Origin of the sequence: Alteromonas sp. BZK5, assembly GCF_014349115.1 — a bacterium.
GTDB lineage: Bacteria > Pseudomonadota > Gammaproteobacteria > Enterobacterales > Alteromonadaceae > Alteromonas > Alteromonas macleodii.
Genome location: NZ_JACSOE010000022.1, coordinates 1 through 57,671, shown reverse-complemented (window position 1 = coordinate 57,671; position 57,671 = coordinate 1). Strand labels below are relative to the sequence as shown.

The following is a 57,671-nucleotide window of genomic DNA, read 5'->3' as shown; positions in this document are numbered from 1 at the left end:
TGCAGAGGGCTTGAACTGCCGTTGTTGCGGCGCCAAGCCCTTCCATATCTTCATCTGTAAATCGATCTCCGAAAACATCGATGTTAGGCGATAAACGAATGCCTTTAGAACAACGAGTTTAAATAGATGGGATGATCGGACGTGGATAATGGGCTCAGATGCGTCCCTTTCGGCCGTAACTGCATCTCATGCGTTCACCGGGAGGCCGGAAGGTTCCAGAGCTTGTAGTCCAGTCCCATGCTCGTCATGGTCATCGAAAAAGGCTTGACCTTGACGTGGTTGTAAGGGCTAGCCTTTAGAAACATATGCGAACCGCTTCGGATGGACCGAAGCCCCGTAATAAAAAAGGTAACTTCCATGCATAAAAAAATCAGGATCATTTTGGTAGCTAGCGTCATCGCGGCCGTCGGGGGGATAGCGGTGGCTGCCCGAGATGGCAAGGATGAAAGTAAACCAGCAGCACCACCAGCTGGCGCACCGATGGCACCGCAGGTGCCTGTGGCTGAGGCCATCACGCGCACAATCACGCCGTCAACTGAGTTCACCGGCTTTTTGGCCGCACCGAAGGTGGTCGAGTTGCGCTCGCGTGTGGGGGGGCCGTCGACGCGGTGAGCGTGCCCGAGGGAAGTCTGGTACGCAAGGGGCAATTGTTGTTCCAGATTGACCCACGGCCTTTCCAAGTCGCGCTCGACACCGCCACGGCGCAGTTGCGGCAGGCTGAGGTGCTGTCCAGTCAGGCTCAGGCCGACTTTGATCGTGCCGAGCGGCTTGTTGCCACTGGCGCCCTGTCTCGGAAGACCTATGACGATGCAGTCTCCGCACGCAATGCGCGTCAGGCGCAGGTACAGGCGGCAAAGGCCACAGTCGCAGCGGCGCAGCTCGACCTGTCCTACGCGCGGGTATCGGCACCAATTGCCGGGCGCGTGGACCGAGTGCTGGTGACCGAGGGCAACCTGGTCAGCGGCGGCGGTGCAGGAGCAGCCACGCTACTTACCACGATCGTGTCCATCGATCCTGTGCACGTCTATTTCGACATCGATGAGGCAACCTACGTCAATGTGGTGAGCCGCTCGAGACCTGGTTCAGGGACTCATGCTTCGTTGCCCGTTCAAGTAGGCTTGAGCACTGACAGAAACTTTCCGTACAAGGGCGTGCTCGACTTCGTCGGCAATGCGATTGATAGAAGTACCGGCACGATCCGCGCTCGCGCGGTCGTCCCCAACCCTGATGGACGGCTGACGCCTGGGCTGTTTGCGAGGGCCAAGCTCTCCACCGCAAGCTCTCGGCAGGCCGTCCTCATCGACGACCAAGCGGTTGGCACCGATCAAGGCCGAAACTATGTTCTGGTCGTGGGTGAAAACAACCAAGCTCAGTATCGTCCGATTGAGCTGGGTCCCGTAGTCGACGGTCTGCGCGTTATAAACGGTGGCCTGCAGGGTGGCGAAAAAATCATAATCAAAGGCCTCGTACGACCTGGTATGACTGTCACGCCGCGCATGGTGCCCATGCAGGGGCCGGCAGCACCGGCCGCCGGCGCTCCCGACGCGACTAAGACTGCGGCTAGTGCCCCGGCAGTCCCTGCGGAGTCTGCCAAGGCCGCTGGGGCGGCTGGGGCCGATCAGGTCAAGGCTGACAGCGCAGCTGGCTCAGCGGAGGCTCGCAAATGAATTTCCCCCGTTTCTTCATCAACCGCCCTATCTTCGCAATCGTCCTTTCGGTGCTGATGCTGATCGCGGGCGCGATCAGCTACTTCCAGTTGCCACTGAGCGAGTACCCTCAGGTTACCCCCCCAACGGTACAGGTCACGGCGAGCTATCCCGGCGCCAATCCGCAAGTGATTGCCGACACCGTGGCATCGCCGCTAGAGCAAGCCATCAACGGCGTGGAAGGCATGATGTACATGCAGTCCCAGATGTCCACGGACGGAAAGATGGTGCTCACCATCTCTTTCGAGCAACACATCAACGCCGATATCGCGCAAATCCAGGTGCAGAACCGGGTGTCGCGTGCGCTACCCCGGTTGCCACCCGAGGTCCAACGCATCGGCGTTGTGACTGAGAAGACCGCGCCCGACATCCTGATGGTTGTGAACATGCTATCGCCAGGGGATCGTTACGACCCGCTGTATGTGTCCAACTACGCGATGCTCAACGTCCGTGACGAACTGGCACGCCTGCCGGGCATCGCCAACGTGTTGCTTGGTGGTGAGGGTGAGTACGCGATGCGGGTCTGGCTCGACCCCGAAAAGGTTGCGTCTCGTGGCATGACCGCTAGCGATGTGGTCGCCGCCATTCGGGAGCAGAACGTGCAGGTTGCGGCCGGCTCTATCGGTCAGCAGCCTAACGCCTCGTCTGCCTTTCAGGTCACCGTCAACGCACTCGGGCGTCTCACCACCGAAGAGCAATTCGGCGATATCGTCATCAAGGCTGGCACCCACGGCCAGGTTACACGCTTGCGCGACGTGGCACGTGTGGAGTTAGGTGCGGAGAACTACACCATGCGCGCCCAACTTGATGGCGGCAACACGGTTGGCATTCAGATCCTGATGACGCCTGGCTCCAATGCACTAGATGTGTCTAGCGCGGTACGCGCGACGATGGATCGTCTACAAGCAAGCTTTCCAGAGGGCATCGAGTACAAGATCGCCTACGATCCTACGGTCTTCGTGCGGGCCTCGCTTCAGTCTGTAGCGGTCACGCTGCTAGAGGCGATTCTGCTGGTGGTGATCGTGGTGGTGCTGTTCCTGCAATCCTGGAGAGCGTCGATCATCCCGCTGATCGCCGTGCCGGTCTCGCTGGTCGGCACCTTCGCCGTAATGCACATGTTCGGCTTCTCGTTGAACACACTGTCATTGTTCGGCCTCGTACTCTCAATCGGCATTGTTGTGGACGACGCCATCGTCGTGGTAGAAAACGTGGAGCGCCACATGGCACTTGGCGAGTCGCCCAAGGACGCAGCGCTCAAAGCCATGGACGAGGTTACTGGCCCGATCCTGGCCATCACCTCGGTGCTGGCGGCGGTCTTCATTCCCTCGGCGTTCCTGTCTGGGCTGCAAGGCGAGTTCTATCGCCAGTTCGCGCTGACCATCGCGTTCTCGACCATCCTATCGGCGATCAATTCGCTCACACTGTCGCCCGCGCTGGCCGCCATCCTGCTCAAGCCGCATCATGGCGCGGCCCAGCCCGATCGAGTCACGCGCCTCATCGACGGCCTGTTTGGTGGCTTCTTCCGCCGCTTCAACCGCTTCTTTGACAGCGCCTCGAATGCTTATGTCGGAGGCGTGCGCCGCGCAGTTCGCGGAAGTGCTGTGGTGCTGCTGCTCTATGTCGGTTTCCTGGGGTTGACGTGGCTGGGCTTTCATAAGGTACCTGCCGGCTTTGTGCCCGCACAGGACAAGTATTACCTCGTGGGCATCGCCCAGCTTCCGACTGGTGCCTCGCTGGACCGCACCGACGCGGTTGTCAAGGAAATGAGCAAGATCGCGCTTGCCGAGCCTGGCGTCGAAAGCGTGATGGCATTCCCCGGCTTCTCCTTCAACGGCCCAGTGAATCAGCCCAACACCGCGCTGGTGTTCGCCATGCTCAAGCCCTTCAACGAACGAAAGGACCCGTCGTTGTCGGCGTTCGCCATTCAAGGCAGGCTCATGGGCAAATTCAGTCAAATACCGGACGGCTTCGTCGGGATTTTTCCTCCGCCACCGGTGCCTGGCCTGGGTTCAATGGGCGGCTTCAAGTTGCAGATCGAAGACCGTGCGGGCCTGGGGCCAGACGCACTTGCACAGGCCCAAGGTCAGATCATGGGCAAAGCCATGCAAGCGCCTGAGCTGGCCAACATGTTGGCCAGCTTCCAGGCCAATGCTCCACAGTTGCAGGTGGACATCGACCGCGTAAAGGCCAAGTCGCAAGGTGTGTCGCTGACCGAAGTTTTTGACACGCTGCAGATCAATCTGGGCTCGCTTTATGTCAATGACTTCAATCGATTTGGCCGAACTTACCGAGTGATGACGCAGGCCGATGCGAAGTTCCGTATGCAGGCTGAAGACATTGGCATGCTGAAGGTGCGGAACGCTTCGGGGGACATGATCCCGTTGAGCGCGATCGCGACGATCTCACGTAGCTCCGGTCCCGATCGAGTGATGCACTACAACGGGTTCCCATCAGCTGACATCAGCGGCGGACCAGCACCGGGCTATTCGTCTGGCCAGGCTACTGCCGCGATCGAGAAGATCGTGAGCGAATCGCTGCCGGACGGCATGACCTACGAATGGACTGACTTGACGTTCCAAGAAAAGCGGGTTGGCAACACCTCCATCTACATTTTTGCGTTGGCAGTGCTGTTGGCATTCTTGTTCCTGGCAGCTCAGTACAACAGTTGGTCGCTTCCATTCGCTGTTCTGTTGATCGCGCCCATGGCGTTGCTTTCGGCGATCGCCGGTGTTTGGCTTACGGGCGGCGACAACAATATCTTCACGCAAATTGGCTTCGTGGTGCTCGTAGGCCTGGCAGCCAAGAATGCAATTCTGATCGTGGAGTTTGCCCGTGCCAAGGAGAGTGAAGGTGTCGATCCGTTGGCGGCCGTGCTTGAAGCGGCGCGGCTGCGGCTGCGCCCGATTCTGATGACGTCACTGGCTTTTATCGCTGGCGTGATACCGCTGGTGCTCGCGAGTGGAGCGGGTGCCGAGATGCGTCACGCAATGGGTATCGCTGTGTTCGCCGGCATGTTGGGCGTGACGGCATTCGGTCTGGTGCTCACGCCGGTGTTCTACGTCGTAGTGCGCAAGCTGGCGTTGCGTCGTGAAGCCAGTCAAGCCCGCGTCGGTATGAGCGACAAGCATAACGGCCAGGAGGAATTTTGAGATGAAGAAACCTTTCGCACTCACACAACCTGCCAAGAGCTTGGCACCGGTAGCTTTCGCGATAGCGTTAGCCGGTTGTTCCATGGCACCCAAGTACGATCGGCCGCCAGCGCCGATTGATATAGTATATCCTTCGGGCGCGGCCTATGCAGAACCGGCGAAAGCGACGCCAGAGGCCCCAGTCACGGACGCGGCCGATATCGGCTGGCGAGATTTCTTCCGCGACCCGCTGTTGCAACAATTGATCGGTATCGCGCTGGAGAGCAACCGCGACATGCGCAAAGCTGCGCTCAACGTTGAGGCGGCGCAGGCACTGTACCGCATTCAGCGCGCTGAGGTGCTCCCGAACTTGGGGGTATCCGGCAGAGGGGCCGCAGAACGACTGCCAGCCGATCTCAGCAACACCGGCGCTGCCGACGTCGTGCGTCGTTACGAGGTTGCTGGGGTGACCGCTGCCTGGGAACTGGACGTCTGGGGCCGTATCCGCAGCCTCAGCAACCAAGCGCTGGCTTCCTACTTGGCTATGGACGAGACTCGCATAGCGACGCAGATGAGTTTGATCTCTGAGGTTGCTAACGCCTATCTCACGTTGCGGGCTGACCAGGAGTTACTGCAGTTAACAGGCGAGACGCTCGGCACGCAAAAGCGTTCGCATGAACTTACTGCCCAACTGTTCGAGGCTGGCAATGCCACGCAACTTGACGTGCGCCGCTCGGAAATTGTACTGCGTACAGCCGAGGCCAACTTCGCGGACTACACACGTCAAACGGCCAAAGACCGAAACGCGCTAGTGCTACTGCTCGGCCAGCCGCTGACGCTTGAGCTGTCGCAGCAACTTGACAAAGCCATAGTGCTGCCGGATGGCATCGTGCCGACCGAACTGCCCAGTGGCCTACCTTCTGAGTTGCTCGTGCGCCGACCGGATGTGCGCGCGGCCGAGCAGGTACTTCTGGGTGCCAACGCCAGTATCGGAGCAGCGCGAGCCGCTTTCTTCCCCACCATCAGCTTGACGGGTTCGGCGGGGACGGCAAGCGCATCGCTTGATGGGCTCTTCGAATCGGGTTCGCGCGCCTGAAGCTTCTTGCCGCAGATTACGGTGCCTATTTTCCGGGGTGGCGCGTTGCGCGCCAATCTGGATGTGGCGCACGTAAAAAAGCGCATCGAGATCGCCAACTACGAGAAGTCCATTCAAGTTGCTTTTAGTGAAGTGGCTGATGGCCTTGCCGGCAAGCGAACACTTGATGAGCAGATTCGTTCAGAGCAATTCCTGGTTGCTGCTAGTCAGGGCATGTATGACCTGGCCGAGCAACGTTTCAGGGAAGGTGTGGACGATAACCTCACCTTGCTTGACGCGCAGCGTACGCTGTACAGCGCGCAGCAGACGTTGGTGCGTACGCGTCTGGCTCGGTTGAGCAACCTTATCGCGCTCTACAAGGCTCTGGGAGGCGGGTGGACAGAGAGCACACCAAGTGGTGTGGCGCAAGCGAGTCGATAGTTAGTTTTTCCCTACTGGCACTGGTATTGGATATTCGTACCAAGAAATGACGCATGGTGGCAGTCGCCTCCATGCGTGTGTAGATGAGTATGAAAACCGGCGAGCTTGCAAAGCTAACGAGGACTCCCTGGGTTCTACGAGGCTCAGGGTCTTTTACCTGCTCCTGATCGTTATAGCAACAACTAAAGGCAATAAAGGCAGGAGCAAGTTGAGCGGTTGCAGCTTATACTAAGTTGCAAAGTATTAGGTATCAGTCTGGAGCAGATCCGGACTATCTCAGGGGGTAGCTTTGACCGACATTTTTGATGTATTACAGGTAAATTTGGGATCGCTTTACGTCAATGATTTTAATGGATTTGGCCGTACCTACCGTGTAATAACTCAAGCTGATGCCCCATTCCGTATGCAGGCAGACGATATTGGATTATTGAAAGTCAGGAATTCTGCTGGTGATATGATCCCTTTATAAGTATTGATCAATATCAAACTAACTTCAGATCCTGATCGCGTTATGAGATACAACGGCTATCCATCCGCTGATATTACGGGAGGTACTGCATCAGGATATTCTTTTGGTCAGGCTACAGATGCTATTGAGAAAATAGTTAAGGAAAATCTACCTGAAGGTATGGCGTACGAATGGACTGATCTGACCTATCAGGAAAAATTAGCGGGCAATTCCGCACTGTATATTTTCCCATTGGCGGTATTCTTTGCATTCTTGATTCTTGCCGCTCAGTACAACAGTTGGTCGCTTCCATTTGCTGTGCTGCTTATTGCACCAATGGCACTCCTTTCTGCAATTGGCGGTATATGGATCTAAACGGTGATAATAACATCTATACTCAAATTGGCTTCGTTGTTTTAGTCGGGCTGGCCGCAAAAAATGCCATTTTAATCGTTGATTTTGCAAGGACTCAGGAGAATTAGTGACGATCACCGCTTGGGGCCGTACTCGAGGCAGCGTACTTACGTTTGCGTCCTATTTTGATGACTTCTCTTGTATTTATTGCTGGTGTGATATCTCTTGTACTAGCTAGTGGTGCTGGAGCAGAAATGCGTCACGCCATGGGTATTGCAGTGTTTGCCGGTATGCTTGGTGTAACCTTCTTTGGATTACTACTTACGCCGGTGTTTTACGTTATAGTAAGAAATCTGTCATTAAGAAAAAACGCAGAAAGTATAGTCAATCTTTAGTGAAAAGATATCAGAGTGAAATGAGTTTAGACCTTGACCTTACAACAGTGGAAAGCCCTACAATCAGAAGTACTCAAACCAAACTGGAGGTATATAAATGCAATTTCATTTAGAAAATATGACATGTGGGGGCTGCGCCCGGACGGTAACTAAAGCAATTAAGGATATAGACCCAGAGGCTACAGTTTTAACTGATCCTCCGACTCGTAAGGTGACGGTAAAAACTTCATTATCAGTTGAAAAGGTCTCCTATGCTCTAATTGAAGCAGGCTTCCCTCCTCGGGATTAGTATTTTCCTTTTACGGTTGCCTCCTGAATGAGGCAACTTTAAATTTCGCATTCAGGGCATTCATTCATAGACTGGACCTTAAGAATTAAGCCCATGCAGTATCCCATCTAACGTGATGTTTTGTTTGTCTTTTGACTGTTGGGCTTTTTGGGCGTTCTTCGTTATATAACGGGTCGCCCAATCTATCCTCTCCGCTATTTCTGACCATGCGTGCTGGCTGATGCTTTCAAGATCGGCAACAGCCAAATTTCCACATTTTTGGCGGCCTTGAATAGCTAGACTGATGGCATGATTTGAAGAAAGACGCTTCGCCGAATGATCAGAGCGAGCAGGCTTGACCATACCAAACCATCTACAATCGCTTTCTGTGCCGCCATAAATTTCTGCAAGTTTGTATGGGATTTCAACTCTTTGAATCGCAACTTCACCTGCCAGCGACAACGATAGATTGCCATAACATCATCCGCTTAGTAGGTTTCCCGCGGGAGGTTGATAAGCCAGATGCAAAATCGTATTTCTCCGGCAAAACAGAGCCTTATTACTCTGAATATCTGCTTTCCTCGACGAACTTGCAAATCGAGCGTAAGCGCCTCATAAACCGCGCATTCTAATCACCTAACACGCAGAATAAGATCAAGTCTCCAACCATAAGGAGATTTAAAATGGCAAACGATGCACCAACCAATAATGGCAAACGCTAATCAAGCAATCTGAATCGAGTTCATTATCAACACTCACATTTTGTAAGCTCAATCAACTCAATCCCTCAACGTTCTCTGCCAAGCGCCAGCAACTCAACAACACTGGCGCATCTCAAGGTTTTGTTAGAGCAGAAGTCGTTGAAAAGATAACTCAGTATCAGGCCCAAGTGGCAACCGCCAACATGACACTCTTCGTCAATGATATCGAACTGCGCAATCCCCAATGCACGCCAGTAAGTAACCTGGCTGAACTCATCGGTGCGCTATCATGAAAGGCATGCTGAGCTCACTAGAGATTTATCTGTATCGTGAAAGTGTCGATTTTAGAAAGTCCATCAACGGCCTTGCCGCGATTATCGAAAGTGACACCGATTTACCGTTAGTAAGTGGCGCATTATTCCTGTTCACCAAAAACAGCGCGATAAAATCAAAGTGTTGTGCTGGCGTGTGCCACGAACAAAAGGTTAATACCTTTTGGATCTGTATTTCTGATGAGAGAAGGCCTCTCGAAATCTACCTGTAGGGGGCGGTTTCAAAACCACCAAGTGCTTCTGTAAAGTGCGGTTTGGAGACTTATCTGATCGCTCATTCAACACTGAGTTCACCTTCGCAGGTGATCTACACTTCGGAGCAGCTATTTAGTAAGGTATTCAATTCTTCAATCTATCTAACCGAGTCCACATAGGACAACTGCATAGACTGGAGCCTCGATTTACATTAACGAGGACTCCTCATGCGAAAACTATCTCCATTTATTCTGGCGCTTGCGCTGTCTCCTTTTGTTCAAGCTGAACCTGTGTCTGAAGTGTCGCCCGTTGGCAAAATTGACGGCATGGTTTCTTTACCTGTCACGGGTATGAAAGCGGTCGAAAGCAATAACCGTATTATTTTTATGTCAGACAGTGGCCGGTTCGTCATTGATGGCACGCTCTATGATGCCTGGTCCAAAAAGCCGCTTACCAGCCTTGAAGAAATTCGAGAAGCGGGAAACACGCTGGACTTAAGTCGCCTTGGCTTAAAAATGGCTGATTTGAACCCACTGACTTTAGGCGAAGGCAAAAAGAAAGTGGTGGTCTTTGTTGACCCTCGGTGCCCACATTGCCATGAGCTTTTGAAACAAGCCCTGCCGTTAACCAAAGAATACACCTTCCAAATTCTCCCTGTGCCAGTGCTTGGTCCAGATTCAGAGCGTCAGGTTCGCCAGCTTGGCTGTGCGCGTGACAAGAAAGCGGCCACCGATGCATTGCTGAATGGCCGGATTGGTAACCTAGAACAGGATGATGCCTGCAACTTAGAACCAATGCAGCGTACCTTGGTGACGGCTCAAATTCTGGGCATTCAAGGTGTGCCTTTCATTGTCGCCAATGATGGTCGCATCAGCCGAGGTCGTCCTTATGACCTTTCTGCTTGGTTGGAGGGGCGTTAATGAAAGCCTCTTTGTATTCAGGACAACGCGCTTCAGAGCTATTGCCAGTATTGGCCTATTCAGACGATGAGCAACTGTTTTTCATGGAAGACCAAAGTGTTGGCTTTGGTTTTCTATGTGACCCATTGCCGGGTGGTGATGAGTCTGTTGCAGACAGGGTTAATGTTCTACTCAACAACGACTGGCCAAAAGACACTTTGCTGCAATTTGGCCTTTACGCCTCGCCTGATATTCAAACCGACCTTCAGCGCATGATGGGCTTACGGCATCGTCAATCTGATCCATTGCTTAGGGCGTCGATACGCAAACGTGCGGATTTCCTCGATGGGGGCACGGTTCAATCGATAGAAGAATCGACCCAGACTCAGGTACGCAACTTTCAACTGATCGTCACCTGCAAATTGCCTTTGGAAAGTCCTATTCCGACGGAGCGTGAGTTGAGTCGAGCATCCGCGCTTCGGGCTTCTTTCTCGCAAGCGCTGGCAACGGTTGGTTTTCGCGTCACTGAGATGACTGACCGAAACTGGCTCGCGGCAATAAGTGCTCAGCTTAACTGGGGAAAAGATGCTTCCTGGCGTAATCCATCACCAATCCGCAGTGAGGCAGATAAACCACTTCGGGAGCAAGTGTTGGATTATGACCGAGCTATCAAGGTGGATAGCCAAGGTCTGATGCTGGGCGATTACCGAGTTAAAACCTTATCGTTTAAACGCTTGCCTGAGCGGATCTGGTTTGGTCATGCCGCAAGTTTTGCGGGCGATATGATGACGGGCAGTCGCGGTTTACGCGGCAGCTTTTTGCTAAATGTCACCATTCACTTTCCCTCAGCTGAGGCGATGCGATCTCGTTTAGAGACGAAGCGTCAGTGGGCGGTCAATCAGGCCTATGGCCCGATGCTCAAGTTTGTGCCGGTGCTTGCAGCCAAGAAAAAGAGATTTGATGTTCTTTTTGAAGCTTTGCAAGAAGGTGATCGTCCTATTCGGGCAAATATGACTTTGACGCTGTTTTCCCCAACGGAAGAAGCGTCCATCAGTTCTGTTTCAAATGCTCGAACCTATTTCAAAGAACTCGGATTTGAGCTGATGGAAGACAAGTACTTCTGTTTGCCCATTTTTCTGAATGCCCTGCCATTTGGTGCCGACCGCCAGGCGATGAACGACTTGTTTCGATTCAAGACCATGGCGACACGGCATGTGATCCCTCTGTTGCCTTTGTTTGCGGATTGGAAAGGCACTGGCACGCCGGTGATTAACTTTGTTTCCCGTAATGGCCAGATCATGAGTGTGTCCCTTTATGACTCGGGCAGTAATTACAATTGTTGCATCGCGGCGCAATCGGGATCGGGTAAGTCATTCCTGGTGAACGAAATCATCTCCTCCTACCTATCAGAAGGCGGGCAATGCTGGGTGATTGATGTTGGCCGCTCTTATGAAAAGCTGTGTGAAGTCTATGACGGTGAGTTCTTACAGTTCGGGCGAGACAGTGGCATTTGCTTAAATCCGTTTGAAATCGTTGAGGACTATGACGAAGAAGCGGATGTGTTGGTTGGGTTATTGGCCGCAATGGCCGCACCTACGCAGTCATTAACCGATTTTCAGATGGCAAACCTAAAGCGTCAGACCCGTGAACTGTGGGAGAAAAAAGGTCGTGCCATGTTGGTTGATGATGTGGCAGAGGCTTTAAAAAATCATGAAGACCGACGTGTGCAAGACGTGGGTGAGCAGCTCTATCCGTTTACGACACAGGGCGAATATGGCCGATTCTTTAATGGCCACAACAATATTCGCTTCAAAAACCGTTTCACCGTTCTGGAGTTAGAAGAGCTTAAGGGGCGTAAGCATCTACAACAAGTAGTGTTGCTTCAGCTTATCTACCAAATCCAACAAGAGATGTACTTAGGTGAGCGGGATCGTCGCAAGATTGTGTTCATTGATGAAGCTTGGGATCTGCTGACTCAAGGTGATGTCGGTAAGTTCATTGAGACGGGTTACCGTCGATTTCGAAAATATGGCGGCAGTGCTGTAACGGTAACGCAGTCGGTCAACGATTTGTATGACAGCCCAACAGGTAAAGCCATCGCTGAAAACTCGGCCAATATGTACCTGCTTGGCCAAAAAGCTGAAACCATCAACGCGCTCAAAAAAGAAGGCCGCTTGCCACTAGGTGAAGGCGGCTATGAATACCTGAAAACGGTTCATACCGTCACGGGTGTCTATTCCGAGATTTTCTTTATTACCGAAATGGGCACCGGGATTGGCCGCCTCATTGTCGATCCGTTTCACAAGCTGTTGTACTCGTCCCGTGCAGAAGATGTAAACGCGATTAAACAGTTAACGCGCAAAGGCCTTTCTGTTGCTGATGCCATCTCTCAGTTGTTGAAGGAGCGAGGCTATGAATAAGACCACGCTTTGGCCATTTATGGCCTCTATTACTTTGTCTATTGCAGGCAGCGGTTTAATGACCAGCTGGCTCTTAATGAAAACACTCGAACCCATCCACAGCCAGTTGGCGTTAAGTACGCCCATTGCAGTCGTAGATTTTGGGGAGGCGGTGTTGTCACTGGGCCCCAATGCCAGCGAACAAGACATCGAATCCAGGTTGCTTCAGACCAATCAGCAAATTGAAAAGTTAAAAACAGCCGGTTTTATCGTGCTGGATGCCCAAGCGGTGGTGGGTGCTGATGATTCCGTATTTGTGCCAGTAGGCTCAAAGGAGGTGTCTCATGCAGATACTCCGTAAAAGAATGCCTTGGCGGCCATACCTCATCCGGTTGACTGTTCTTGCGTTAATCATGGCCTTGGTAGGCACCTACGCCATGATGCGCTACCGAATAGGTATTGATACCCAGCAAGAGCGCTGCCTGCCTGATACCACGGTGTATCTGATTGACCTATGGAATAAAGAGCCCGTTAAGGATGGTTTGTATGCCTTCCACTCAAAAGGACTTGCTCCGTTATATAACGACGGTACTCGGATGCTGAAACGCCTAACAGGGATGCCAGGGGATGAAGTCAAGGTGACGCCTGAGCATGTACTGGTGAATGGTGCTGAAGTCTCTACCGGCATGGCATTAGCCCAGCGTCTTGGTGTGGCTGAAACAGAATTTAGCCGCTCATTGACGCTGCAAGAAAACGAGTATTGGTTTTCCGGTGAGGCCGCAACGAGTTTCGACTCCCGCTATTGGAACGCCGTTAAGCGCGAGCAGATTGTCGGTCGCGCTTGGCCGCTTTGGTAGGAGGTAGATGATGCAAAGACTATGTCTCTTATTTTTGTTGGTTGCGCCATTGGCTTGGGTTCAAGTGTCCTGGGCACAAGAGCCTTTTCCGTTGTCTGACGAAGACAAAAAGATCGTCGAAATGAGCCGCAGCATTTTACAAAGTGCTGTGGATGGTTCATCTGAATTTATTGAGCCTTTTGCACCGATTGAACAACCTGCGTCGCTCAAACACAACGATGAATGGTTGATTTTTGCGTCGTCTTCACTGGGAGATTCGTCACTGAAGCAGCTATTTAAAGAGGCCAGTGCTACCGGCGCTATTGTGTTGTTTCGGGGAATTCCTGAAGGAAAGACCTTGGGGGCGGCTATCCGTGATTGGCATACGCTGATGACGGGGCTTGATCCTGTTCCTCAGGTTCGAATCGATCCGAAAGCCTTTGTGCACTGGCGGGTGACTAGCGTGCCTGCCATTTTCCGCATAGAAGATGACAAGGTGACTGCAAGTGCACTAGGGGTTTACAGCAACGACTGGTTGCAGCGTCAAATTGAAACAGGCAATACCGGTTCATTGGGTCAACGCGGTCCTATTCATTCCATTTTAGAACCGGATTTGATGCAAGTGGCGATGCAGCGTTTACAGTCGATTGACCTGGGCGCATTAAAGAAAAAAGCCATTGAGCGTTTCTGGTCTCGCCAAACTTTCACTGACTTACCCAAAGCCACGCAGTATCGGATAAGAATGGTTGATCCAACCATCGTCATGAAGCGGCCACTATTGGATGCCAATGGCCGAACATTGATCCCAGCAGGAACGCGTATTAACCCGCTAAAAGCCTTGCCGTTTACTCAGCAGCTTGTGGTGTTTAATGCGTCGAACGCTGAAGAAGTGGACGCAGTTGCGCATTGGCTTGAGACGCAAGATAGGACACTGCGCCGCATTACGCTTATCACCACGCAGCTCGACCGTACTCAAGGTTGGAATAGCCTCAATGCGCTCGAAAAGACATTGGACAGTCCGGTTTACCTTCTCAATGCCTCGCTAAAGCAGCGCTTTGATCTGCAAGTCACCCCATCGTTTGTTCAAGCAAAGGGGCTCGCGTTTGAAATAGAAGAAATTCCAGCAAAGGAGCTTGTTCATGAAAAAGCTCAATAATACGTATCGTCTGTTGCGGACTCTCGTTGTCATGTTTGTCCTGGGCGCATCTATTTCTGCTAAAGCCGAACTGACCTGCCCAGACGCGGGTTTATTGTCCGGTAAGTTGCTGACGGATGTTTGCTGGTCATGCATTTTTCCTATCCGGGTTGCAGGTCTTCCACTTGGCTCTGGCAGTGTCCCAAGCGGCGCATCAAACAAGTCGTTTTGCTTATGTGAAGACAACTTAGGTGTGCCAAGGCCAGGTATTGTTACCAGCATGTGGGAGCCAGCGCGTCTGATTGAACTGGTCAGAACGCCGGGTTGTTCGCCTTCACTGGGAGGGATTCGCTTACCGTTAGGTGATAGGCGATTGCAAGGTGGTCATGGTGAAGGTGAATACGATACCGGTGATCTTGCTTTCTATCATTACCATTATTACGCCTTTCCGCTTTTGGTCATGCTCGATTTGTTCATGGATGGCAATTGCAATGCCGATGGTTACATGGATTTTGACTTGATGTATTTGTCGGAATTGGACCCAACATGGCTGAACGATGAACTGGCCTTTTTTACTCAGCCTGAAGCTGCTGCTGTTGCTAATCCATTGGCTATCTCTGCTTGTACCGCTGACGCTGCTTCATCAACGCTTGGTAAACCCATCGATCAGTTGTTTTGGTGTGCTGGCAGTTGGGGCCATCTCTATCCGTTATCTGGCCACACCTTAGCCTTTGGTTCATTAGCAGAAAACACCAGCCATTTAGCGGCGCGTGCAATCGCGGCTCAACACAGGCGTGGTCTTGCAAGACGAACAATGGGGAGCAGTGCGCTATGCCGACCTGTTATCGAACCCATGCTGCCGAAATCCCAATACAAGATGAGTATGTTCTTCCCTGTACCGGAAACTGAAAGTGCGCATGTCATCGGTGAAAGCACCATGAAATGGGGAGAGTGGCGAACGATCCCCGGTGCCGGTGAAGATGCGCTCTACATTTTGTGGCGCTGGCAAGACTGCTGTAACTCGGGAGGTTAACCATGAAACCAACACTTTTTACCCGAGTTTTAGCGGGTATTTTATCAATCACTATGGCGTGCCTGCCCTTACATGGTGTGGCCGCTGATGTGCAGCGCCAATCCGGCTTAAGCGGACAACAAGAAGGTAAGCAATTGCTGCAAAACTGGACGATGCCCGCACTCAATGGCAATACATTGTCGGTGCCGAATGGCAGTGGTAATGAGTCCATTAACTTGCAAGAGCTTTTCCCTGGTATGGATCAGGGCTCATTGGATGTCTTAACGGGCGTTTATGGCTCTGATGCCAGCATGAATCAATTGGGGACACAGCGCCAAGAGAGCATGGCATCCGAAAGTGGCGCTACGGGTGAAGCATTTCGTTCGCTACAGGAAATCAAAGACAGGTCTCGGCCAGATATGGTCAATGATCCGCTTTGGGCATTAACTGATGCGGTTCAAACTGACCCAAATCTATTAACGCAAAGCTTCCCCGGCTGTGAGTCTCAAGGTGAAGGCAGCCCAAACTACCAGCAATGTGACAGGCTCAATACAGCGGTTAACAGCTGCACGATTACTCACGATTACACGGCAGGCATTATTGAGCATGTTTCAGGACCAATGAACCTTCGCTCTTGTGGTGAGGGATGTCTTGAAGTTTGGATTGGACGAATTGGCGACAACTACTGGAGTGGCCGTTGTAAAGTGTTTGAACAGGCCATCACACTCAAAGTCGTGAACCCCGATGCGATTACCTCAGCCGTTCTTGAATACGCCAAATGGGATGACTACATGCAAGTGTGGCTTGGTGATCAGAAAGTCTGGTCTGGGCCGAACAATAACTTTCCACCAGAAACGGCTGGCCGCTGCGAGCTCAGTACAAGTTGGGAGCGCAATCCTAATACTGACTTAACCTCTAAGCTAAAAGCGGTAGAGCCCGGTTTAGAAGTGCCAGTAAAAATTCGCGTATCGGTAACGGGTAGTGGTGAGGGGTATGCACGTATCAAGGTGCGCTTTGATCCAACCAAGGTGGTGATGAATGATAGTTGGTCGCCACAATCCTGTATCGAACAAGCAGCGGATATCCCGACTAAGTTTTCAGACTACAGCATTCAATGCACGGATCAGCCGTCTTCAACCAACGGATGTACGGTGGTCAATGGTGTTTCAGTTTGTGAATCCTACTTTGCTCCAAGCCCTGTTGCTGGCATATCGCCTTTGTGTCGGCGTGTACAAGTCAGTGTGGATGATGAAAGCTATAAGGGGATTGAAAATCAGGCCTGCCAAGTGCTTGAAGCGAATCCTTCCTGTGGATTCATGTCGTCAGAATGTGCCGAAACCAATGATAAAGGTGAATGCATTCGTTTTACCGATACCTATGACTGTGGATTGCAAACCAGCGATCCAAAGTGCGTGGTATCCAATCTTATGCCGAGTAGTTTTGAGGCATGTGAGCCTACTCAGACGATTACGCCATTTACTGAAACCAAGCATGTACCGGATTACCAGGTGTGCGAGAAGATCAGCACGCTTACTCAGTGTCAGTTAGAACGACGTGTATCCGCTGAAACCCATCAACAAAGCTGGTCCATTGAGCGCGGTTGCTTTAGCTCTGAAACGCTCAGCTTTGTTCCACAGCACAGCAGTACCATGCAAACTGGAAACGCGACGCTGAGAGTGTTTGATAATCAAAATACTGAGATAAAAATCACCGAGTCGCCGTCCAAGGCAAATGGCTGGAAAACGACACTCTCATTGACGGGCAACAAGGAGACGGTCACAGAGACGAAACCGTCCATTAAATACCCTGAAATGACCTGTCCAAAAGGAACCTTGGTTGGCTCATTGTGCAAGGTCGTTAATGGGTCGATTATTTCGTGGCATGAACCGCAGGAAGTCACGCGTTCCAGATGTGAGTCCGGCTGGAACAAAGTCGATTTCGATACTTGCAGCCGAGAAGTTCAGAAGTGTTTGGCTCCTGCGAAACTGAGTGCTTCCTTGACCTTCTCTGGCAAATACTTAGAGCAAGACGTTGTTCATCAATCAAGTGATCCGGGCATAGACCAATGCTTGATGCAAACGGATCAGTTCACTGCGGTGCAGTGGCAGTGTTTGGATACGGGCATAAAACGAATCGACGGGTTAACAGTTGGTAGTGGCGAGTTGGCCAATCTTGGAAGCCTTTATCCGACGGTTGTTTCGTCTCCTGCTCATTTAACCAGTCGTGGCAGCTCTGATGGACTGGGGCTCTCATGCTGGAGGGCAAAAGCGACCTACAATGCTTCGACTGCTCATCCAGAATTCAACATGGGCAGCTCAGATAGCTGGGTAGATGCCAATGGTAATACACAAACCATCGTCAATAACGGACAAAACACGACCACCAATACGTGTGCCGCGCTGGAGCAAAACCCGGCCTGCCAGTATGTCAGAACCGAATGCACTGAAGGCGGGGCTGGTCATGAAGGCTTCTGTTATATCCAAAGTTTGGTGTATGACTGTGGACAAAGCGTTGAAGTGCAAAATGCACGAATGGAAACTCAATACAACTGTGAGGGGCCAGTTCGCTGTATGGGCACAGATTGTTTAGAGCCAGAGTCAATCAAGCAGGCTAACTTTGCAGAGGCCGCCGCGATGCTTAATGCGGCGCAGTTTATGACCAATGATATGTCATGCACGGGAGCTGATGGCCAAGATAACGTCGAGTGTACGGTCTTTAAAGGTAATGCTGGCCAGTGCAAAAAAGCCGTTGGCGGTATAGTGGATTGCTGTGAAAAGCCAAGTGGCGTGTCGTTATCGGATTACATCACAATGATTGTGGCGGTCAACAAGCTTGATACGGCAGTCATGGCCATGAATCCGTCGTCGGCAATCTATGGTTCCTGGAATACGCTTAGGGAGCCAATCACGAGTACTTGGAGTGCGGTCAAAGAGCCCTTTGTGTCTGCTTGGGACTCTCTTATGGGGGCTGGGCCATCAACGGCTGCTGGCGCGGGAGCGGAGCAAGCTGCGACTGGCTTCATGCAGGTGTTGACCAACAAAACGGCTGAATGGGTAGGTACGACCTTTGGTTCGGGGGCGCAATCGGCACTGTTTAGTAACGTTGGTGGCGCAGTTGGAGCCGATGGTGTCGTTTCGGGTGGTAACTTTGCGCTGGGTGGCGCTGCGGGCGCGGTTCTGAGTACGGTTATGACGGCCTACATGATTTACTCAGTCACCATGATCCTCATTCAGCTTATCTGGAAATGTGAGCAGAGTGAGTTTGAGATGAACGCTAAGCGGGTATTGAAGAGTTGCCACTATGTGGGCTCTTACTGCAAGTCTAAGTTCTTAGGTGCCTGTGTTGAGAAACGGCAATCATATTGCTGCTTTACTTCGCCGCTTTCACGGATCATTCAAGAGCAAGTGCGTCCGCAATTGGGCCTTGGCTGGGGCAGTGCGAAATCTCCAAACTGTGAAGGATTGACCGCGAGTCAGTTAAACCAGGTGGATTGGAGCCAAGTCAATCTGGATGAATGGATAGGTATCTTATCGATAACAGGCAACCTACCCGAAGTACCGTCACTGGATCTGGAAAGACTCACAGGCTCAGGAAGTACGCTAAACGTTGATGGAAATCGTCAGAGTGCCGCAGACAGAGCCCTTGAACGGCTAAACGGAATGGATGCCCAGAAACTGCGTCAGGAGGCGACGGAGGAAATTTCGGGGAATAACTAGAAGAAAAAATCTTTGTCAGCTCCAGTATATTTTGGAGCTGACATCGCGCTAGATGTTGCATTATATTTAGTAAAGAGAACGTTTTTGAGGACGGTTTATGGCTTTGCAAGTTTTGAACTGAGTAGTTTAGCTAATGACTTTTTAAATGTGCGTTAAATCGGTAATAAACTGTGCTGCATATTGAAGATATTCCTGTTGTGGAGTTCGAATTACATCCCATCTTTTAGCATAGTTAAGGGGCCTGTCGCGTTGTTTAGCGTATGTAAGAACAAGCCGACGCTTGGCACGGGATACACCAACAAAGAAAGCACACAGATTAGAATCTTGATCCCCAAAAAATATTTCGTTCTCAACGGCCAAAATTATCGTTGAGTCGAACTCCAATCCTTTGCTCTTATGGATAGTCAGAATACGCACAGCCTGATCATCAGAGAAACGAGTCAAGGCTTGAGGCAAGTCGGGGGTAAGTTCAAGCAATTCTTCAATGCGCGCTTTGGTATCTCCCACAACTTCACCTAATCTGGCATGTGACTCATAGTCAGGCGAGAGAGCAACAAGAGTCTCCATTCCTATTTTCTTCAAAAATCTACACACAGAATCCCACCATCCCGAAAACGGTTCATCCAACAACTCGGCCATGGCGATGATTTTTCGCTGTTCCTTGAAGAAGCTTTGGAAATTTTGCCTGACGCTAGACTGCACCTCGTCATCGGCAAAGGGAATCAATTGATTCATCAGCCGAATCCAGGCTTTGGGCTCTCGCTGGCCATAGAGACAGGACAAATAGTCAACAACGAGCCTTGCGGCAGGTTCGACAGTAATATCCTGCATCTCCTGCTCATTCCGGTACGGTATTCCCCTAACTTCCAATGCCACCATCAGGTGATTGGCGTAAAGATCTAGTTGTTTGGACACTAATACGGCGATTTCGGATAACGGAACCTGTTCATTTCTTATCCACCCGGCAATCAAATCGGCCAAGTACTCAGCTTCACCCTGGGCATTCTCGAATTGCCACGCGAAGACCTCTCCCTCTTCACCAGCAAGTTGGTGATCTGGCATGACGGAAGCCGGATCGAGCACGCGAATTATCTCGTTCTGCATCCGAAGCAGGCGTGGTTTTGAACGAAAGTTTCGGTACATGTTTAATGGGACCGCTGAAAAATCCCTAGCGAACGTTTGGAAAATTCCGTCCAATGCACCTGCCCATCCCATGATTTTCTGCTTGGTATCACCGACAGCAGTGAGACGAATGCTCGTACCTTGGAAGGCTACCTTCACGAGTTCATACTGCTGATCCGTGCAGTCCTGGAATTCATCCAAGAAAACATCGCTGTAAGTTTGGCGTATGGCATTTCTTGCGACAGTGGAGGCCTTAAGAATTTGAATTGCTAGCGGTACAAGATCATGAAATGTAATTTGCCTTTTTGTGACTTTTCTTTCGCCAATCGAATAATCCAGATCAAGAGCATCATTACCAGTAAGCACTACTCGGAAGCGATCAATAATACGCTTTGCAAACGCATGAAATGTGTAGCTATCAAAACGGGAAGCCAATTCTTGTCCACAGCGTTGCTGGATTCGCTCCTTCAAGTTTTTGCTGGCGTCAACTTTGAAAGAGATAGCGAGTATTCTCTTCGGATAACGGCAGGTTCCGGTTCGTAGGAGGAAGTCAGCTCTTTGTGCAAGCATTTCCGTCTTGCCCGCGCCCGGCCCCGCCGTCAGTGCAAGACAGCGCGCTTGTTCCTTCGCAGCCCGCAGTGCATTGGGTTCAAGAGTTAGCCCATCCGAAGGCAGCCATGCATCTACAGCAATCACTCGGGCAGTTCCGCAAGCTTGGCGATCACGGCATCAGTGAGTCGTCCAAATGATTCAGGCATGTTCGCCAGCAAATCCTCGTCGCTTAGTTGAGCGAGAGCTTCGATATGAGCAGCGGGCTTGCTGCCCAGTTTAAAAAGCTTGTGATACGTAGAGAAAAGATTTAACTCGTCATAGCTATATTGGGATGGGTCATGATGGCTCTTGCCTAACACGGCTTTAATTGTTGAGTCATCCGGAACTTCCTGCTGAACACCGTAAGCATCTGGGAAAGCAAGGAGCATTGAAAAATCTAAATCCATTGGAAATGAGAAAAACACACCACGCATTTCCAGCTCTGCAAATACACTCTTAGTGCCGTTTTCAAAGAAGTGGTGGGTACGAACAGGTACTTTGTCATCATTCCAATCTGATAAAGAAAAAGTATTTGGCAGAACTTTTTCAGGTTGATATAAGCCAAGTTGGTTATTTACATACTTTATTCTTCCCCAGCCCGCTTGATATCTGCCCACATCTAAATCGAGAAGGGTCAAAAATGGGATTTGCAGTGCTGATAACAGGCGCCAAAAATGATTGACATGCCTACCTCCAAGCGGAGCAATCGTAACCGCTGATTCATCAACTGGCGCACCCTTTGCTTGGAAAAGGCGCGGTAGTACAATTTCTTCGCTATCCCCTTCACCCAACACAACCAAACGTGAGAAGTAAATCTCAGGGAATGCCTGGACAGCCTCGCGTACAAACTTGTGCGCTTCATCGGTTTTAGCGGGTAATTGGATTTTCGTAATTCTTGATTGCCGGGTTTCGGTAAGTCGAAGATATCGAATATGTTCCGGATCGACACGTCGTAACATTGACGGAGCATGCGTAGCGATTAGGGCCTGAGCATCCTCGTTGCTCGTCATGGAGTTCAGAGCGCTGACAATCCGCCCCAGATAGTGAGGCGAGAGGCTGTTCTCTGGTTCCTCAAGGGCAATCAAAGTAAAGACTGGCGGACGCAATTTTTCTGGGTCAAAAGAGCCGTCCTCACCGGCAAGGACAGCACGCCCAATTGCTTGAGATGAAAGAACCAATGACAGATAGAGCATCGACTTCTGGCCGTCACTGAGTCTGGAAAAATCGACAAGATGTTCATCATGTCCAGGCGAGAATGATACGGACAAATGACGAAGCAACGCCTCGATCTCAGATGCCACAAAAGTAATCTTGGGATCTGTAAAGTAGCTGCCTTTATGAAGGGTGCCCCAAGTTTTCTTCAGGTGGGCACTAAAAGCATTGACCGATGGATTAGCAGCCAAACTCTCACTAATCTGGTCGGTGAACCCTTTGACTTCCTCCCGTTCATTTTCCCAGTTCACTGCCCGTAGCAAGCGGCCAAGCAGCGCGTTCGTTCCATATGCTATGTGGTCAGTCGGATCTCTTCTTGCGGGCAGATAGTGGACTTGTATGTGATTTCGTTCAGACCTTGGAACCGTTTGAGGATTTAGAGGCGAACCATCCGGGCCAGCTTCAAGCACATACACAAAAGTCTCATCAATATCCCCATCCAGGCCCATAGTGGCACTTAGGCGATATCGTACCCTAGGAATTCCGTCAGGGTCATCAAGGCGCATGTGACTGAAATGGGGAGCAACGGTCGAGTTATCTTCTTCATCCTCCAACTCGGGGAACACGAAGTCCGCCTCAATCCATAACTGCCTTTCTTCGGGCGCTTCTTGTTCATCGTGCGGGACATGGAAGTCTAAGCGCTGAATACGGCGTAATGATGGATCAAATGCAAACAGTCGGCACAAAGCCTGGAGTGCAGCAGTCTTGCCTGACCCGTTGGGGCCAATCAGATAGGTAATATTTTCCAGTGTCAGTTCTGTTGGTTCAGCACCAAAACTCTGAAAATTTGAAACCCGAATACTGTGCAGTTTCATCCTTTTTTCCTAATACATATGGCCCGAAAAATTAAATCTTCCCGTTCCATGGGTGATTTTTACAGAACAAGAATTCCCTACACTCGAGCCCGTGCACGTTCTCTAGCCTTAAGCTCTATGCGTTGTGATATTTGGCTATACAGCTGGGCTTCCTCATTCTCTCGATCAGTGACAGTCACAACCAAGGCATAGTCTTCTTGTTCGAAACTCAACGCCTCACCCCAATCTCTATCTTGTCGAGTAATTACAACAAACCACTTTTCAGAAGGCTTCGGCTGTTTAATCCGCCAAGTTGAAGATTGAACTGTACCTTTACCTCTTAATTCAGCACTTATGTCCCTATTACTTGTAGCATCATCATTTCTGGTTTTAGTTTCATCCTGAGTACTGTGATTGAAATGCCTTTGAACAGACTCAAGCGACTGATCTTTGACTAACCTAAAAGACATTTTAGTGGCCACATAGTCTATCCTAGTTGTCCTGACCGCTGGACAATAAGACAGAGTAACTCTAATTTCTCTGGAAGCACGCTGAGACCTTAAAAAATCATCGGGAAGCGGCAGTTCGAAAAAGTGATGCGAGTTGTTTTCAATTTTCTCTTCAGCCATTAAGACAACGGCATTTTGTGAAGATCTAAAAAGCTCCCCCTCATCAACAGCACCATAACCAGCTATATCTCTAAACGCATCTCGTCCATTTGCGCTCCTATAAGATTTCTTCATATCTTCAGGAAAGCTGCTTTCAATCTCCGACAGCATATTCGCATGATTAACCAGTAGTGCTCTGAGCAAATTAGCAGAAGCCTTCGGGTAGTTATTCAATAAACGACCTGCAAGATGGGTAATGTAAGGTGCCGCAAAACTTGTTCCGCTAATTTCGCTAAACAATGTGTTCCCAACGAATCGACTATTACAGGTCAGTACCCCCATGCCTCGCATAACTGCATTGAGTTCGTTGCCTGTTCTTATTGGAGAAGCCAAGTTTCCACCCATAGCTACCAGCTCGGGTTTAATTGCACCTTTAATAGTGGGACCGTGACGTGTAAATGGGGATGGTTGATTTTCTGTGGCTGGAGCCAATTGCCCAATTTCAGGATACCGTTGAGCATCGAAAGTCGCATTATGTCGAGCCAAGCTTCCCACCGTTAGAACGTTTAGTGCCGGAGCTGGATCTATGATAATACTTTCGTCAGCTAGAAGGTATTCTGGAAACTCGTCTCTCCAGCTATGTCTTGGCACATCTGGATCGATAGAGCCTGAGAAGTTCCCAGCAGAAACGACAAATAAGATATTGAAGTCCCTAGCCAATTTATCCAAGACATACGCAATTCCTCGAATATGACGATTATCGTAAGGTGCATTGGAATTCCCTAACGACAAATTGAAAATCCGACATTGGTGTTCTTCGACAAAATAGGTTACAGCTTCAATGAGAGTTTTTTCGATAGAACTGGAGTCAAATTCTGCATTCTCATCAAGAATTCTACCATTGAAAATCCAAAGTTCAGGGTGCCAATAATTTGTTGAGTTACACGCTTCCAAGTCACCATACAGAGCTACACCAGCAACAGCAGTGCCATGACCATTCAAATCCATGCCGTCTGTATCACCAATAAAGTCTGCACTTTCCGCAATTGCGGGTGCCAACAGGGGGTGGTTAGTATTTACTCCGCTATCAAGGACGCAAACTCTTGCAGCTTGATGAGTAGGGGATTGTATTCCTTCAGGAATTCTATTGATGTCACAATTTAGTTGGCTATAGCGAATACCGCTCTTGGGGGGGAGATCAACAAGTCTGACATCAGAGTGATTCAGCAGTAGATTAGCCTGACTAGAGTTAACCTCCAAACGGTACATTACTAAGCTATCAAGGTTAACTTTATCTGTTCGCCGTATTCCGTTATGAGCTAGCCAACGCTCAAATGCATCACAAGTGCTTAATCTCTCTGGGTGATGAGCAACAGCTACAGGCCAAAGCTCTACATCTAAGAGAAACTTCTCTGACCTTGGTAAGCCATGCCTTCTTAGAGCCCAACTTTTCCGGTCATCACTTGTCCAGTTATCGATTCCCTCTATGGCCTCGAGAATCTGCTTGTACGTCAATTCTGTCTCGTCCAAACCTAAGCGTTGCAGGTGATCTTCAAACACAGTCATTCCGGTTTCATCAACAAAAACAACACACAGATGATTGTCTTCTTGGCTTACAAACTCGATACCATGTTTGTTTAGATGGGTAATATCGAGAAGTCCTGTATAACGAATTTTCAGTACAAAATTACCCGGACGTGACGTTTGCTGACTTTGTGCGAATCTGATTGATTCAGTTAAGTCTCTAGATAATTTTTGACCATGCCCCCGAAGATCACCTCGTGGATGTTTTGGGATATTGACTTTCCTTGTTCTACGTTCATTTTCAAGCAGTTCTCTTTCAATCTTAAGATGTTCATAATTAGCCATTCCTAGTCCCTTTTTTAACTTTCTCGAGAAGCTGCTTGCTTCAAGTCCTTAACGGTCAAAAATTCCTGACTACGTAGGATCATCCTTTTTACTGCTCTACGAACAATACGTTCAATATCAGCGCCACTCTTTGTAGAAAATATCCCGAGGATAGATTTATCATCTAACTCAAATTGGCGACGTACACCACGCAATTTGAGTGAAAGAATTTGTTGTATTTGCAGCTCATCAGGTAATGGGAAGTCAATTTTTTCATCGAAGCGTCGCCAGATAGCACTGTCTAAAATGTGCTCATGGTTTGTAGCTGCTAAAATTAGACTCTTCCCTTGATAAGCGTCCATCATCTGAAGCACTGCGTTAACGACGCGGCGTAACTCACCATGTTCACCTGAGTCAGAACGTTCTTTGCCTATGGCGTCAAATTCATCAAATAAAACCACCATAGAATGTTCAGAAACAAAATCAAAAACTTTGCGAAGATTCGCGGCTGTTTCACCCAAAAAAGAAGATACCAACGCATCGAGACGAACAATTGCAAGAGGTAAATCAAGCTCAAAAGCAATGACCTCAGCTGCTAAGGTTTTCCCGCAACCTGGAGGACCATGAAAAATAATTTTTCCAGAAGGCTTCATTCCAAAACTTCTCAGTACATCGACACGGCGGTGTTCCTCAAGAAGTTCCTCGATGGGTGCGATACTAGATTCAGGTAAAACCATTTCTTCTATTGGTCGCTGAGCTTGTCGAACATCTAAAAGTGGTAGTCCTCGCTCTTTATCTACAGGAGGAGTAGGCAAAGCGTTACGTCCATTTTGTTTAAGCGGTCTTAAATGCTCACCATACAATATCTGCTCAAGATCATTTGCAAGAAGGTGATGTTGCTTTTGACGCTCATCTTGAATAACAGCTTCTGAAGCAAGCCGAAAGGCCTCGGAATCACCAATGGTTCCAGCCCTAATCAACTGTCTCAGTATTTTACCGTTAGCCACTATTATTCCCCTTTGCAATGTTCATTTATAATCGAATTACTCAGTCGTTTATCGTATTAAATACTAATTATTTCATCATATTAATAACGATTTAAAATAATCAGACGTAACTACTTAGTATTATCTGAGGCTATGATGGTGCTTAGCCCATTCGATTTTGCATAATCCAAAATTAGTATTTCTATCATAGACGCTTGAGAGCGATGTTCTTTTTCCGCTGCTGCTTTTAGCAACAGCTTGATTTCTTTAGATGTTCGTATTGACAAAGTCTCTTCTTTGGAACGCGACACTGTGCTTCTCCATGATAAATAAGCAATACAATGTACTGCATTATGCGTACATTGTATACTGTTTATTGAACTCATTACCGATAGCATGGATAGCGATATAGTGCCCCTTCGAGAGGGGCTGGTTGATGGGAGCCTAGTTGGCTAGTTGGCGGGGTTATCTGTTTCCTCTTCAGTGATATCGTCATCGGTTGAAGGCACCGCTTGCTCAACTTCTGCTTCTTTACCCTTAGCTTGGGCTGATTTTCGTGCTCGAATTTCGATATCAATAATGCGTCGTGCAAGTTTGATAATGCGCTGTTGCCATGCGTAGTTGCCATCAACGCGTTGCTTGTTGCTAAGCACGCTAGATAACCAGAGTGTGTCCATTGAGATCATCAACGCATCGAGTTTGCGCACTAAGCCAACAAACTGGCCAACCTGAGGCGAGCTGATTTTGGCGTTGAAGGTAATCGGATCGGTGTAGTCAGGTACTTCATCGATACCGTTGGACTCCATCAGTTTGTCCAAACGAGCTTGTTCGTTGTCTACCGCCATAGCGCAATCCTCGATCAGCTGGCTAATGATCTGTTCCACTTCATCAATTTCGTTCTCATCGCCAATGATGCGTAGGATGACATCGATTCCGTAGAGCGCACTGACCGTGCGCCTAAAAACACGGTCAACGACACGTTGCGCCTGTAAGCTGTTAATTGTGAATGATTGTTCAAAGATGGGTTTTGAGTAATTGGGTTTTGCTTGGGCCATAAGTTTGCTCCTGATATGACAATAATCAGTCCCTAGACTAATCCTCTGTGAGGTAATGGCCTTTCAGCTAGGTGGAAGAATTGAGCATCTTTCTAACTATCCTGTCTGGATAAGACGGTTACACTGACTATCAAATATTGCTGATCTGTTTCAGTGATATCTGCGCCTGAGAGCATGAGCTCAAAGGAAGCCCGCCGCTGAGTTTTCTCAGTGGTACTAAGAGGTAGCTAGCCTCCTTAAACAAATAGCCTGCATGTTTTTACATGCTCAACCATGCGTTCCTTACGGTTCGCCTTTTCACCACCCAGCTGGGGGAGTTTTCCCCAGTTGGGGGTGACTCCTTCAAAACCAACATAAGGAGTCACCAATGGAATATATCTTCGGATTTATTATCCAAATCGCAGGCATTATGTTGCTTGCAAAACTGAGCTGGTCGCTTTTGCGATTGCTTGCTCGTCAAAGCGTGCGCCCGTTTCGATTTGTACTTACTCAAATCAAGCGATTGCTCACACCAACACCAAAACGTCGTCCAATGGCAGTGCCTAAAGCTCCTGGTATGCCCCGTTTGACATCTGCGTTTTACAAAGAGCCACATCAGTACGACATGGCTTTACTCGAAATACCAACCTATCTGCGTCGTCAGTCTTCTTTGCCCAGCCGGGTAGAAGCGACTGTGTGCACAGAGTTCAACTAAGACGAGGAGAACATCATGAAAAACCAAGTAACACTCATAGGCTACGTTGGTGCTGAGCCAGAGACGCGAGCCTATCCATCAGGTGATTTGGTGACCAGCATTTCGCTGGCCACTTCTGAGAAATGGCGCGACCGTCAATCCAATGAGCTCAAAGAGCATACGGAATGGCATCGGGTTGTTTTTCGAGATCGTGGTGGATTTAAGTTAGGGCTAAGGGCAAAAGATTTAATCCAAAAAGGCGCGAAGCTTTTTGTTCAAGGTCCTCAGCGCACGCGTTCATGGGAGAAAGATGGTATTAAGCATCGATTGACCGAAGTGGACGCGGACGAGTTTTTGCTTCTTGATAGTGTGAACAAAGCATCTGAGCCATCACCAGCGGATGATGCGAGCTCCCAAGCTAATTGGGCACAAACTTATCCTGCACCAGATTTTTAACCGAGCAAAAACGCTTTAACCCAGCCGGGAGTACTTTCCCGTCAGGGGCAGACTCCCACTTTGATTGTCGGAGTCCATAATGGAAAAACCAAAGCTAATCCAACGCTTTGCTGAGCGCTTTAGTGTCGATCCAAACAAATTGTTCGATACCCTAAAAGCAACAGCATTCAAGCAACGTGACGGTAGTGCACCGACCAATGAGCAGATGATGGCGCTCTTGGTGGTTGCAGATCAGTACGGCTTGAACCCTTTCACCAAAGAGATTTTTGCGTTCCCTGATAAACAAGCTGGAATTATTCCAGTGGTAGGTGTCGATGGATGGTCTCGCATCATCAATCAACACGACCAGTTTGATGGCATGGAGTTTAAGACTTCAGAAAACAAAGTCTCACTGGATGGCGCGAAAGAATGCCCTGAATGGATGGAATGCATCATCTATCGGCGCGACCGTTCGCACCCAGTCAAAATCACTGAGTATCTGGATGAAGTCTATCGACCACCTTTTGAAGGTAACGGCAAAAATGGCCCTTACCGTGTAGATGGTCCATGGCAGACGCACACTAAGCGAATGCTAAGACATAAATCCATGATCCAGTGTTCCCGCATTGCGTTTGGCTTTGTGGGAATTTTCGATCAAGACGAAGCAGAGCGAATTATCGAAGGCCAAGCAACACACGTTGTTGAGCCATCGGTGATTCCACCCGAGCAAGTTGATGATCGAACCCGAGGGCTTGTTTACAAGCTTATCGAGCGGGCGGAAGCTTCAAACGCTTGGAATAGTGCATTGGAATATGCCAATGAACATTTTCAAGGTGTTGAACTGACGTTTGCGAAACAAGAAATATTTAATGCACAGCAACAAGCAGCCAAAGCGCTCACACAGCCTTTAGCTTCTTAGCGCCACGCATTCATTTTACTAACCCTGGCGGGATTATTCTCCCGTCAGGGGGAAGGTCTCGTCTTTTTTTGGAGATCTTCCATGACTAAATCAGCCTCACTTTTTCGCTTGGTATTGGTTGTTGCCCTTGTCTTAGGTTCGATTCAAGCCGGTAAAGCGGCAATTGATTCGGTTCAAGCAAGTGTTGTTCAGCACCAAACAGCGTTAGCACAAGCAGCAAAGTAACCACTTAACCCTGAAGGGGAGTTCTCTCCTTCGGGGGAGTCTCCCCCTCAAAGGAGGCAATATGAAGGTTATCGACCTATCACAACGTACTCCTGCATGGCACCAGTGGCGCATTGCAGGGGTTACGGCATCTGAAGCCCCAATTATTATGGGGCGTTCACCCTACAAAACACCTTGGCGATTATGGGCAGAAAAAACTGGATTCGTATTACCGGAAGACCTGTCGAATAATCCAAATGTGCTTCGCGGTATAAGGTTGGAGCCTCAAGCAAGGCGAGCATTTGAGAATGCGCATAATGACTTTCTTCTGCCGTTATGTGCAGAAGCCGATCATAACGCAATCTTTCGAGCCAGCTTTGATGGCATCAACGATGCGGGCGAACCCGTTGAACTGAAATGTCCTTGCCAGTCAGTTTTTGAGGATGTGCAAGCTCACCGAGAACAAAGCGAGGCGTACCAGTTGTATTGGGTACAAGTACAGCATCAAATACTGGTCGCCAATAGCACGCGTGGTTGGTTGGTATTCTATTTTGAGGATCAACTGATTGAGTTTGAAATACAACGAGACGCGGCGTTCTTAACTGAGTTGCAAGAAACGGCGCTTCAGTTTTGGGAGTTAGTTCAAACTAAAAAAGAACCGCCAAAATGCCCTGAGCAAGATTGTTTTGTTCCCAAGGGTGAAGCCCAATACCGTTGGACATCGCTGTCTCGACAGTATTGCTCAGCACACGCCGAAGTGGTCCGACTGGAAAACCACATTAAATCTTTGAAAGAGGAAATGCGAGATGCTCAGTCGAAATTGGTCGCTATGATGGGTAACTACGCTCATGCCGACTATGCTGGGGTCAAACTCAGCCGCTACATGATGGCAGGTGCGGTGGACTATAAGCAATTGGCCACCGATAAATTAGGCGAGCTGGATGAACAGGTTTTAGCCGCTTACCGAAAAGCGCCACAAGAGCGGTTGCGCATCAGCACCAATAAGCCAGATCAGCCCGTTGAAACACCAATCAAAATCAGCCTTGAGCAAGAGAACTTAGTTCTGCCAGGTGACTCGCCGAGCTCATTCTACTTTTAACGTTCACTTGGAGCCGATTTCGGCTCCTTTCTAATGCGCTTATACCAAGTGCATCAGAAAGCAGTTTCACTCGTAGCCAATGCTGGATACGAATGATAGAGCGAGCTGAACTCTTACATACACAGCCATACCACAATCAACACACCACCCGACGGGGACTTCATTCCCTGTTGGGGCATGGGGCCTCGTCAAAACTGATGAGGTTTATCATGACTGAACAATCCCCATTTTTGGTTCAAGTGAATCAAGCGTTTAATGTCCCGGCTCCTGATGCTTTCGTTCTGGAAGGATTTGGTGCCGACACTACCCATCCAAACATTCCCGTTCGCAAGGACGAGTATGTTTTTAGAAAAGAAGACTTACGTGACGTATTGGCGTTTTTGTCTAACCCAGACGGTGACGGTTTGTATATTACAGGCCCCACTGGATGCGGTAAGACCTCGCTAATTTGCCAAGTTGCTTCTCGATTGAATTGGCCTGTTCAGCAAATTACTGCGCACGGTCGATTGGAGTTGTCCGATCTTATCGGTCACCACACGCTGGTTAATGGCAACATGACCTTTGTGTATGGACCGCTGGCAATGGCTGTCAAGCATGGCCATTTGCTGATCATTAATGAAATGGATCTTGCTGAGCCTGCTGAACTGGCTGGGCTCAATGACATTTTGGAAGGTGCCCCGTTGGTCATCGCACAAAATGGCGGTGAGATCATCATGCCACATAACAAGTTTCGTTTTATCGCAACCGGCAACAGTGCGGGCAGCGGTGATCAAACGGGCTTGTATCAAGGTGTGCTTCAACAGAATTTGGCTTTTCTTGATCGCTTTAGAATCATCGAAGCGACCTATGCAGAGCCTTCTGTAGAGGAAGCCATTCTGGAGAACGTTGCGCCGGGCTTGCCAGAAGTCTTTCGCCAAAAAATGGTGAAGGTGGCTGGTGACATTCGTCGTCTTTTTATTGGGGGCGCGGATGGCGGTGCTGAGCTTAGTATCACCATGTCCACTCGGACCTTGGTGCGCTGGGCAAAGTTAACACTTGCTTTTAAAGGTGCTCCTAACGCAGTGGAGTATGCACTGGTTCGGTCTTTGACGGCTCGTGCTGAGTTGGAGCAACGTGAAGCCATTCACCGTATTGCCGCTGATGTCTTCGGTGATCACTGGGAGGATTGATGATGGAAAAGTGCTTTGCTCTTTACCGTTACAGTCATTCTGATGGGACAGCCAAAGAATGGGCCATTTATGTTGGATCAGATAACCAGGAGATTGAAGTTCGGTTTGGAAAAGCCGGTCAATTGTCGCAGCAGCGATTGATTGATTCGACTGATCCTAACGCAGAAGCAGACCGAAGAATCAATGAGAAAATCAACAAGGGTTATCGATTTGTTGGACACGTCGGTATTGATCATCAAGGGCGGCCATTTGAACTCTCAAATGCGCTTGATAGTGTCGCGTGCGCCAATAACGTCAGTTGGGAGTTTCGTACTCGCAAGGACGTCAATGGCCAAATCTCGCTGGCGCAAAAAGCGTTGTTCGATATGGCAAAGCTGCTTGAAGCCTATGGCTTGGCTGTTATTGATGATAACCGGGTCAGGATTGGAGAATGGTCATTAGGATTTTGCAAAAGCGGATTACCTAGTACCAATCAAATCAGCATGGTGTCAGGTGAAGGCGCTGGCATTGTTAACACTGATGATGGCCCATGGCCATTGTTATTGTTACTGGCCTTTAAGCGTCAATTACCACCACTGTGTTCGCTCACAGTAGCGAGTCCTGATGGGATAGAAGTATCTGACCAACTGAAGTTGGAAAAAGATGTATTGAGGCTTTTAGGCAGTGATTTAGAGCGGGTTCGCCCGATAGCTGAAGCACTGGACTTAATGCCTGCGAAAATCGATCTCAACCAATCGTCGCCTGATTCGCAAAATTACTATTTCTGATAGTGATGTTGCCATTAGCGCGTCAACTACTACCACCCAAATGGGGGCCATTGCTCCTGTTGGGAGTGGTGCGTCCCCATCTCGCATGAGGATGCACTATGAGTATTCAAACCCTCGACAAACTTTTGATTTGTCACATCGACTGTTCCATCTGGAGCGGTAGAAAAAAACTAAGGCCTGAAGATTTCAGATTAGCCAATGGTAGCCAACTTCCACCGAAGGATGTTGCCAGCTTAGGGAGTAAAAAAATTTGCGACCCTGAGGCATTGGCGAACTTTGAAAGGCTTAAGAAAGAAGCGCAGCGCTTGTGTGAGCAAGTCGGTGTGCGGTTTTTAGGTGGCTATGCCGTCCCTGAGGACCGAATTGATCAGATTGTTCCAGAGCTTGACCGGATCGGTCAGGAGTTTGCGCAGTGCAAGCAGTTGTTCTTGGACAACTATGATCAGGTGACGTTTGACTGGGTTGCAAAACACCCGGAATTTGCAGATGCAATCCGGCGTGCGCTGTCACCCATCGAAGACGTGGAACAACGGCTTCAGTTCGATTATGCCATCTATCGAATGCAACCGGCTGAACAAGGTGGTGGCTTAGATGACAAGGTCAATGGCATGGGACACACCCTCTTTAGGGAGGTGGCTCGTGATGCCAATGAACTGTTTGAGCGTTCCGTTGCAGGTAAGAATCAAATCAGCCAGCGAGCCCTTAATCCTCTCAAGCGATTAAGAGACAAGTTGGATGGTTTGTCATTCCTGGATCATCGAGTTCAGCCGATGGTTGAAGCGATGGACAATTTATTTGTTCGTCTGCCGAAGACCGGCCCTGTGACAGACAATCTCTATCACGAACTGATGGCGACCATTTTAATTTTGTCTGATCCAGACAAGATGAGAATGCACGGTGAAGGTCAATTGGATATCAGACAACTGATGCCCAAACCTGAACCTAAACCCGCACAGCCAGTATCTACTCAGGCAGATAACTTACGTGCAATACCACAACCAACCGTCAGACCAAACCTTGGTTCGACTGTACCAAACTCATTTTATTTCTAACGTCCTTGAGGGCATGTTGCCCTGAAGGGCGCATGTCCTCTGAACTATGTAAGAGGAAATTATGCAATCAACCATCCATAACCCCAGCCAACTGAACCAGTTTGAACCGCATTTTCGTGGTGTGACTGATGCGGTTGAAAGTGAATCGATACCAGAAGTGGCGTGTTGTCGAGCGTTAGTACAACGGTCGTACTCAACACATAGTGTCGTGATCCCTAAGAACCCTGTGCTGATCGCAGATGCGGACGCACAAGGTGTTTGGTTATCAGCCATGGTATTTGTTCCAAACATGGCATTGCAGCAAGCCGCTTTTGAGCGGGACTGGCTGCAATATCAACACGAGGTGTCTACTCAGTTACAGGACCAGTACGGTCTGACATTGGATGACATCCTGAGTTTAGACCAGCTTAAAACGTCATTTGAACAGCACGAGAGTCCAGCTCAATTGGTGGCTTGGTTAGGTCAAAAATACGACCTGGATAAGCTAAAAGCACAGGTTTAAACATCCACATTCCCAGCGGGGAAACGCTCCCGCTGAGGGAGTATTCCCCCTAATGATTAGGAGACTCCCATGAATCATCCATTAAAAAACGCACTGCCAATCGTTGCCGCCGCTTATGGCGAAAAGTTTGGTGTGAAGGTGCTTATTCAAGGACAAGATGCGTTTACCGATGGTGAGCGGATTGTGATCCCAACAGCAAACCCAGACGACCCACACTATCAACAGATAGCTTGGGGTTATCTGGCTCATGAAGCGGCGCATATTCGGCATACTAATTTTGAAATGGTGCAGAAGGCGTCGTCCAAGCCGATCCGAAAGGCACTTCTCAATATCATTGAGGATGTTCGCATTGAAAACGAATTGGCAAAGGATTACCCCGGAACCCGGCGCAGTATTTCGCAAGTGATTGAGTACATGGTGGACACACAGCAAATGTGTGTACCTGAACAGCTTGAGCCTGCATCTAACTTGCAAGCATGGTTGTTGTTCCGTTTGAGATGCCATTTTCTGGGCCAGAAAGCGCTGACGCCTTTGTATCAAGCAGTCGATGAAAGAGTGAGACAACTCTTTCCTGCCGCAGCGATGAGCCGGTTAAGCGCCATGCTGACAGCAGTGCCTAGCCTAGTGTCTACAGGTGAAGTGCTAAAACTTGTCGATGCCATCGTTTCCATGTTGGAAGAAGAATCTCGTCCACCACAGGATGAGTCGGATGCTGATGGCGGTGATGACATTGGACAAGATGCGAGTAATTACAGCAATAACAGTAGTGACAGTCAAACCCCGGAAGCAGACTCGTCTGCAATGGGGGATGCTGCTGAAACGGGGGATTCAGATCACTCTGATCAAGCTGACAATTTGCGACAAGCCTTAGAGGCCAGTGCTGCTCAGTTTGAACCCGATACCTTTGCCCAAGTGGCAGAAGTGTTGTCGGAACAAGCTGAAGGACATCAGGGTGTCACTCCACTCAGTTTGCCCCAAGCAGAGCACGCTATGTTGGGTGATGAGGCCATCTTGACCTTATCGGCGTCTGAGTCCGCTCAAATTCGAGCCCGACTTAGGGGCATGGTTCAGTCCAGTCAGGACAATCGGAATCATGCCAAACGGCACGGTCTTCGAGTTGCAACCCATCGTCTTGCCGCTTCACAAGCAGGTGAGTCGAGATTGTTTATTCAAAGGCAACCTCGCATTGCGCCTAATGCTGCTGTGCACTTGCTGGTCGATATATCGGGTTCAATGGGTAAACCCATTGGCGAAGGTAATCGAAAGTACTTTCATGTTGCCAATGAAGCCGCTTTGGCTTTGGCCATGGCACTGGAAGGCATACCGGGTGTTGTACCTGCGGTCAGTTATTTTCCTGGTATTCATCAGGAAGTTTCTATCGCGTTATTGCCCAAGCAATCGGTTCGACATCGGGCCGCCTGTTTTGACCAAAAACCACGAGGTTGTACGCCTATGGCACAAGCAATGTGGTTTGCGGCAAACAGTTTGTTAGCGCAAAAACAGAAGCGAAAGCTAATGATAGTGCTAACGGATGGTGACCCAGATGATTGGGCTGCCACGCATGACATTGTTGACCGGTGCAGACGCAGTGGCTTTGAGCTGCTGGGGATCGGGATTCAAACACGCAGTGTTGAGAAATTCTTTCCTCAAAGCATTGTGATTAATGACGTCAAAGATCTAAAGCGTGAGTTATTCGAAGTAACACAACAACTGTTAATTCAGTAACCACATCAATTATACCACCCTGCGGGGACGATTCCGTCCCCTTCAGGGCATGGGTTCGTCTCCGCTTTTTTTTGTGGAGACTCCTATGAAAAACAAAAAGTTCTTAGCTGGCGAAGAAGCCGGTACTTACATCGTTCCTGAGCAAGTGACTGAAGCGGATATTTTAGATATGGCGCTCAAGCTTGCCCGTGGTCGATTGAGTAAAGGTCGCAAAATTGAACAGCCATCATCGGCGTTCTCATACCTGCAAACACTGATGCACGAGTATGAGCACGAAGTCTTTGGCGTGCTGTTTCTTGATACAAAGCATCGCGTTATTCGATTTGAAGAGCTGTTCAAAGGCACTTTAGATGCGGCGAGCGTGTATCCAAGGGAAGTAACAAAGCGTGCGCTAGAGCTTAATGCGGCAGCAGTGATACTGGTTCATAACCATCCATCGGGTGATCCTGAGCCCAGTGAAGCTGATAAACGCATAACTCATCGACTCCGTGACGCCTTGTCACTTGTTGATATTCGAACGCTTGACCATGTTGTGGTCGCATCCGAGGGCTGCGTTTCGCTTGCCGAACGCGGTTATCTTTAATGAATGGGCGCATTGCCCATTCTCCTACATCACAAAAGCAGTCCCATCAACACACATCATCACAGCTCGAATTTCTATTTGAGTTTGATGATGCCCCAGTCACTTGGTCTGACACGGAAATCTGGCAGTTACGCGAAGGCATTCTATTGGATGCGATCCGAGTATTGCTGGACGGTCGTGTCAGCACTCGGTTGCGCAAGGATGTGTTGTCGTGGATTCAAAATGACGAAATAGCGCCATTTTGCTTTCGTGTTTGCTCAATGGCTGCGGTTGTCGATCCTGATGTGCTTCGTGATTCCATCATGTGGCTATTAAGACGACATGGTATCCAGCTTGACTAACGTTCCTGCATTAACCAAACGGCTCATTGCAGGACCCAAGCTGACTTTTACCTCCTGTGGTAGGAGTCGGCATTTTACTTAAGGAGGTTATATGGCGTTACCTTTACAAATTGACACAGTAAGGCCATATCTCAATGGCCAATGGCTTCAAGTCTTGGCGGCGTTGGTGCCAGAACTTGATGCTGCTATTGCTCGAAAAGGCCGTCATGTGGCTTGTCCTGTTCATGGCGGTCGTGATGGCTTTAGGCTGTTCAAAGATGCTGAATATACCGGTGGTGGCGTTTGTAATACCTGCGGTATCTTTCATGATGGCTTTGAACTGTTGTCTTGGATTAATGGATGGAACTTTGCTCAGTCTATTGAAGCAATCGGTCAAGTTCTAGGTATTCAACCCGGACAAGTACCAACTCGGGTAATACCGAGTAACGCTGTTGACTGGAAGACGAAAAGGCAGGAAGAGGACAAAGCGATTATCCATCGCTTGAATCAAACCTGGGGAGAAACGTTTTCTCTTGCAGATACTCGTGCGCAACCAGTTTGGAACTACATGCATCGTCGTGGCATTGTTACCCGGCTTCGTCCTGAATGGGATTCGGTGCTGAGGTTTCATCCAAACTTGCCTTACCATGATGAAGATGGCCTGTTTATCGATAGCTACCCAGCGCTGCTAGGTAAAATCGTTACTCAGCAAGGGCGTTCGGCCACGTTCCATCGGATCTACCTAAGTGAAGATGGATTCAAAGCGCCGGTTGAAAGGCCTAAAAAGATGATGCCGATACCAAGTGACAGAACAATCACAGGTGGTGCCATTCCGATTGGTGAGCCTGGTGAGGTACTAGGTGTTTCTGAAGGTATCGAAACGGCTTTAGCGGTTACCAGAGCAACGGGACAAACATGTTGGTCGGTTGTGAATGCAACCCTACTGGCTAGGTTTGAACCACCAAGTAATGTGAAAATGCTGTACATCTGGGCAGATCATGATCTCTCTGAGACCGGCCTGAATGCAGCGAATGAACTCAAGAAAAAAGCCTGGCAGAAAGGCATTCTGACACAAGTCTTGATCCCTCCGATACCAACGTCACTTGGCGTGAAAAGTTGGGATTGGAATGATGTGCTGAATGTTTACGGTGCCATGGGCTTTCCGAAAGTTCATATCTGATCCAAGGGGCTTCGGCCCCTTTTTTTACGCCTTGCATATTTGAAAAAACATGGAGAATGAAAAATAGAGAACCAATAGGAGAAACAAACATGATGGTATTAACCCTGTTAACAAAGCAGATTGATGGTGAATTTACGGTTTACTGGAAGACCGGCCTTCGAAGAGGTGGTGAGCTAAAGGTCGATTTAGGTGAGCAATACGACAAGCTACCTGAGCAGCAAAAGCCAATTGCAGCTGAGCTTTATGCTATTCATCACCTACTGTCAGTGAAAGAGGTGATGGGAAGTAACCGAAGCGGTCATGGGCTTCAAATCCGGGTCAGTAAAGGAGCTATCAAAAAGTTACAGAAACAACGCTCAACTCAGCATTCACTTTACAGCCTGACTAGGTTTTTGCTAACTCGATACCAGGAAGCACAGATCTCGGTAGAGAAGCAGGACGATTGGCTCTCACATTCCTTCGAAGAATACAGCGTCGATAATGCTACAGTGAGAGACATCGATGAGGTCATCAACGTTCCGAAAATTGGACCTGTCGTGGTGACTCGTCACGCGCTTGAAAGATTCGTGGAACGGCTTTCAGACGGCGTACCTAAGCATCCTTGGAAGTCTTTGTGCTCAAAGCTGCTATGTTCGGGGCTAACTAAAACTCAGTTGCCAGAAAACGTCGCTATCCAAAAAGCAAAAAAATATGCACAAGAGGCCGAGGTCTGGCAGCATGTGGGGAGCAATATGTACTTTGTTATGATTCCTGGTGGCTCAATTAAAACGTTGGTTACGGTTTTCGAAGTAAAGTGAGCTAATGTGTATTGGCGATACTTACTTAGGTGCCGATAGCAGACCTCAGCAACCTGGTACAACTCAATGATACCTTTTCCATTATCCTCTTTTATGAATTAAATCAGGAGTATCATTACTCCTAACCAAAGACATTCATTTTACTTAATCAGTACTATTTCGGTATAACGCTAATAACTCAGTGGGTAGTAAGAAGTTCAACAACAAATAACTCTAGGCACGATGAGTGCCCAAAATGTTTATCATTTAGAGCTGATGGTCGAAGAAATTAACTCGCGTAGCCAAATGCCTTTGTCTTCATTGTTTCGGCTGGAATGCCACAGCATGGCAATATCAAAATCCGCAACGGCGATCGGCGGCTTAACAGTAATGAGATCGTCCGAAAAGCCCTCCGCCAACGCCATTTTTTCTGGCACGATGGCAATTAGATCGCGCTTTTTCAATAAATGCCGAATGGTGAGAAAATTGCGCGAAGCCACGGTGACTTTACGCCTCAAGCCGTGTTCTGCGAGCTTTTGGTCTACTTGTGTCTTTAAGCTCCCATCGGGACTTACCAGAGCTTGCTCGATGTTAGCGAACGCTTCCAGAGACAGCTGTGTTTCCCCTTTCAATACCTGTTTATCACACATGCACACGTGTTTTTCGGTGTACAAGTACAAGCTCTCAAAGTTGTCATCTAACAACGGAATGCTGCCAATAATGACATCGAGCTTTTCCTGCTCTGTTAATGCCACGTAGTTGCTACGATTGACGTTAATAAAACTGATCTGCGCCTCTGGTGCGCGCTGACGTATTTCGTCATAAACCCGAGGCGCAAAGATAAACTCAGCATAATCCGTTAACCCAATGCGACATACACCCGCGTAATTTTCAGGTTGGAAGGCAGACTTAGTGAGCAAGTCTTTGGCGATAGAGTCCAGCAAGTTATGCACGGTTGGCGCGATGTGGTGAGCGTGCTCTGTGGGCTGCATCTTATGCCCTTTGCGCTCAAAAAGCGGGTCATCAAACAACAACCTCAAACGAGATAAACTATGGCTCATCGCCGACTGGCTAACGCAACTTTTCTCTGCCGCGACGCTAACGCTTCGATGGCGATACAGGTAGGAAAACGTCACCAACAAGTTCAAGTCAATGTTGCGCCACTGAATGTCCTCTTTCACTTCAACACCCTCATCCCATTTCATTCATAGATGAAATCAAAATCATCAATTTGAGTCATTTTATAGCATTCGATAAATTAGCAAAAATGCTTTTTAAATAAACAGGCTCGACATGTTCACTATCTTCAAGACTTTTTTCTGGCTGGGTTGGTTCAGCTTCGGCGGCCCAGCGGCTCATATTGGTTATTTTCGCCAAACCTTTGTTGAGAAACTGAAATGGCTTGATGACAGCGAGTACGCTCAAATTGTCGCGCTCAGTCAGTTTTTGCCGGGACCGGGATCAAGCCAAGTCGGCTTTGCATTGGGTTATAAGCGCGGCGGTTTAAGTGGTGCATGCGCAGCATTTGTCGGATTCACGCTTCCTTCGGTGATCATCATGTTGGCGCTAGCGATGGTGAGTAGCCAAATCACCGACACCGCAATGTTTCAAAACATCGTTCACGGGCTAAAACTACTAGCTGTCGTTGTCGTGGCGGATGCGACCTGGGGCATGTACAAAAACTTCTGCCAAAGCAAACTGACCGCTGGTTTGTGCGTCGCGACTGCGATTGCGTTGTTGGTGGCACCAAGCATCATGACGCAAATGTTCGTGTTGCTCGGAGCCGGTATTGTCGGTTTGCGATATCTGAGGAAAGGCTCCGTGCCATCAACCGAGCCGTTTAAACCGTCTATAGCGCCACTGGCTCTATTTGCGGTGCTTTTACTCGGCTTACCGTTAGTGGCTCATACGTTGCCTTTGCTTGGGCTGTTTAGTGATTTTTTCCAAGCTGGTAGCTTAGTGTTTGGTGGCGGTCATGTGGTGCTGCCGCTTCTGCAAAACATTGTTGGCGATCAGCTCAGCCCAGATGTATTTTTAACAGGCTACGCCGCTGCACAAGCTGTACCGGGGCCAATGTTCACCTTTGCAACTTTTATCGGTTATGAGCTTTCGGATACGCCAATTTTAGGTGCGCTGATCGCAACGCTTGGTGTATTCCTACCAGGTTTTCTTTTACTGCTTGGCGTACTTAAAAACTGGCAAGCACTGGCAAGCAAACCGTTGGTCTCCGGCGCCATCAACGGTGTAAACGCCTCGGTAGTAGGATTGCTACTCTCGGCACTTTACCAGCCAGTATTTAGCAGCGCAGTTGTTGCTCCCATCGACATGGCGTTAGTGATTGTAGGTTTCTATCTACACAAAAAGCTCAACCTTTCGGTGCTGTGGATGATCGTATTTTTTGTGGCGGCAGGCCTTGTCACGGGCATGATGTAGCCTCCTGATTAGCCAGCCATTGAATCCAGATAAACCATGGGCACTCAAATACGAGTGCCCTTGTTCTTAGATTAGATAGCGATAACGGAACAGACCCCGATTAAAAGAGCATCACAAAGGTAGGAGATTATTATCCCATATTTACACTGCATCCGGCTTTGTTGCTTAAATCGATGGAACTAAATCAAGAAGCTACGATCTGATCGGCTCCCCCCATCAATCGTCGTCATATATTTTGCTCATTAAAGTTAGCTGTTGTTACTGGTCAAAACAGCTAGTCAGAAACACACACGATTCCTTCATCTATCTGGCCAATCGCTCTTATGGGGATCTTTAGCATGTTAGCTCTATGAAATTTTCTGGAGCTGACAATGAGAACCCCTTTGTTACCTTGGTTTATCCTATGGGTGACCATCCCAATCATTATTTTATTTCTATTCATCTTGCCCGCCCATGCCAGTGATGGGCCATTCTATCAGCGTGGTCAGGAAGGCTGGTTTTGGTATCAGGTCATTCCTGAACCTGAGCAGCCTGATGAGCTGATAGAGCCGGAAGCTGGTGTCGTGGAGTCCAGTCAGAGCGAACTAAAGCCCTTCAGTGCCGCATGGTTCCGAGAGCATATGCAATCGTTTATGGACAAGGCAATTGATGAGCCAACGAGTGAGAATGTCAGAGCCTATCTTTATCTTCAGCGCGTCATGATGGATAAGGGCTCACTATTTGCTGATGTTAGTCAGCAGGTGGTCATGGGTGATCCTGTTTTGGATGAAATCAGTCGAAGACCCTTGGCGACTTATGCCGCCAATCGGATGGATAGAGAAGCTGGCACTCAACGGGATGTTGCTTTAGTTGAGGTAGCAAAACGAGCTGGCTTGTTCTTCTTCTATCGTTCGGATTGCCCTTACTGCCATGCTCAAGCGCCTATCATCGAATCCATGGCTTTGAACTACGGTTTTGAGGTGTTTGCTATTGCTGTCGATGGCTTGCCTTTACCGGGTGGAGAGTTTCCCAATTTCAAAGTCGATTCAGGACAAGCTCAATCATTGTCCGTTACGACTGTCCCTGCCGTGTTCTTAGTTGATCCGCCTAATGTCATCACTCCGATTGGCCAAGGCGCAATGAGCCTTGATGAGCTCAATAATCGAATCATTCTCGCAGCCCATCAAGCCGGTTGGATTGACGATCAAACTTACTATGCCACCAGACCTGTTCAACCCGGCGTGTCACTCGCGATGTCAGCCCAAGAGCTTAACGAAAAGATATTACAGGACCCTGAGTTCCTTGTTCGCTATCTGCGTGCACAAGGAGGGTTATAACGATGAAAAAAGTATTCCGAGTATCGCTAATCGCCTGTGCGATTGGTTTTTCATCTATGAGCCAAGCAAGCTTGCAACAGGAGATGAACCAGTTGTTTGGTTCAATGACCAACACCACTGCGCCAGGTGTATTCGAGAGTCAGCGGCGTGGCGTTATATCTGGTGGAAGCGTTGTTGTCCGTAACAGAATCATGAACGAGAACCTCGTCTCTATGGTGCCTCCGTCATTCCAAGCCGGTTGTGGTGGCATTGATATGTTCGCGGGAAGTTTGTCATTTGTTAACGCGGATCAGTTTGTTCAATTACTTCGCTCTGTTGCTGCAAACGCCAAGGGGTACGCATTCCAATTGGCGCTCAGTGCTATGTGTGAGAAATGCTCCCAGCACATGGAGACACTGCAAAAGAAAATCCAGCAGTTGAACGAGTATTTCGGCAATTCCTGTCAAATGGCTCAGGGAGTTGTGAACGATACCCTGGCTGCTTTTGGTATAAAGGGGCAAACAGAAGCCAGCATGTTGAGCTCACTTAAAGGGGCTGGAGACGTTTTTACCAGTTGGAGTGAATCCAATGGTAAGAACCCATATGAGAACGCTTCGAGTGTCGCGGCATCTGATGTAAACAGAACGATTAAAGGTAATTTGGTTTGGCGAGCACTGAAACGTCATTCGGCATCAAGCTGGTTTGCATCGGGGGATGACCGTTTTCTTGAAGCAGTTATGTCGGTGACGGGTTCGATCATTGTTGGTGATCTAGCTAATGCCGCTGATGGCCAAGGTAAAGCCCCGAAACTGACCAGACTGAATGGCAATAAAGTGACTATTGAGCATCTAATTCACGGCGGTAACGTCGCTATGTACCGATGTGACACAGTGACGCAAGACGGTTGTTTGAACCCGACAATCACTAACGTGACCCTTACCGGGTTATCAACTCAGGTAGAAAATTTACTTCTTGGTACAGGTTCTAGTAACGGCATTATTTTTAAATTTGCTCGAAATACAGGGGCTGCTAGCACCACCGAACAGGCTTTTATGACCTCGGCTCCCGCGAGCATTGGCGGCATGATTAGAACACTTTCTGCATTAAATGAAGGGGCTGCTAGGTCGTTTGCTTCACGAGCGGCTCCATTTATTGCTGTTGAGATGGCCCGAGCATTGGTTGAAGACATGCTCAACGCAGCTAGAAGCACATCGGGTGTGGAAGATCATGCCTATGCGAAGTTGTTAACGGAAGATCTTGAACGTGCACGTCGCCAAATCAATGAGGAGTACGCCGCGTTGCAGCGAAGATACGGCTCAGAGCAAGAATTGCTGGCGCACTTTAACCAAGTGATTCAGACCATTCGCAAACAGCGTTATTACACCGTTAAATCTACGGCGCTGGGGGAATAGGTTATGTGGGAGATCTATTCCATCGGGGATTCGGCTTTTTTAGAGCAGGTCCTGAACGCTGTCGCGATGATCACTGGTACAGGCGATTTTACTTCAATGGTTCGCATTGGCTTGCTCATTGGGGTATTGATGGTCTCTGTTCAGGCCTTAATGCAAGGTGGTCGTGGGATTAACTTTCAACATGTTTTAGTCTCATGGCTAGTCTTTGCAACCATGTTTGGGCCCAGTACCCGAGTGAGCATTGAGGATGCGTACACGGGACAAGTTCGAGTGGTTGATAATGTGCCCATCGGTGTTGCTGCCGCAGGCAGTACGATTTCGACTGTTGGCTTTCAAATCACGCGATTGTTTGAAACGGCGTTCTCAACTCCCGCCATGACGGAATACGGCTTTGCATCCAGTTTACAGTCACTGATTAAAGTGAGAAAACAGGTGATGGATCGCTCTGGGTTGGGTGATGCAAATCGTGTCGGTGGCTCAGATATCGAACAATCGTGGTTTAACTACATCAAAGAATGCACCTTGATTGGTATCGACATCGGCCAAAAGAACCTCGATCAGGTGCTGAGTGATCCTAACCCGATGACTGCGATTAAGTTTGATTCGCGCATTTATGGCACTCGAATCATGCTCAGTGGTAGCAGTAGCGATCTGGACTGCACCGATGCCTACAGCCAGCTGAAACTCATAACAGAATCAACCTTCATTCCAAGGCTTAAACAGGTTCTGTCGGCCTCATTGGGGACTTCGTCAGCAACGGACACTGATGACGTGATCCGAAATGCACTGAATAACCTTGGTTTGGCTTCGGTTAACACCCAAGAGTACATGACCGCGTCGGTGCTTTTGCCTATTTATGAGCAAAGCGTGACGGGCAAATATATGGATGATCAAGCTTTCACCGCAGCCGTTATGGTTAACCAAGCGATTGAGCAGCGCAATACGCAATGGGCGGCAGAGCAGACCCTGTTCCAAAGTATCGTTCGTCCGATGATGACATTTTTTGAGGGATTCATTTACGCCATCACCCCTTTGATGGCCTTTGTGATAGCCCTTGGCCAAATCGGGATGCGAATGGCCGGGAAGTACTTGTTAATCCTGCTTTGGATTCAACTTTGGATGCCTGTCATGGCCATCATTAACCTATATATCCATTTAACTGTTGCTGGGAAAATGTCGGCTCTTGATGCCTTTGCAGGTACAGAAGTGCCATCTTTTGCTGGGATGATGCAGATGGATTCAGTGCTGCAAACCTGGATAGCTACTGGCGGCATGTTGGCGTCGAGTGTTCCGGCGATTTCGCTCATGCTCGTGTATGGCTCAGCAATAACTGCAACCCACTTGGCTGGACGTCTTCAAAACGGTGATGCCATTGATGAAAAGATGGCAAGTCCAGATGTCGCGAAAAATGCCCCGGTGATGCAATCACAGTCAATGTTCCAGAATTCAGCCCTTACGGGTTCTGCTATGACCGGCGCGTCAAACCTACTAAGCAGTTTCTCTGTCGGAAACGCAGTGGGTTCAATGGTCGGCTCTGCAAAAGAATCCATGACTCAGGCAACTCAAGCCTTTAGCCGTCAGGTTGGCAATACCATGAGCCGAACCTTTGGTGAAAAGCTAAGTTACGACAACCTTTCTTCGGTTGGACGTCAGATCGGTTCTTCTAATTCCGCATCTAGCGCCGTTGTTAATCAGGTTACTGATGACCTGCAAACACGGTATGGTTTCGGAGACGATAAAAAAGACGCTGTACGTGGCTTGGTATCGGGCGTGTTATCGGGAGGCCTTAGGGTCGGTGGAGATGGAACCATTACTAATCCCGGTGAGAAAGAAGTTGCCGATAAGGGTTTTCTTGGGAGGCTTCTTGGAACGGGAGGCAATGATTCTCCACAAGGTAATTTGCCTGGAGTTGATAAGCCAGATTCATCTCGTGTACCAAAACTATCAAGGGTACGAGCTGGGTTGGATCTAGGTGGTAACTTTAGTGGCCAAGTTGAGTCGTCAGAAGGCAGTTCTCGGTCTACGAGCGCAAATACGCTCACTGGGGAGATGCAAAGCTTGGCATCGAGTGATTCACGACGTGCTGAGTTTCGCGATGCGATGGTTAAGGACCTTTCAGATTCAAGACGCTCTGGCGTTGAGATGTCGTTGTCTAATCAAGACTATCAGTCACTTCAGAGTTCAGCACAAGACGTTATCACGGCATCAAACCGCTTTAGTGAGCTTGATCAGGCCAGCTACAGTCTATCAGGACAAAGGAACACGGATGGTGCGACGTTAACTCGATTAGCAGCGGATAATCCTGAAGTCATGGATTATTTAGGTCGCTATATGAACCAACATGTTGAAGCAGGTAACCGATTACGTGAAAACCTTCCAATGTATCAGCGCTTGCTACCTGATGATAATCAGGCGTATGTGGCAGCAGCTATGGAGTCTTTAACCTATAGCAACTCCTCTACGCCCGCTGAACGAGACAATGACTATCAAGCAGCAATGACTGTTATGGCCATGGCTACCGGAGCCGATTTACGATCTATTCAGCCACGCTCTAATGAAGGCTTGTCATCAACGGCACCTACTTTTGGTGGCACTCAAAGCCAAGTTGAATCAGGTGTTTTGGGAGGCTATGAGGATGCTGCAACAGTTCAAACGCAGTTCAATTCGGCTCAATCTGCTTACCAAACCAATCTTTCTGGTGTAGATGGACAGCTGAATGCGCATCAGCAACAAGCCCAGCAGGCCGTAGCTTCTGACACAAGTACCTATCAATCTGGACTAAACAGTGAAGCTGGCTCTCAGTGGCGATCTCGCATTATGGCTGATGATAGCGGAGTCTCTGGTGCTGAAATGTTCTTCAACAGCGCCAGTGCTATTGGTGATTTCAGTGGCAAGCATACTGATGCAGCATTGCATACCTTGAATCATTTTGGCGAAGATTATGAGAGTTACAAAGAACAGGCGCTTGAAGATCCTGGCTCACGAGGTTTCTTGCACAATGCTACGGTGGCCAGCAAATCAACATGGGATGGCTTAAAAGCAGCCGTTGACGCAGGAACCTCTTTGGAAAACCCATTGACGGCGTTTAATGATGCATACAGTGGATCGAGTTCGCAGTATGCCTCCGAAGTAAACTGGGGCACTAAGTCTGAAGCCATGTTGGCGGGGGCATTTGGTGCGGCAGTTAACAATCGGTATGGTGAGTTCTTAGAACAGTACGCCGATGATTTTAAACAGGAAGCATACAGCGAAGGGCAGAGAATGGGATTGACCCCGATTCAAAGTCAAGTGTTCGCTCAAGCTTTCAATGAAGGTTTGGCGGGGCGCGTTTTCAACTCTGAAGACTCATCGAGTTGGTCGCCTGAAATGCTTGATCTAAGGGAGCAAATGCTAAATGACTATCGTCAAAAGGATGAGAGTGGCGCTTACATCCCTGACAGTGTGTCCGAAGAAGATAAAGCATTTGTGGATAAGCAGATAGCGGTGATCTCAAATGCATCCCTTGCGGGAGATTATGCTCAGAACAACTTGATCGATATTAGAGCCTATAACCAGGCATCAGGAAGGAACTGAAAATAGAAGGTAGCCAGCTTGTGGTGGGCTGGCTATTTTTTTGGCTTTTTGGGATACCTTGGATAAAAGCCATCAAAAAACGAATGGAGCTTATACCAATACCATTTTTCTTCAATGCTCAAAGTTCTACCCGAATCTTTAACTTGGCTGCTCAAGAATCTAATTCCAGTACAAATAGCTATGAAAAAGAGTCCCAAACCAACAATTGTCCAACTCGCTTGCCAATATGCGATTGCTAAAAGCATCGTGATGATGGCTATTAGGCCGATGGGGTTACAGGTCGCTTTGAATCCCAAGTAGCCGAAAAAAACGACGGTGCAGAACAGAAATGGTAAAGCCGCTAACTTGGCTGATGCTGTTAATATTTCTGATGGAAAAAAGTGAGCCGCAGCCAAAGTCGCCAGAAAAAGCCCCAGTGATATAACCCAGCAGCGTGCTGGTAAAGATTTAAGTAAGTTTGTCATCTTCTTAGTACTCTCAAAGTGCACGGGCGGTGCACAATCAAATCATGCATCAGCATGTTAGTTCTCAAAAAGTGCTCTAGTGGTTTGCTCGGCCATAATCTCACACACAGGACATTTAAGCTGAATGCGCTGTTGAGATACCGTCAAATACAGACTACCGCATCGACACCGGTGTAAGGATGCAAGCTGTGATCTTAAATCACGAGCTAGAACCCAACCTTCATTGATGGTCAGTTTTTTCCAGGGGATCTCAGCTGGAAGATCTGCTTCTTCTCTTGCAACCAAGTACGCATCGTAAGCCTTCATCAAAGCATCAATATTTAATTGCTTGTAGACATTGTCACCACCAATATTGATATAAAGCGCCATCAGCAGGGAGCCTTCAACTAAGGCTCTTCTGCTTTTAACAATGGCATCAGATTCTGGCAATTGACCAGGACAAGGTGACTTGCCAGTCACTTCTTTGTGAAGCCTTCTGATAATGTGGATTGGCAAACCAGTATCGAGCGCGATAATGGTTGTTCGAAATCCATATTTAATAAGTAGCGAGGCTCGGGTAAACAGCTCACTTTTGGACAGGTTATCAATCATGTATCCCCCTTGTTGTTTAGGGTTGATAATAAATAAGCGATTCTTGGAATACCGGTGCCTTTGCTCTTCACCATCTCAATCAGTTGGCTTTGGTTACCCCTTGGTTGAAACAGCATGAATGATGAGGTCGCCACTCGTTGCAGGTCGTCAACACCAGCATTAATCAGAGCATCAACCACATCGCGTGTAAGTCCAAAGCGCAAGACAGCCTCTTGCGGATCAATGCGCGCCAATTCCCGTGCTGCGTGCAGGTACGCCAAATTTAATTGATAGAAGTCTTGTTGATTGGTTGTCATTGACGGACCTCCAGTTCATGTAAAATATTGCGATAGATAGAAAGCACTCTTTGCCCATACCAGCGTGCACGCTCTTCGTTCCAACTGTGATAGCGGCCTATGCCAAGCTCTAAATCGTTTGGTGAAGACTTGATTGCTTCGGCCAAAATACTTGAGCCGACGGTAAGGTTGGTGATGGGGTCTAGCAGTTCCGCCGCTGAGCTCACCCGATGCCCATGCCAATGCAAATTGATTTGCATTAGGCCAATATCGAGCTGGTATTTTTCACTCTTTTGAAGTGCCTGGTTTAACAGTTGCTCAGCTTCTGTCTTAGATTTGGCGTAGGTTGCATTTGAACCATTGCGAATTGCGTATGGCCATGGACTGGTCATGTTAAGACCACGATGTGAGGCCGACTCAGCCAAGGCAACGGCGAAGAGCATGACTGGATCAATACCAACGCTTTGTGCTGCTTTTTCCCACTGATAGCCCGGAAACGCATAGACTGAAGTGCTTGCGGACATGGCTATCACTAGGGCAATGGTTTTTGCTTTAATCGTTTTCATTTTTATCCTCTAATTGATTTCCGAGAAGCGCCTGAATGGCTTTCGGGCTTATTCTTTTCAAAGGCACTGCGCTAAAGTCAGCGATGCCTCTTGTATAAACTTGTGCTGCTTTTGACCAGTCGCCCACGGCAACCGGCGCTTGCATATCAAATCCTTTTTGCTGGTTCTGATGGTCTGCAATACCCTGTAATAGCCTTGGGTATTCACTCACTTCGTCCCGCAGTAAGTAAGCCTGGTAGCGTGTTAAAAACTCTTTTTGCTTAAAGGGGTATTCCCTGTCGTCAACCTTGCAGAGTTCAACCCATCCCCCCATGTCTGAAATCACGCGGTGAATAAGCGCATCGTCAAACATCACGGATGTCCAAGCGCCAACCTGACGAACAGCCTTGTCAACTTTGTTCCAAGCAACCATGGCTCTTGAACCCGAGTTGCCATCGATATGCTTGATGACGTCAGCGGGCTTTGGAAAAAATTGCCCAGTATCCGGTGATTGAATATGCCGAGTCAGACCGATTCGCACTTCTTCAATGCTATAAGCACGAAGGGCTTCAAATGCGATGGATAGCAATTGTGGTGATACGCTTTTGCCATACATGGCCCAAGCTGCTCCCCAAACATCAGCAAACTCGCGTTTATCAACCTCCTGCACTTGAACGAACCTCCCGAATACCTGGTCCGGCCCAGCTTTCAGCAATGCGGCGATTGCTTTCTTCAATATTCAATTGGTGATTGCTGACCTTTAGGCTCGTCGATGATTGCTGTACTTCATCAATGCGAACGTACTCGTCTTCCCATTGCCGGTTTAAAAGCCAGTTATGTGGCATAGGGGTCTTAGTCCGATCTTGATACTGCAATCGGTTGTCTCGTTGCTCTTTCCAGCGTGTTAGGACTTCCAAGGCGAGTTCATGGTCTTCATTGAGGCCCATGCGAAGCCATTCTTCTTTGGCTTTCGCTTTTTTTTCTTTGCGTATTTGTACATCCCAGAAGTCTTCAAACTGTATCTGGTCAACAGTTTTAACTGTTGGTTTATTGCTTCTCTCAGAGTCATCCGACCGTTGAGAGTCCCTTACCGGGTTGCCATCAGGCGTAAACAATGATGAAAATTCTTCTGGAAGCCGAGCTTGAAAAGCGGCAAGAGATTTCAAAAGCGATGCCATACCAACGAAGTCGGCAGGTACATCTTTAAGCAACCGAAAGGCTGCTTTACCTTGGTTTGGGTTTTCGATTGGGTTGTGCTTCAGAAAGCTTCGAATCAAAGTCCAACCAGATTCCTCGCAACGAATCAGGAACTGATCTTGTTCTAACTCATTTAGAGCCTTGGCAACCTGTTGCTCATCCCAGTTCAAGTCAGAAGCAACGTAACCAATCGGCAATCGAAAGCAGCCAAGCAAATTACAATGTGGGCATGTAAGCAAATACAGTCCTAGCAACTTCGCTGAGTCACTCCAGGACAAAACATTTTGCTTTAGCCAAAAGCGGGTATAGACCTTGCCATAATCACGCATGGAGGTACTCGCTTTTGTGTTTACGTAAAATGCTGACCATTACTTGCCCTAAATCCTACTGGTTACTGGCTTTCAGTTCGCTTGGGCATTCGGGGTAGATGTCCGGTCTTAACTGAGATCGGGTTACCTGTCCTTGCGTAGCTTGTTCGATGGGTAAAACGAATTCAGCGGGAACACGCCCTGATTTATTCAACCAAAACCAGACGTTTTGCTGTTTTGAGTTGATGGCTCGTGCTAATGCTGATTGCCCGCCGACCAAGTCAATGGCACGGCGGAGATGTTTTTGTGTCGTGTTGAACACTTCCATACCGTCTCCTGTTACAATAATAACTGTTACAAGATTGAATGTTACAGTTTAAACTGTAGATAAGTCAACAGTTAAAATTGTTGAAAGGCTACAGTTTTATTTGTAGAATACGGGCTTATGAAAACTTTATCAGAACGACTAAACCATGCCTTGCAGCTTACTGGGGTGACTCAGTCTGAGTTGGCTCGTCGCATTGGTATCAAACAGCAGTCGATCAGCCAGATTTGCTCTGGTAAATCGGCTAGGTCTCGTTACACCATGCAGATCGCGGAGGCGCTTCGCGTGAATGCTCATTGGCTCGCCACAGGTGATGGCGAGATTGGCTTGGGGGTCGGTAATGTAGAAGTAGGGCCTGACATTAAAGGGAGTATTCCTCTTATTAATTGGGTTCAGGCTGGGGATTGGACTGAAATAGCGGAGGGATTTGCCTTTGAAGATGCAGAGGAGTGGCGTGAAGTCACTGGGAAAGCACATGAAGGTTGTTTCGCACTGCGCGTGAAAGGCGACAGTATGGAAAATCCAAGCGGCAAAAAATCAATACCAGAAGGTGCTGTTATAGTTGTAGATCCTGATGCTCCTTACTCATCTGGTTCATTGGTTGTAGCGCGGCTTGACGATTCAAGAGAAGCAACCTTTAAACAATTAGTCTTGGATGGTGAGCAAAAATATTTGAAGCCTCTTAATCCACAGTATCCAGCAATACCGATCAACGGCAACTGCTCAATTATAGGCGTTGTTAAACAAGCTATCATCGATTTTTGGTAGCGAAGGAATTTGTGGTTTAGCCACAGTTGTTCATGAGCTGAAGAAGCAACGATTGCAAACAGCTACAACTGAGCATTGGCGCACGCTGAGAGTAAATGGTAACCGATTAGATAACCATTGATTGTTTATAAAGTCAAGATCAGCGAAAATAGCGGCCAATTACGATTAACACGACGGATTTGACAAGCGAAGAACTGAAAAGAGAGTACTTCCAAAAGTGTGTACAAATCCGTGTACAAACTAAAAGAATTTATACATGGCAAACCAAGATTTTCTTAATGAAATCAATAAGCGAAGGACCTTTGCTATCATCTCGCACCCGGATGCGGGTAAAACCACGATTACCGAAAAAGTATTGTTATTCGGACGCGCCCTGCAAACTGCCGGTACCGTAAAAGGTAAAAAGTCAGGTCAGCATGCTAAATCTGACTGGATGGAAATGGAAAAAGAGCGTGGTATCTCGGTAACCACCTCGGTCATGCAATTTCCATATAGCGATCACTTAGTAAACCTGCTGGATACTCCGGGACACGAAGACTTTTCTGAAGATACCTATCGAACACTGACGGCGGTTGACTCATGCCTTATGGTTATCGACGCAGCGAAAGGTGTAGAAGACCGAACCCGTAAACTTATGGAAGTCACCCGTTTGCGCGATACGCCGATTGTGACTTTCATGAACAAGCTTGACCGTGATATTCGCGATCCTATGGAACTGCTCGATGAAGTAGAAACCGAGCTTGATATCCTGTGTGCACCAATTACTTGGCCAATTGGCTGTGGTAAGAGCTTTAAAGGTGTATATCACCTTCACCGCGACGAAACTATTTTGTATCAAAGCGGCCAGGGTCACACTATCCAAGACGTGCGCATCATCAAAGGGTTAGATAACCCTGAGTTAGATACTGCAGTAGGAAGTGACCTCGCTGAAACCTTGCGTGACGAGCTTGAGCTTGTACGCGGAGCATCTAACGAATTTGAACAAGAGCTTTTCTTGGAAGGCCAGTTAACGCCAGTATTTTTCGGTACAGCATTAGGTAACTTCGGTGTTGATCATATGCTTGACGGTTTGGTTGAGTGGGCACCTGCGCCACTTGGACGCGAAACCGAAGAGGGGACTATCGAAAGTACCGATGGTAAGTTCAGTGGCTTCGTATTTAAAATTCAGGCCAACATGGACCCGAAACACCGTGACCGCATCGCGTTTTGTCGTATTGTGTCGGGCAAGTACGAAAAAGGCATGAAAATGCGCAACAGCCGTTTAGGTAAAGATGTGCGTATTTCTGATGCATTAACCTTCTTGGCTGGTGACCGTTCATTGCTAGAAGAAGCCTATGCCGGCGATATCATCGGCTTGCACAACCACGGTACCATTCGCATAGGGGACACCTTCACGTCAGGCGATAACTACCGCTTTACGGGTATTCCAAACTTTGCGCCTGAGCTATTTAAACGCATCCGCTTGAAAGATCCGCTTAAGCAAAAGCAACTGCTGAAAGGGCTGATCCAGCTTTCTGAGGAAGGGGCGGTACAGGTGTTTAGACCGCTTGCCAACAACGATTTGATTGTGGGCGCAGTAGGTGTGCTTCAGTTTGACGTAGTTGTCGCTCGCTTGAAAGCCGAATACAACGTAGACGCGCTTTATGAGCATATTAACGTGAGCACTGCCCGCTGGGTTTACTCTGACAATGAGAAGAAGCTTGATGAATTCCGCCGTAAAGGTGAGCAAAACCTTGCACTAGATGGCGGCGATAACTTGACGTACATCGCACCTACTATGGTGAATTTACAGCTAGCGCAAGAGCGCTACCCTGATATTCAGTTCAAGAACACGCGCGAAAATTAAGCTAATAAAGATTAAACAAAGACACAATATATTATGAATATACATGCACTATTAGTTAACCGTTTCACTGAAGCTCTACAAGAAATGGGCGTAGAAAATGCGCCAGTGCCAGTTTCGCGCAGCGCTCGACCTGAATTTGGTGAATATCAGTTTAACGGCGCGATGGCGCTAGCCAAGCAGCTTAAGCAAAAGCCGCGCGATATTGCAGAGAAAATTGTTGAGACTGTAAAGCTCGACGATATTGCCAGCAAGCTAGAAGTGGCGGGCCCTGGTTTTATCAACGTTCATTTAAATGACGAATGGCTGTCTAATCAGTGTGAGTTGTCGCTAACCGACCCACGTTTAGGTATTGCTAAGTCAAAAGAACAAAACATTGTTGTTGATTACTCATCGCCTAACCTGGCCAAAGAAATGCACGTGGGCCACCTGCGTACTACTATCATCGGCGATGCTGTGGTTAAAGTGCTTGAGTTCTTGGGCCACAACGTTATTCGTCAAAATCACATGGGCGACTGGGGCACACAGTTCGGCATGTTGCTTGCGCACCTTTCAGACAAGCTACAAGATGAAGTGGCTGAAACTGCACTCTCTGATCTTGAAGACTTTTACCGCGAAGCCAAAGTACGCTTTGACGAAGAAGAAGGTTTTGCCGACCGCGCCCGTGAATACGTAGTTAAGCTGCAGGGCGGTGACGCTCAGTGTCTGGCGCTATGGGAAAAGTTCATTGACGTGTCTATTGCTCACTCAGAAGAAGTGTACGACAAGCTAAACGTAAGCCTGACCCGTAAAGATATTATGGGTGAGTCGGCTTACAACGACGATTTAGCCAACGTAATCAGTGACCTTAAAGCGAAAGGCCTTGCAGTAGAAGACCAAGGTGCGCAGGTGGTGTTTATACCTGAGCTTGCTGATAAAGAAGGTAACCCTGCGGTTTACATCGTTCAAAAGTCGGGTGGCGGCTATTTATACGCAACGACAGACCTTGCGGCAATGCGCTATCGCAGCGGCAAGTTAAACGCTGACCGTACGCTGATTCTTACTGACGCGCGTCAGGCACTGCACTTCAAGCAAACTGAAATTGTGGGCCGTAAAGCGGGCTTTATGAAAGAAGAGCAAACTTACGAGCATTGCCCATTTGGAATGATGCTAGGCAGTGACGGTAAGCCATTTAAAACGCGTACTGGCGGTACAGTTAAACTGGTCGAATTGCTTGATGAAGCCGTTGAGCGTGCGGGCAAACTTATCGCCGAGCGCGACAACGATTTAAGCGAAGACGAGCTTAAAGAAGTTGCCCGCAAGGTGGGTATTGGCGCTGTGAAATACGCTGACCTATCTAAAAACCGCACAACTGATTACATGTTCAACTGGGACTCCATGCTAAGCTTTGAAGGTAACACCGCGCCTTACCTTCAGTATGCCTATACCCGTGTGAAAAGCTTGTTCAGAAAAGCGGGTGTTGATATGGCAACTATGCCGGTAGATATCAATATTGCTGAGAAACAAGAGCACACGCTAGCCGTATTACTTATGCAGTTTGAAGAGGTGATTGGTACAGTATCTCGTGAAGCCACGCCTCATGTATTGTGTACTTACCTCTATGACGTGGCTTCAGCATTTATGTCATTCTACGAAGCGTGCCCGATGTTAAAAGACGGTATTGAGCCAGCGGTACGCGATAGCCGCCTAGCTTTGTCAGCTCTGGTTGCCAAGACGCTAGAGCAGGGATTAACCCTACTTGGCATCGAAACACTAGAAAAAATGTAGTGTTCGCGGTACAACATACATATTGATAACAAAGAGGCTGACATTGATTGTCAGCCTTTTTTATGCGAAACATAAGCGTCAACCCTACAACACTCGTTTGCGCTAATCGAGATCCTTATACCAGTGGGCATAGATAATTGCGTATTCAGCGAGATTTTAAATGCTCGTAATCGCGGCGTGTAACCGTAGGTATAGTGGTATGACATTTCGATTAGAACCGATAGGGCGATAGCTTCCTATAAATCAGACAACTAGAACACTACTTAAATTAACGACAGGAAACTCAAATGACTAAGATCCTTGCATTTGCAGGTAGTACCCGTAAAGGTTCATTCAACCAAGCTATTATGAAAGTTGCCGCAGAGGGCGCACGTGAGGCTGGCGCAGAGGTTACCGTTATAGACCTAGCTGACTTTCAAATGCCGTTATTTAATGAAGATGAGGAAGCCGAGTTTGGTATGCCTGAAAAAGCACAGGCGTTCAAAGAATTGCTAATGAACCATGATGGTTTTCTTATTGCTTCACCAGAATACAACTCAAGCTATCCCGCACTGCTAAAGAATGCCATCGACTGGGCATCGCGCATGGGGGAAGGTGAAAAGCCATTACAAGCATATCGCGGTAAGGTGGCTGGAATTATGGCTGCGTCTGCTGGTGGGCTAGGCGGTATGCGCGTGCTGGTGGTACTGAGAATGTTACTTGAAAATCTAGGTACTATGGTGCTGCCGAACCAAAAAGCTATTGCGAAGGTAAATACGCTTATGGAAGATGGCGCCATTACGGATGAAAAGACGATTAAGCAGCTTAAAAATTTGGGTAAAGAAACGGCTGAGCTGGCAGGTAAACTTGCTTAAGACATAGGAGCAGGGTAGCTAGAGAAAGCCGTCGGCACTCTAGCTATGCATGCCGCAGTTTTTGTATCCATGCTAAATAAATGTGTTTTTGAAATTGCCTCGATTCGATAGTGCGCTATCTAACACGACAAACAGATAGCACCATCAAGCCTCTTCATTGCCTACCTTAGAAAAATAAGTTTAGTCCACAATACGACATAAAACCCACCCCATGGTCAGTCGTCAATAGTGCCTTGATGTCATAGCCTAGCTAAGTGCATTTGCACATCACTTTACTTGGAAGGAGCTTTATTATGGAAGAAATCAACATTAACGAACTCGATGAAGTCGCAGGAGCAGGGTTGGTCGGCGATATTATGTACGGTATCGGTTACGGTGCAGGCTATGCAAGTGGTTATTTCTACAGCCATGTAATGACGTCAAACCGCTGGTTAGACGATGTCGCTGAATTCGTACTACCTTAAGGAGTTTTGCTATGGAAGAGTTGAACCAAGATGAAATAATGCAATGTAGTGGCGGTTATTTGGGGCGTGTATTGACCTATATGGCTTTGGTAGATTTGGCCTATGATTTCGGCCGAGGACTTGGCAGCGGGTTCTACGATGGAGTAAACGAGCCAGAAATTCCTTAGTATTAATCGAGCAGGCTTAAGGTCTGCTCCTTTTCATTTATTTAAGCATGGACAAGGCAAATAATCATGGACAAAAAAAAATATAGCCACGTAGCATTTTGGTTTCTTGTGGCAATCAATATTATCTCTCTTTTTGAGAGTATCATCTCAACAGAAGGGGGGTCGCTTTTAATAGCGCCTGAGTTTCAAAACTTACTTTTACTCGCAATTCTTCAAAAGCTTACAAGTGTAAGAACATCGAGTGTAGACGACATTATTTAACGTATTCTGTTTAGAACCCTCTACGTTAACTAGGTGCCCCCGTGCTGAAGAAAGCCGCTTAATCCAGAGCGGCTTTCTTGCCATATTATCCTAGATAATTTTTTTTATTTTACGCCACGCTGTGTCTCAAGGTAGTTAGCAAAACTGCTAAGCCAGTGACTTCCCATGTAGTGCAGCTCACCAAAAACAGCGTTTAATTCTGCTTCACGGTGTGCTTTTAGCGTTTTCTCCAGTACCGGTAAGCGAGCGTCATCGTCTGGTAAAGCGCTCATGATGCCTTCAATCATCCAGGCTCGGCTGATATTCAGCCCGTCTAGGTGAGAGAGATTTCCGTCAGTTTTGTCTGTTACAGTTGCTGGAATTATGGCTGCGTCTGCTGGTGTTACTGAGAATGTTACTTGAAAATCTAGGTACTATGGTGCTGCCGAACCAAAAAGCTATTGCGAAGGTAAATACGCTTATGGAAGAT

At 48.4% G+C, this 57,671-nt stretch carries 53 protein-coding genes and 6 pseudogenes; 43 read left to right on the top strand and 16 right to left on the bottom strand.

What is annotated here, in order from left to right; all coding sequences use genetic code 11:
- Positions 1 to 357: 357 nt before the first annotated feature.
- From BIZ39_RS22520 to BIZ39_RS08795, 8 genes and pseudogenes are all read left to right on the top strand, one after another.
- Positions 358 to 612, top strand: coding sequence for a hypothetical protein (locus BIZ39_RS22520; RefSeq protein WP_269464978.1), 255 nt, complete (start codon positions 358 to 360; stop codon positions 610 to 612).
- A complete protein-coding gene (locus tag BIZ39_RS08835) occupies positions 609 to 1,667 on the top strand; it encodes an efflux RND transporter periplasmic adaptor subunit (RefSeq protein ID WP_316248249.1) in 1,059 nt (352 codons plus the stop codon). Before BIZ39_RS22520 ends, BIZ39_RS08835 begins: the two co-directional genes overlap by 4 nt.
- Positions 1,664 to 4,855 carry an efflux RND transporter permease subunit gene (locus BIZ39_RS08830; protein ID WP_011788494.1) on the top strand — a complete coding sequence of 1,064 codons (3,192 nt, stop codon included), beginning with the start codon at positions 1,664 to 1,666 and terminating at the stop codon, positions 4,853 to 4,855. The genes BIZ39_RS08835 and BIZ39_RS08830 overlap by 4 nt, the downstream gene beginning before the upstream one ends.
- A 1-nt stretch (position 4,856) precedes the next feature.
- Positions 4,857 to 6,350, top strand: a pseudogene (locus BIZ39_RS08825) (efflux transporter outer membrane subunit).
- Between the two features lie 216 nt (positions 6,351 to 6,566).
- Positions 6,567 to 6,656 carry a hypothetical protein gene (locus BIZ39_RS22610; RefSeq protein WP_122040756.1) on the top strand — a complete coding sequence of 30 codons (90 nt, stop codon included), beginning with the start codon at positions 6,567 to 6,569 and terminating at the stop codon, positions 6,654 to 6,656.
- A pseudogene (locus BIZ39_RS22605) lies at positions 6,640 to 7,173 on the top strand (efflux RND transporter permease subunit). Before BIZ39_RS22610 ends, BIZ39_RS22605 begins: the two are co-directional and overlap by 17 nt.
- Positions 7,164 to 7,547, top strand: a pseudogene (locus BIZ39_RS22600) (efflux RND transporter permease subunit). The pseudogenes BIZ39_RS22605 and BIZ39_RS22600 overlap by 10 nt, the downstream one beginning before the upstream one ends.
- A gap of 97 nt (positions 7,548 to 7,644) precedes the next feature.
- Positions 7,645 to 7,836 carry a heavy-metal-associated domain-containing protein gene (locus BIZ39_RS08795; RefSeq protein ID WP_015066565.1) on the top strand — a complete coding sequence of 64 codons (192 nt, stop codon included), beginning with the start codon at positions 7,645 to 7,647 and terminating at the stop codon, positions 7,834 to 7,836.
- Positions 7,837 to 7,914: 78 nt separating this feature from the next.
- Here the strand turns inward: BIZ39_RS08795 and BIZ39_RS08790 are convergent.
- Positions 7,915 to 8,417 (bottom strand): annotated as a pseudogene (locus tag BIZ39_RS08790) (IS4 family transposase); the annotation flags it as partial.
- 119 nt (positions 8,418 to 8,536) lie between these two features.
- On the opposite strand from BIZ39_RS08790, the gene BIZ39_RS22595 reads away from it, so the two are divergent.
- The 9 genes from BIZ39_RS22595 to traN all read left to right on the top strand — a co-directional run bounded on the left by BIZ39_RS22595 (position 8,537) and on the right by traN (position 19,040).
- Complete coding sequence (locus BIZ39_RS22595) at positions 8,537 to 8,809, top strand: hypothetical protein (protein WP_071979591.1); 273 nt, start codon at positions 8,537 to 8,539, stop codon at positions 8,807 to 8,809.
- Positions 8,806 to 9,060, top strand: coding sequence for an IS66 family insertion sequence element accessory protein TnpB (tnpB, locus tag BIZ39_RS08785; protein WP_011788498.1), 255 nt, complete (start codon positions 8,806 to 8,808; stop codon positions 9,058 to 9,060). The genes BIZ39_RS22595 and tnpB overlap by 4 nt, the downstream gene beginning before the upstream one ends.
- A gap of 210 nt (positions 9,061 to 9,270) precedes the next feature.
- Positions 9,271 to 9,963, top strand: a complete 693-nt coding sequence (locus BIZ39_RS08780) for a DsbC family protein (RefSeq protein ID WP_015066567.1) — start codon at positions 9,271 to 9,273, stop codon at positions 9,961 to 9,963.
- Positions 9,963 to 12,362 carry a type IV secretion system protein TraC gene (gene traC / locus BIZ39_RS08775; RefSeq protein WP_015066568.1) on the top strand — a complete coding sequence of 800 codons (2,400 nt, stop codon included), beginning with the start codon at positions 9,963 to 9,965 and terminating at the stop codon, positions 12,360 to 12,362. The genes BIZ39_RS08780 and traC overlap by 1 nt, the downstream gene beginning before the upstream one ends.
- Positions 12,355 to 12,702 (top strand): hypothetical protein, encoded by a 348-nt coding sequence (locus BIZ39_RS08770; protein ID WP_015066569.1) that lies wholly within the window; start codon positions 12,355 to 12,357, stop codon positions 12,700 to 12,702. Before traC ends, BIZ39_RS08770 begins: the two co-directional genes overlap by 8 nt.
- Positions 12,686 to 13,198 (top strand): S26 family signal peptidase, encoded by a 513-nt coding sequence (locus BIZ39_RS08765; RefSeq protein WP_015066570.1) that lies wholly within the window; start codon positions 12,686 to 12,688, stop codon positions 13,196 to 13,198. The genes BIZ39_RS08770 and BIZ39_RS08765 overlap by 17 nt, the downstream gene beginning before the upstream one ends.
- A 10-nt stretch (positions 13,199 to 13,208) precedes the next feature.
- Positions 13,209 to 14,333 carry a TrbC family F-type conjugative pilus assembly protein gene (locus BIZ39_RS08760; protein WP_015066571.1) on the top strand — a complete coding sequence of 375 codons (1,125 nt, stop codon included), beginning with the start codon at positions 13,209 to 13,211 and terminating at the stop codon, positions 14,331 to 14,333.
- Positions 14,317 to 15,345 carry a TraU family protein gene (locus BIZ39_RS08755; RefSeq protein ID WP_015066572.1) on the top strand — a complete coding sequence of 343 codons (1,029 nt, stop codon included), beginning with the start codon at positions 14,317 to 14,319 and terminating at the stop codon, positions 15,343 to 15,345. Before BIZ39_RS08760 ends, BIZ39_RS08755 begins: the two co-directional genes overlap by 17 nt.
- Positions 15,346 to 15,347: 2 nt before the next feature.
- Positions 15,348 to 19,040, top strand: coding sequence for a conjugal transfer protein TraN (traN, locus tag BIZ39_RS08750; RefSeq protein ID WP_015066573.1), 3,693 nt, complete (start codon positions 15,348 to 15,350; stop codon positions 19,038 to 19,040).
- A gap of 141 nt (positions 19,041 to 19,181) precedes the next feature.
- On the opposite strand, the gene BIZ39_RS08745 is transcribed toward traN, so the two are convergent.
- The 6 genes from BIZ39_RS08745 to BIZ39_RS08720 form a co-directional block, all read right to left on the bottom strand.
- Positions 19,182 to 20,858, bottom strand: coding sequence for a UvrD-helicase domain-containing protein (locus BIZ39_RS08745; RefSeq protein WP_015066574.1), 1,677 nt, complete (start codon positions 20,856 to 20,858; stop codon positions 19,182 to 19,184).
- Positions 20,855 to 22,780 carry an ATP-dependent nuclease gene (locus BIZ39_RS08740; protein ID WP_187446816.1) on the bottom strand — a complete coding sequence of 642 codons (1,926 nt, stop codon included), beginning with the start codon at positions 22,778 to 22,780 and terminating at the stop codon, positions 20,855 to 20,857. The genes BIZ39_RS08745 and BIZ39_RS08740 overlap by 4 nt, the downstream gene beginning before the upstream one ends.
- 77 nt (positions 22,781 to 22,857) lie before the next feature.
- Positions 22,858 to 25,236, bottom strand: coding sequence for a S8 family peptidase (locus BIZ39_RS08735; RefSeq protein WP_015066576.1), 2,379 nt, complete (start codon positions 25,234 to 25,236; stop codon positions 22,858 to 22,860).
- 14 nt (positions 25,237 to 25,250) lie between these two features.
- Positions 25,251 to 26,222, bottom strand: a complete 972-nt coding sequence (locus BIZ39_RS08730; RefSeq protein ID WP_020744900.1) for an AAA family ATPase — start codon at positions 26,220 to 26,222, stop codon at positions 25,251 to 25,253.
- 110 nt (positions 26,223 to 26,332) lie between these two features.
- Positions 26,333 to 26,488, bottom strand: a complete 156-nt coding sequence (locus BIZ39_RS08725; protein ID WP_222936518.1) for a hypothetical protein — start codon at positions 26,486 to 26,488, stop codon at positions 26,333 to 26,335.
- Between the two features lie 165 nt (positions 26,489 to 26,653).
- A complete protein-coding gene (locus BIZ39_RS08720) occupies positions 26,654 to 27,256 on the bottom strand; it encodes a hypothetical protein (RefSeq protein WP_015066579.1) in 603 nt (200 codons plus the stop codon).
- 367 nt (positions 27,257 to 27,623) lie between these two features.
- On the opposite strand from BIZ39_RS08720, the gene BIZ39_RS08715 reads away from it, so the two are divergent.
- The 14 genes from BIZ39_RS08715 (at position 27,624) to BIZ39_RS08650 (ending at position 38,681) form a co-directional block, all read left to right on the top strand.
- A complete protein-coding gene (locus tag BIZ39_RS08715) occupies positions 27,624 to 27,950 on the top strand; it encodes a hypothetical protein (RefSeq protein ID WP_000455722.1) in 327 nt (108 codons plus the stop codon).
- A gap of 15 nt (positions 27,951 to 27,965) precedes the next feature.
- Positions 27,966 to 28,385, top strand: coding sequence for a single-stranded DNA-binding protein (locus tag BIZ39_RS08710; protein WP_015066580.1), 420 nt, complete (start codon positions 27,966 to 27,968; stop codon positions 28,383 to 28,385).
- A 79-nt stretch (positions 28,386 to 28,464) separates the two neighbouring features.
- Positions 28,465 to 29,283, top strand: a complete 819-nt coding sequence (gene bet / locus BIZ39_RS08705) for a phage recombination protein Bet (protein WP_000414662.1) — start codon at positions 28,465 to 28,467, stop codon at positions 29,281 to 29,283.
- An 81-nt stretch (positions 29,284 to 29,364) separates the two neighbouring features.
- Positions 29,365 to 29,508: a hypothetical protein gene (locus tag BIZ39_RS08700; RefSeq protein WP_015066581.1), complete on the top strand. Its 144-nt coding sequence runs from the start codon at positions 29,365 to 29,367 to the stop codon at positions 29,506 to 29,508.
- 61 nt (positions 29,509 to 29,569) lie between these two features.
- A complete protein-coding gene (locus BIZ39_RS08695; protein WP_015066582.1) occupies positions 29,570 to 30,586 on the top strand; it encodes a YqaJ viral recombinase family protein in 1,017 nt (338 codons plus the stop codon).
- Between the two features lie 209 nt (positions 30,587 to 30,795).
- Positions 30,796 to 31,755 (top strand): AAA family ATPase, encoded by a 960-nt coding sequence (locus BIZ39_RS08690; RefSeq protein ID WP_015066583.1) that lies wholly within the window; start codon positions 30,796 to 30,798, stop codon positions 31,753 to 31,755.
- Positions 31,755 to 32,522 (top strand): hypothetical protein, encoded by a 768-nt coding sequence (locus BIZ39_RS08685; protein WP_015066584.1) that lies wholly within the window; start codon positions 31,755 to 31,757, stop codon positions 32,520 to 32,522. Before BIZ39_RS08690 ends, BIZ39_RS08685 begins: the two co-directional genes overlap by 1 nt.
- A gap of 98 nt (positions 32,523 to 32,620) precedes the next feature.
- Positions 32,621 to 33,574: a DUF3150 domain-containing protein gene (locus tag BIZ39_RS08680; protein WP_015066585.1), complete on the top strand. Its 954-nt coding sequence runs from the start codon at positions 32,621 to 32,623 to the stop codon at positions 33,572 to 33,574.
- A gap of 61 nt (positions 33,575 to 33,635) precedes the next feature.
- Positions 33,636 to 34,076 carry a hypothetical protein gene (locus tag BIZ39_RS08675; protein WP_015066586.1) on the top strand — a complete coding sequence of 147 codons (441 nt, stop codon included), beginning with the start codon at positions 33,636 to 33,638 and terminating at the stop codon, positions 34,074 to 34,076.
- A 69-nt stretch (positions 34,077 to 34,145) separates the two neighbouring features.
- Positions 34,146 to 35,801, top strand: coding sequence for a VWA domain-containing protein (locus tag BIZ39_RS08670; RefSeq protein WP_015066587.1), 1,656 nt, complete (start codon positions 34,146 to 34,148; stop codon positions 35,799 to 35,801).
- A gap of 85 nt (positions 35,802 to 35,886) precedes the next feature.
- On the top strand, positions 35,887 to 36,384 hold the full coding sequence (gene radC, locus BIZ39_RS08665; RefSeq protein ID WP_000791199.1) for a RadC family protein: 498 nt from the start codon (positions 35,887 to 35,889) through the stop codon (positions 36,382 to 36,384).
- Positions 36,384 to 36,725 carry a hypothetical protein gene (locus BIZ39_RS08660; RefSeq protein WP_015066588.1) on the top strand — a complete coding sequence of 114 codons (342 nt, stop codon included), beginning with the start codon at positions 36,384 to 36,386 and terminating at the stop codon, positions 36,723 to 36,725. Before radC ends, BIZ39_RS08660 begins: the two co-directional genes overlap by 1 nt.
- Before the next feature lie 91 nt (positions 36,726 to 36,816).
- Complete coding sequence (locus BIZ39_RS08655) at positions 36,817 to 37,884, top strand: primase-helicase zinc-binding domain-containing protein (protein WP_015066589.1); 1,068 nt, start codon at positions 36,817 to 36,819, stop codon at positions 37,882 to 37,884.
- A gap of 89 nt (positions 37,885 to 37,973) precedes the next feature.
- Complete coding sequence (locus BIZ39_RS08650) at positions 37,974 to 38,681, top strand: hypothetical protein (protein ID WP_015066590.1); 708 nt, start codon at positions 37,974 to 37,976, stop codon at positions 38,679 to 38,681.
- A gap of 242 nt (positions 38,682 to 38,923) precedes the next feature.
- Here the strand turns inward: BIZ39_RS08650 and BIZ39_RS08645 are convergent, their stop codons facing one another.
- Complete coding sequence (locus BIZ39_RS08645) at positions 38,924 to 39,865, bottom strand: LysR family transcriptional regulator (RefSeq protein WP_041702643.1); 942 nt, start codon at positions 39,863 to 39,865, stop codon at positions 38,924 to 38,926.
- An 88-nt stretch (positions 39,866 to 39,953) separates the two neighbouring features.
- On the opposite strand from BIZ39_RS08645, the gene chrA reads away from it, so the two are divergent.
- From chrA to BIZ39_RS08625, 4 genes are all read left to right on the top strand, one after another.
- Positions 39,954 to 41,093, top strand: coding sequence for a chromate efflux transporter (gene chrA, locus BIZ39_RS08640; protein WP_015066592.1), 1,140 nt, complete (start codon positions 39,954 to 39,956; stop codon positions 41,091 to 41,093).
- A gap of 371 nt (positions 41,094 to 41,464) precedes the next feature.
- Positions 41,465 to 42,409: a thioredoxin family protein gene (locus BIZ39_RS08635; RefSeq protein WP_015066593.1), complete on the top strand. Its 945-nt coding sequence runs from the start codon at positions 41,465 to 41,467 to the stop codon at positions 42,407 to 42,409.
- A 2-nt stretch (positions 42,410 to 42,411) separates the two neighbouring features.
- A complete protein-coding gene (locus BIZ39_RS08630; protein WP_015066594.1) occupies positions 42,412 to 43,800 on the top strand; it encodes a conjugal transfer protein TraH in 1,389 nt (462 codons plus the stop codon).
- Between the two features lie 3 nt (positions 43,801 to 43,803).
- Complete coding sequence (locus tag BIZ39_RS08625) at positions 43,804 to 47,373, top strand: conjugal transfer protein TraG N-terminal domain-containing protein (RefSeq protein WP_015066595.1); 3,570 nt, start codon at positions 43,804 to 43,806, stop codon at positions 47,371 to 47,373.
- A 32-nt stretch (positions 47,374 to 47,405) separates the two neighbouring features.
- Here BIZ39_RS08625 and eexS read toward each other — a convergent pair whose 3' ends face one another.
- The 7 genes from eexS to BIZ39_RS08590 are packed head-to-tail and all read right to left on the bottom strand — an operon-like array spanning position 47,406 to position 51,081.
- Positions 47,406 to 47,837: an entry exclusion protein EexS gene (gene eexS / locus BIZ39_RS08620; protein ID WP_015066596.1), complete on the bottom strand. Its 432-nt coding sequence runs from the start codon at positions 47,835 to 47,837 to the stop codon at positions 47,406 to 47,408.
- 57 nt (positions 47,838 to 47,894) lie between these two features.
- Complete coding sequence (locus BIZ39_RS08615; protein WP_015066597.1) at positions 47,895 to 48,428, bottom strand: FlhC family transcriptional regulator; 534 nt, start codon at positions 48,426 to 48,428, stop codon at positions 47,895 to 47,897.
- Positions 48,425 to 48,724 carry a flagellar transcriptional regulator FlhD gene (locus BIZ39_RS08610; protein ID WP_015066598.1) on the bottom strand — a complete coding sequence of 100 codons (300 nt, stop codon included), beginning with the start codon at positions 48,722 to 48,724 and terminating at the stop codon, positions 48,425 to 48,427. Before BIZ39_RS08610 ends, BIZ39_RS08615 begins: the two co-directional genes overlap by 4 nt.
- On the bottom strand, positions 48,721 to 49,269 hold the full coding sequence (locus BIZ39_RS08605; protein ID WP_015066599.1) for a lytic transglycosylase domain-containing protein: 549 nt from the start codon (positions 49,267 to 49,269) through the stop codon (positions 48,721 to 48,723). Before BIZ39_RS08605 ends, BIZ39_RS08610 begins: the two co-directional genes overlap by 4 nt.
- Positions 49,256 to 49,918, bottom strand: coding sequence for a DUF6475 domain-containing protein (locus BIZ39_RS08600; protein WP_015066600.1), 663 nt, complete (start codon positions 49,916 to 49,918; stop codon positions 49,256 to 49,258). Before BIZ39_RS08600 ends, BIZ39_RS08605 begins: the two co-directional genes overlap by 14 nt.
- Complete coding sequence (locus tag BIZ39_RS08595; RefSeq protein WP_015066601.1) at positions 49,905 to 50,774, bottom strand: hypothetical protein; 870 nt, start codon at positions 50,772 to 50,774, stop codon at positions 49,905 to 49,907. Before BIZ39_RS08595 ends, BIZ39_RS08600 begins: the two co-directional genes overlap by 14 nt.
- 55 nt (positions 50,775 to 50,829) lie before the next feature.
- Positions 50,830 to 51,081: a helix-turn-helix domain-containing protein gene (locus BIZ39_RS08590; RefSeq protein WP_000451746.1), complete on the bottom strand. Its 252-nt coding sequence runs from the start codon at positions 51,079 to 51,081 to the stop codon at positions 50,830 to 50,832.
- A gap of 117 nt (positions 51,082 to 51,198) precedes the next feature.
- Here BIZ39_RS08590 and BIZ39_RS08585 point away from each other — a divergent pair, with 117 nt between their 5' ends.
- The 7 genes from BIZ39_RS08585 (at position 51,199) to BIZ39_RS08555 (ending at position 57,202) form a co-directional block, all read left to right on the top strand.
- Positions 51,199 to 51,846 carry a LexA family protein gene (locus tag BIZ39_RS08585; RefSeq protein WP_015066602.1) on the top strand — a complete coding sequence of 216 codons (648 nt, stop codon included), beginning with the start codon at positions 51,199 to 51,201 and terminating at the stop codon, positions 51,844 to 51,846.
- 256 nt (positions 51,847 to 52,102) lie between these two features.
- The gene (gene prfC, locus BIZ39_RS08580; RefSeq protein WP_061094535.1) at positions 52,103 to 53,692 is read left to right on the top strand and encodes a peptide chain release factor 3; all 1,590 of its coding nucleotides are present in this window, start codon (positions 52,103 to 52,105) and stop codon (positions 53,690 to 53,692) included.
- Between the two features lie 33 nt (positions 53,693 to 53,725).
- Positions 53,726 to 55,456, top strand: coding sequence for an arginine--tRNA ligase (gene argS, locus BIZ39_RS08575; RefSeq protein ID WP_187446815.1), 1,731 nt, complete (start codon positions 53,726 to 53,728; stop codon positions 55,454 to 55,456).
- Positions 55,457 to 55,743: 287 nt separating this feature from the next.
- Complete coding sequence (locus BIZ39_RS08570; RefSeq protein WP_187446814.1) at positions 55,744 to 56,310, top strand: NADPH-dependent FMN reductase; 567 nt, start codon at positions 55,744 to 55,746, stop codon at positions 56,308 to 56,310.
- A gap of 293 nt (positions 56,311 to 56,603) precedes the next feature.
- Positions 56,604 to 56,774 carry a hypothetical protein gene (locus BIZ39_RS08565; protein ID WP_187446813.1) on the top strand — a complete coding sequence of 57 codons (171 nt, stop codon included), beginning with the start codon at positions 56,604 to 56,606 and terminating at the stop codon, positions 56,772 to 56,774.
- An 11-nt stretch (positions 56,775 to 56,785) separates the two neighbouring features.
- Positions 56,786 to 56,941, top strand: coding sequence for a hypothetical protein (locus BIZ39_RS08560; protein WP_187446812.1), 156 nt, complete (start codon positions 56,786 to 56,788; stop codon positions 56,939 to 56,941).
- Between the two features lie 66 nt (positions 56,942 to 57,007).
- Positions 57,008 to 57,202 (top strand): hypothetical protein, encoded by a 195-nt coding sequence (locus BIZ39_RS08555; protein WP_187446811.1) that lies wholly within the window; start codon positions 57,008 to 57,010, stop codon positions 57,200 to 57,202.
- 104 nt (positions 57,203 to 57,306) lie between these two features.
- Here BIZ39_RS08555 and BIZ39_RS08550 read toward each other — a convergent pair.
- Positions 57,307 to 57,567 (bottom strand): annotated as a pseudogene (locus BIZ39_RS08550) (DUF2891 family protein); the annotation flags it as partial.
- A gap of 2 nt (positions 57,568 to 57,569) precedes the next feature.
- Between BIZ39_RS08550 and BIZ39_RS22590 the strand changes: the two are divergent.
- Positions 57,570 to 57,671 (top strand): annotated as a pseudogene (locus BIZ39_RS22590) (FMN reductase); the annotation flags it as partial.

Coding starts and splice junctions, on each gene's coding strand:
- BIZ39_RS22520 (WP_269464978.1), top strand. CDS start 358: ATGCATAAAAAAATCAGGATCATTTTGGTAGCTAGCGTCATCGCGGCC.
- BIZ39_RS08830 (WP_011788494.1), top strand. CDS start 1,664: ATGAATTTCCCCCGTTTCTTCATCAACCGCCCTATCTTCGCAATCGTC.
- BIZ39_RS08795 (WP_015066565.1), top strand. CDS start 7,645: ATGCAATTTCATTTAGAAAATATGACATGTGGGGGCTGCGCCCGGACG.
- tnpB (WP_011788498.1), top strand. CDS start 8,806: ATGAAAGGCATGCTGAGCTCACTAGAGATTTATCTGTATCGTGAAAGT.
- BIZ39_RS08780 (WP_015066567.1), top strand. CDS start 9,271: ATGCGAAAACTATCTCCATTTATTCTGGCGCTTGCGCTGTCTCCTTTT.
- traC (WP_015066568.1), top strand. CDS start 9,963: ATGAAAGCCTCTTTGTATTCAGGACAACGCGCTTCAGAGCTATTGCCA.
- BIZ39_RS08770 (WP_015066569.1), top strand. CDS start 12,355: ATGAATAAGACCACGCTTTGGCCATTTATGGCCTCTATTACTTTGTCT.
- BIZ39_RS08765 (WP_015066570.1), top strand. CDS start 12,686: ATGCAGATACTCCGTAAAAGAATGCCTTGGCGGCCATACCTCATCCGG.
- BIZ39_RS08760 (WP_015066571.1), top strand. CDS start 13,209: ATGCAAAGACTATGTCTCTTATTTTTGTTGGTTGCGCCATTGGCTTGG.
- BIZ39_RS08755 (WP_015066572.1), top strand. CDS start 14,317: ATGAAAAAGCTCAATAATACGTATCGTCTGTTGCGGACTCTCGTTGTC.
- traN (WP_015066573.1), top strand. CDS start 15,348: ATGAAACCAACACTTTTTACCCGAGTTTTAGCGGGTATTTTATCAATC.
- BIZ39_RS08740 (WP_187446816.1), bottom strand. CDS start 22,780: ATGAAACTGCACAGTATTCGGGTTTCAAATTTTCAGAGTTTTGGTGCT.
- BIZ39_RS08735 (WP_015066576.1), bottom strand. CDS start 25,236: ATGGCTAATTATGAACATCTTAAGATTGAAAGAGAACTGCTTGAAAAT.
- BIZ39_RS08720 (WP_015066579.1), bottom strand. CDS start 27,256: ATGGCCCAAGCAAAACCCAATTACTCAAAACCCATCTTTGAACAATCA.
- BIZ39_RS08715 (WP_000455722.1), top strand. CDS start 27,624: ATGGAATATATCTTCGGATTTATTATCCAAATCGCAGGCATTATGTTG.
- BIZ39_RS08710 (WP_015066580.1), top strand. CDS start 27,966: ATGAAAAACCAAGTAACACTCATAGGCTACGTTGGTGCTGAGCCAGAG.
- bet (WP_000414662.1), top strand. CDS start 28,465: ATGGAAAAACCAAAGCTAATCCAACGCTTTGCTGAGCGCTTTAGTGTC.
- BIZ39_RS08700 (WP_015066581.1), top strand. CDS start 29,365: ATGACTAAATCAGCCTCACTTTTTCGCTTGGTATTGGTTGTTGCCCTT.
- BIZ39_RS08695 (WP_015066582.1), top strand. CDS start 29,570: ATGAAGGTTATCGACCTATCACAACGTACTCCTGCATGGCACCAGTGG.
- BIZ39_RS08690 (WP_015066583.1), top strand. CDS start 30,796: ATGACTGAACAATCCCCATTTTTGGTTCAAGTGAATCAAGCGTTTAAT.
- BIZ39_RS08685 (WP_015066584.1), top strand. CDS start 31,755: ATGATGGAAAAGTGCTTTGCTCTTTACCGTTACAGTCATTCTGATGGG.
- BIZ39_RS08680 (WP_015066585.1), top strand. CDS start 32,621: ATGAGTATTCAAACCCTCGACAAACTTTTGATTTGTCACATCGACTGT.
- BIZ39_RS08675 (WP_015066586.1), top strand. CDS start 33,636: ATGCAATCAACCATCCATAACCCCAGCCAACTGAACCAGTTTGAACCG.
- BIZ39_RS08670 (WP_015066587.1), top strand. CDS start 34,146: ATGAATCATCCATTAAAAAACGCACTGCCAATCGTTGCCGCCGCTTAT.
- radC (WP_000791199.1), top strand. CDS start 35,887: ATGAAAAACAAAAAGTTCTTAGCTGGCGAAGAAGCCGGTACTTACATC.
- BIZ39_RS08660 (WP_015066588.1), top strand. CDS start 36,384: ATGAATGGGCGCATTGCCCATTCTCCTACATCACAAAAGCAGTCCCAT.
- BIZ39_RS08655 (WP_015066589.1), top strand. CDS start 36,817: ATGGCGTTACCTTTACAAATTGACACAGTAAGGCCATATCTCAATGGC.
- BIZ39_RS08650 (WP_015066590.1), top strand. CDS start 37,974: ATGATGGTATTAACCCTGTTAACAAAGCAGATTGATGGTGAATTTACG.
- BIZ39_RS08645 (WP_041702643.1), bottom strand. CDS start 39,865: ATGAAATGGGATGAGGGTGTTGAAGTGAAAGAGGACATTCAGTGGCGC.
- chrA (WP_015066592.1), top strand. CDS start 39,954: ATGTTCACTATCTTCAAGACTTTTTTCTGGCTGGGTTGGTTCAGCTTC.
- BIZ39_RS08635 (WP_015066593.1), top strand. CDS start 41,465: ATGAGAACCCCTTTGTTACCTTGGTTTATCCTATGGGTGACCATCCCA.
- BIZ39_RS08630 (WP_015066594.1), top strand. CDS start 42,412: ATGAAAAAAGTATTCCGAGTATCGCTAATCGCCTGTGCGATTGGTTTT.
- BIZ39_RS08625 (WP_015066595.1), top strand. CDS start 43,804: ATGTGGGAGATCTATTCCATCGGGGATTCGGCTTTTTTAGAGCAGGTC.
- eexS (WP_015066596.1), bottom strand. CDS start 47,837: ATGACAAACTTACTTAAATCTTTACCAGCACGCTGCTGGGTTATATCA.
- BIZ39_RS08615 (WP_015066597.1), bottom strand. CDS start 48,428: ATGATTGATAACCTGTCCAAAAGTGAGCTGTTTACCCGAGCCTCGCTA.
- BIZ39_RS08610 (WP_015066598.1), bottom strand. CDS start 48,724: ATGACAACCAATCAACAAGACTTCTATCAATTAAATTTGGCGTACCTG.
- BIZ39_RS08605 (WP_015066599.1), bottom strand. CDS start 49,269: ATGAAAACGATTAAAGCAAAAACCATTGCCCTAGTGATAGCCATGTCC.
- BIZ39_RS08595 (WP_015066601.1), bottom strand. CDS start 50,774: ATGCGTGATTATGGCAAGGTCTATACCCGCTTTTGGCTAAAGCAAAAT.
- BIZ39_RS08590 (WP_000451746.1), bottom strand. CDS start 51,081: ATGGAAGTGTTCAACACGACACAAAAACATCTCCGCCGTGCCATTGAC.
- BIZ39_RS08585 (WP_015066602.1), top strand. CDS start 51,199: ATGAAAACTTTATCAGAACGACTAAACCATGCCTTGCAGCTTACTGGG.
- prfC (WP_061094535.1), top strand. CDS start 52,103: ATGGCAAACCAAGATTTTCTTAATGAAATCAATAAGCGAAGGACCTTT.
- argS (WP_187446815.1), top strand. CDS start 53,726: ATGAATATACATGCACTATTAGTTAACCGTTTCACTGAAGCTCTACAA.
- BIZ39_RS08570 (WP_187446814.1), top strand. CDS start 55,744: ATGACTAAGATCCTTGCATTTGCAGGTAGTACCCGTAAAGGTTCATTC.
- BIZ39_RS08565 (WP_187446813.1), top strand. CDS start 56,604: ATGGAAGAAATCAACATTAACGAACTCGATGAAGTCGCAGGAGCAGGG.
- BIZ39_RS08560 (WP_187446812.1), top strand. CDS start 56,786: ATGGAAGAGTTGAACCAAGATGAAATAATGCAATGTAGTGGCGGTTAT.
- BIZ39_RS08555 (WP_187446811.1), top strand. CDS start 57,008: ATGGACAAAAAAAAATATAGCCACGTAGCATTTTGGTTTCTTGTGGCA.